The organism is Mesorhizobium denitrificans (assembly GCF_003403035.1).
GTDB lineage: Bacteria > Pseudomonadota > Alphaproteobacteria > Rhizobiales > Rhizobiaceae > Mesorhizobium_G > Mesorhizobium_G denitrificans.
In genome coordinates, this window is sequence record NZ_QURN01000007.1 from 170,360 (window position 1) to 227,330 (window position 56,971).

Sequence of the window (56,971 nt, forward strand, 5' to 3'; positions counted from 1 at the left end):
CAAGCCCGAAGCACCGCCGACAATGCCCGACCCGACAAACGCGCCGACGATCAGGGCGACAGCCGTTGCACTTTGCAGGCAGATGGCCAGCACACCGCCTGCACCCACGGCAAGGAACGGATTTTTCAGAATGCCCCGCAGGCGATGGCGCAACAGATCGCCGTAGGCACGCTCAACGCCGGTGCGAACCATGCGCGTGGCGAACAGCAAGAGCGCAACCGCGCCTGCCAGATGAACAAGAACGATAGAGCCGCTCATGGTTGCTCCGGAGGGGTAAATGGGCGCACGACATGCATGGGGTTCGGTAGGTCAGGAATCATGATTAGCCAATAGATAGCATATTAGCCGGGTAATATTCCATTCGGGTTAAAGGTGTAGGTTTAGAGCCGCTTAAGTGGGTGGTCCAGATCGGTATCCAGAGATCGTGGGATTATCGTTAACATTGCGAATTCATTACATAATTGTAATTTCTCCGTTCAGTTTCAGTTCAGGTGGGCTGCTTAGGTTTTCAGGTGTCAACAACGCGGAGAACCTCCCATGAAACGCATTTTTCTCTCAGCTCTCGCCGCGGTTATGCTTTCGGCGACCGCGATGACAGCGCAGGCCGCACCAGTGCGCAACAGCGATGCGCAGATATTGGTGCAGAACGGCAAGAATGGCCCAGTCGTAAAGCGGAAGGTCACTCGGGAAGTCATGCGCAAAGACCGTTTCGGTCGCAATGTGGTGGTGAAACGCACCACGACCACGCGTTGGGTGCGCGGACATCGGCTGCCAAACTGGCAGCGCCAGAGGGTCGTGCGCGACTATCATTATTATGGGCTGCGCCGTCCCGGAGCCGGTCAGCACTGGGTGCGCGTCAATAATGATTATCTGCTGATTGCAGCAGGGACCGGGATTATCGCGAGCGTGATCGCCGCGAACTGATTGCCGCGCTGCGGGTGTGCATAGGGTGCACATCCGCATGGCGCGGGCGCGGGCAACAGTCTAAGTAAGACTCATGCGCTTTTCGCCAACCTTCCTCGATGAGATACGCGACCGGGTGCCGATTTCTTCGGTGATCGGCACGCGCGTGTCATGGGACAGGCGCAAAACCAACGCTTCGCGGGGCGATTGGTGGGCGTGCTGTCCCTTTCACGGTGAGAAGTCACCCAGCTTTCACTGCGAGGACAAGAAGGGACGCTATCACTGCTTCGGCTGCGGTGTTACCGGCGACCACTTCCGGTTTTTGACCGAACTGGATGGCATGAGCTTTCCCGAGGCGGTCGAGAAAATTGCCGACATGGCAGGCGTGCCGATGCCGGTGCGCGACGCGCAGGAGGAACGGCGCGAGCGCGAACGCGCCAGCCTGCACGATGTCATGGAACTGGCGACGGTGTTTTTCGAGGAGCGGTTGCAGTCTGCTGATGGGGCGCGGGCGCGGGCCTATCTGCGCGAGCGCGGGCTGACCCCAGCCACACAGAAGGCGTTTCGGCTTGGCTTTGCACCGGAAAGCCGCAATGCGCTGAAAGAGCATCTGGCCTCCAAAGGCGTGGCGAAAGAACAGATCGAAGCGTGCGGGCTGGTTCGCCACGGCGACGATATTCCGGTTTCGTATGATTATTTCCGCGACCGCATCATGTTTCCGATCCCGGATTCGCGCGGGCGGATCATCGCGTTTGGCGGCCGGGCCATGTCCGCCGATGCGCTTGCTAAATATATGAACTCGCCGGAGACGGAACTCTTTCACAAGGGCAACGTGCTTTATAATTTTGCGCGGGCGCGGCGGTCGTTGCAAAAGGGCGGCGCGGTTATCCAGGTCGAAGGCTATATGGACGTTATCGCGCTGGCGCAGGCGGGGTTTGACAATGCCGTCGCGCCGCTGGGTACGGCGCTAACCGAAAACCAGCTTGAGCTTTTGTGGCGAATGTCGCCGGAGCCGATCCTGTGTTTTGACGGCGATCAGGCGGGGTTGAAAGCGGCCTGGCGCGCAGCCGATCTGGCGCTGCCCGCCATTCAGCCGGGCAGGTCCGTGCGGTTCGCGCTGATGCCGGAAGGGCAGGACCCCGACGATCTGGTGAAAGCGGAGGGTGCCGAAGGTTTTCGCAAGGTGCTGGCAGACGCAAGACCGCTGGCGGATTTGCTCTGGATGCGCGAAACGGCAGGTGGTGTTTTTGAAACGCCGGAGCGCCGGGCCGAGCTGGAAAAGACGCTGCGCGAACTGACCGGGCGCATTCGCGACGAAAGCGTGCGCTTTCACTATCAGCAGGAAATGCGCGAACGGGTGCAGACCTTTTTCGGCTCGCGGCGCGATGGCGGGCGGCGTGACCAGCAGGGAAACCGCGGTGGCGGTGCCGGATGGCAGGGCCGCGGTGGTTTCAATCAAAACGGCAGGACGCAAGCGGGCAGGCTCGCCGTCTCCGAAAGTCTCGCGCGCACGGCTCTGGTGAAGCGCGCGGGCGGCGTCATGCCCTTGCGCGAGGCCGTCATGGTGGTGACGCTGGTCAACCATCCCATGCTGGCGGAAGAGTTTTTCGATGAGGTGGAAGCGCTCGACCTGTCGCACAAGGAATTGCGGCATGTGCTGGCGGTGCTGATCGATGTGCTGGCGCATCAGGCCGGTCACGACCGCGCCGCCGTGCTTGCGGCAATCGACGCTGGCGGGCTCGGCTCAGTCTGGGAGCGAGGTTTCGAACACGTGAACCGCGCCGGACATTGGCCCGCAATGGAACAGGCCGCGCTGGATGATGCGCGCGAGGCGTTCTTGCAGGCGCTGCAATTGCACAAGGGCGCGCGCACTATTCAATCTGAACTCAAAGCCGCCGAAGTCGCACTCGCAACCGAGCCGACCGAGGAAAACTATCGCCACCTCGTCGAAGTGCAGGCCCAGTTTCGTGACTTGCAAGCCGCGGAAGCCCTGATCGAAGGGTTTGGGGTGTTATCCGGTCGCGTCGACCGGAGTTGAGGGTTTCGAGTTTCGAATGAGTGCGGGCTGCGAATGGCGCTTTTCTGCGTCTCCAGTGCCCATGTACTATAAGTACACTGCGCTGCGGTTCTCGAAAATCACCATTCTCGCCGCGCGCTGATCCGAAACCACGCTGAGTCCTTCAGATGGGGCGGACTGGGAAGCTGAATCTGGAAAATTCGCGCTGCCCCTCACTTGGGGGGCCAAATCCGTCAATTGATTCGCTTTTTTAACGCGAATCATGCGAGAGCGCTTGACCTTACGCCGGAATAGCGGAATCAGGACGATTCGAGGGATCATTTGAGGCTTGCAGCACGTTGTGATGGACGGAACGCCGCAATCCCTGCGCGAATTGGGCTCTGGACGAATTAGGGGACACTCCCCACATAGTGGACGCTGAAGAGGCAACGCGGGCAATGCGCACCGATCGAAGCCAAGCAATTGCCAAGGTGATGGATTGACAACTGGCCGGCCAACGGGCCGCCGCAGGAAGATTAAAGCATGGCGAATAAAGTGACCAAAGAAAAGGAAGAGGCGGAGACCGAGCGCGAGGGCGCGACCGATGGTCCGTTGCTCGACCTTTCCGATGATGCCGTCAAGAAGATGATAAAGGCCGCCAAGAAGCGCGGCTATGTTACTATGGACGAGCTGAATTCGGTGCTGCCTTCCGAGGAAGTTTCTCCCGACCAGATTGAAGACACCATGGCCATGCTCTCCGACATGGGCATCAACGTCGTGGAAGAGGACGAAGCCGCCGAACAGGAAGACAACACCGACGCCGAGGAAGAAGCCAACGAACTGGCCGAACAGACCGGCACGGCAGTTGCCGCTGTTGCAAAGAAAGAGCCGACCGACCGCACGGACGACCCGGTGCGCATGTATCTGCGCGAAATGGGCTCGGTGGAGCTTTTGTCTCGCGAAGGCGAAATCGCCATCGCCAAGCGCATCGAGGCTGGCCGCGAAACGATGATCGCTGGGCTCTGCGAAAGCCCGCTGACCTTCCAGGCCATCATCATCTGGCGCGACGATTTGAATGAAGGCAAGGGCCTTCTGCGCGACATTATCGACCTTGAAGCGACCTATGCAGGGCCGGAAGCCAAGCAGGCGCCCGTGATCGAGCGCACGGAAGAACTGGAAAAGCCGAAAGAGCCGATGCGCCCCGGCGCCCGCCGCTCACGCGAGGACGAAGACGACATTACCAATGTCGGCGGCGAAAGTAATATCGAGGAAGAAGAGGACGAGGAAGACGAAAGCAATCTTTCGCTGGCGGCCATGGAAGCAGAGCTTCGCCCGCAGGTGATGGAAACGCTCGACCTCATCGCCGACACCTATAAGAAGCTGCGCAAGCTGCAGGACCAGCAGGTTGAAAACCGGCTTGCGGCAACGGGTACGCTTTCGCCAAGCCAGGATCGACGCGCGAAAGAACTCAAGGACAAGCTTATCAAAGCGGTCAAGTCGCTGTCGCTCAATCAGGCGCGCATCGAGTCGCTCGTCGAGCAGCTTTATGACATTTCGAAGCGACTGACCCAGAATGAAGGCAAGCTGCTGCGTCTGGCGGAAAGCCACGGCGTGCGGCGCGAGGAATTCCTGAAAGAATATCAGGGTTCCGAGCTTGACCCGAACTGGATGAAGTCGATCTCGAACCTTTCCGGCAAAGGCTGGAAGGAGTTTACGAAGAACGAGAAAGACACGATCCGCGAAATTCGTGCGGAGATTCAGAACCTTGCAACCGAAACCGCGATTTCCATCGCGGAGTTCCGCAAGATCGTGAACCAGGTGCAGAAGGGCGAGCGCGAGGCGGCAATCGCCAAGAAGGAAATGGTGGAGGCCAATCTACGCCTCGTTATTTCCATCGCCAAGAAGTACACCAACCGTGGGTTGCAGTTCCTTGACCTCATTCAGGAAGGCAATATCGGCCTGATGAAGGCGGTCGATAAGTTCGAATATCGGCGCGGCTACAAGTTCTCGACCTACGCGACGTGGTGGATCCGGCAGGCGATTACGCGTTCGATTGCCGATCAGGCGCGCACGATCCGTATTCCGGTGCACATGATCGAAACGATCAACAAGATCGTTCGTACATCGCGCCAGATGCTGCATGAAATCGGTCGCGAGCCGACGCCGGAAGAGCTGGCCGAAAAGCTGGCCATGCCGCTGGAAAAAGTGCGCAAGGTGCTGAAGATTGCCAAGGAGCCGATCTCGCTCGAAACGCCGGTTGGCGACGAGGAAGATTCACACCTGGGCGATTTCATCGAAGACAAGATGGCGATCCTGCCAATCGACGCGGCGATTCAGGCGAATTTGCGCGAGACTACAACGCGCGTGCTGGCTTCGCTGACGCCGCGCGAGGAGCGCGTTTTGCGTATGCGCTTCGGCATCGGCATGAACACCGACCACACGCTTGAAGAAGTGGGCCAGCAGTTCTCGGTTACGCGCGAACGTATCCGCCAGATCGAGGCGAAGGCGCTACGGAAGCTGAAGCATCCGAGCCGGTCGCGAAAGCTGCGCAGCTTCCTCGACAGCTAAGATCAAGGCCGCCTTCGGGCGGCCTTTTTCGTTGGTAGTGCTATTGCGTCGAGGAGATATGCGCGTGTCGCCAGAATTTCTGCTCACTACACTCATCATCGTGGCTTCGCCGGGAACGGGCGTGGTTTATACACTTGCAGCCGGGCTTTCGCGCGGTGCTCGGGCAAGCATCCTGGCTGCCTTTGCCTGCACCTTGGGAATTGTTCCACATTTGATAGCGGCGCTGACTGGATTGGCCGCGCTGCTTCACACCAGCGCACTGCTTTTTGAGATCGTGAAATACGCCGGTGTTGCCTATTTGCTCTACATGGCGTGGAGCGCATTGCGGGAAAATGGCTCGCTAAAGGTGGAAGCCGGCCAAGACAAGCGCAGCGTTTCGCAGGTTTTGGTGGACGGCATCCTTATCAACCTGCTCAACCCCAAACTGTCGATCTTCTTCGTCGCGTTTCTTCCGCAATTCATGCAGCCGGGCGAGCCGCATCTGCTGCTGAGAATGCTGGAGCTTTCCGGAGTTTTCATGCTCGTGACGTTTGTGATCTTCGCAATTTACGGGATATTTGCGGCCACGATGCGAGCGCGTGTTACGAGCAGCCCCACGGTCATGGACTGGTTGCGTCGAGCATTTGCGGTTTCGTTTGTGGCGCTTGGCGCAAAGTTGGCGCTTACGGAGCGCTGAGTTTCAGTTTGCGAAAAAAGACGATGCCGGGGAGGGAGGTCAACCCCGGCATCGTCATGGCGCCACCCTCTCAGGCACGGGTGGCAGCCGACCTGCTCTTGCGCCTTAGCGCAATTTCTCTCGCTCGCTTGAGTTCGACCAAACGACGGCGCTTACGCTGAAGCGTGAAACGCGTGACGGCCAGCCTGCTTTCCAAATCCGCGACGCGCAGGTGGAGCGCGTCCTCCTCTTTTTCCAGATCTTTTATGGCCTCATCGACATAAGCGGCGAGAACTTGCGCGCCCGTTCGCCGCGCCAGCCTTGCGCGGTTTTCGAGATCGGATAGCCGCCCGCTGCAAGCTCGCAGGCTCTTTTGCTCGATGCGCAGATGCAGTTTCAGCCAGTCCAGCGTCTGCTTGATTTCGCGGCACTTGGCTCGCGTATCGGCCAGATGCCGGTCGATCAATTCGAGGGTCACTTCTCCGCTCATGGGTGCTTCGGCGGAAAACGCCTCTCCCGTTATCAAAAACAATGTGCTGTTGGTCATGTTCGGCTCCCTTTGCGGGATGCGCTGCCGGCGAGAGGAATGCAGTGGCCCGTTCGCGCGCCCGCCAGCGCTCGTTCCACCGATCTGATTTTCACCAGTTAAATCCTCTCGCCGGACCCCGCTGCCCCGCGCCCTGAAATCAATTCTTTTGTTTTATCTCAGCTTGATCGCCCTGACCGGCGGTATGCCCCCGCCCACGCGCCGGCCAGGGTCGATCAATGCCGCCCGCTAATCAAAACAATCTGCCGGGTCGGTGATTTTGCCGCTTTGAAGAAGTTCGTGCATCTCGCCCTCCCGTGTGCCTTGAACGTTGTTCATATGAACACCATAGCACTATTTGAACGCTGTTCAAGCCCTATTTTGAACGATGTTCAACTTTTTTCATTTTTTAATGCGTATAGGGCGTGTTGCCCAAAAGACGAATGGCAGGGATGAATGAATCATGTTCAAAAAACTTGAACTGCGTTCACATTTGTGCCTGAATCATGCTGCAATGCGAGGGAAGTTCGCGGCGTGGCCGCAGTTGTATAGTTGGAGGATCTACAGGAATGGCGCTTGACAAGGACGAAGTAAGCTCCCGCGTTCTGGATATTGCCGAGGACCTTCTGAATGAGGGCGGGGCGATCAATCTCAAGGCGCGCACGATCGCCGAAAAGGCGGGAATTGCCGTTGGGTCGATTTACAACCTGTATGGCGATCTGGATGGGCTACACCTTGCCGTAAATTTCCGTCTGCTCGACCGGCTTTCGCGCGCCGGCATGGAAACAATGACGCAAATGCAGTCGTCGCGCGTTCTGGACACCAAGGGCCGATTGCTCGCTCTCGCGCGGACCTATCTGGAATATGTCGCGGCGCATCCGCATAGCTGGGCGGCACTGTTGGCGTTCAGCCCTGCGCGAATCGACGCTGCGCGCCGAGAAGACTATATAGGGCGGCTCGATGGACTTTTCGGAATCATCACCAAGGTGCTGATGGACGACAAGAAACTGGCGCTCGATGAAGAGGAGTGCGTGCTGAACGCGCGCATCCTATGGTCGAGCGTGCATGGTATCGTCACCAGTGGGGTGAGCAGCCGCGCGAGTGGAAACCCTGAAGTCGAGACATGGCGTCAGGTGGACCATCTTGTAACGGTTTATCTGGCCGGACTGGAACGCCATCCGGGACGTTTGACCCACTAGATTTTAGATCGCCCATAGGGCGGGAGGAATAATGTCGTTTTTCAAGAAGCTGTTCGGCGGTGGCGGTGAATCCGCAGCAAGCGAGCCGAAAGTTGCAGGCGAAGCCGAACATCGCGGCTTTATTATCAAGGCAACGCCATTCAAGCACGACGGGCAATATCAGACCTGTGGTGTGATTTCCAAAGAGATCGGCGGGGAAATGAAGGAGCATCGTTTCATTCGCGCGGATCGCTTTGCGGGTCTGGACGATGTCGTGCAACTGACGCTCAGCAAAGGTCGGCAGATTATTGATGAGCAGGGCGAGCGGTTGTTCGGGTGAGGGGCAGCGCAGACATCGCGAGGCTGGGGCGAAGGGGCCAGAAGCGCTGAGTGCTCAAGCGGTAATCGCGAGCGTTCGTTTGGGTAGGGTTCTGAAAAATCAGACAAAATAAAGCCGCCCTCTCTCCTAGGCCATAGGGAGAAGGCGGCGGGTTCAACGCCCTGAGCCAATTCGAGGCGTTGAACGTTGTTTGTGCGCTTTAGGCAGCGGCGGTTGCGAGCGGCTTTTCGGTAACCTGCTCAACCAGCGCATCGATCTGCTTTTCAGCCTTGGCGAGCGCAGCCTTGACCGCATCTTCGCCCATGCCCAAGCCTTCGACGCGAATAACTTCGACATCGGTCATGCCGTTAAAGCCGAGCACACCCTTGAGGTAAGGCACGGCGAAATCCATGACGGCGGCAGGGCCTTCCGAATAAACGCCGCCGGAAGCGAGCACGACGTAAACGTTCTTGCCCTTGACCAGACCCTGCGGGCCATTTGGCCCGTAAGCAAAGGTGCGGCCCGAACGCGAGATATGGTCAATCCACGACTTCAGCGTCGAGGAGATCGAGAAGTTGATGAGACCGGTGGCGAGCACGATGTAGTCGGCGGCAAACAGTTCATCCACGGCGGTGTCTGAAAGGCTGACAACCTTGGCTTGAGCCGGGGTGCGCGATTCTGCGGGGGTATAGATGCCGGTGGCATAATCTGGCTCGATGTGCGGGAGGGGGTTCTTAACCAGATCACGCACGGTCAAGGTGCTGCCAGGATTTGCTGCCTGCAGCTTGCCAGCAAGTTCATTTGCAACGCGGGTGGACTGCGAGGAGTCACCACGCGGGCTGGAAGTAATGAGAAGGATATTCGACATTTTCTTGGCTCCGATTTGCGGCGTTGGGAGAACGCCTGAATTTCGAAACACTAGATAGGGATGGACATCTATTCAAAAAATTGGGAAAATATCTATCTATCATATCCAATAAGTGGATAAGTCATGCAGGCAAACCCAACACTCGACCAATTGCAGGTGTTTCTGGCGGTCGCGGAAACCGGGAGTTTTTCCGCAGCTGCGCGACGGCTCAATCGTGCGCAATCGGTTATCAGCTACACGATTTCCAACCTGGAAGCGCAACTGGAAATGTCGCTTTTCGAGCGCGAAGGCACGCGTGAGCCGCGCCTGACGCCGGAGGGCAAGGCGATGTTGCCTGATGCGCGGCGCATGATTGCGGTGCTGAACGATATGCGTTCACGCGCGGAGGGCATGAAGCTTGGGCTTGAAGCTGAATTGTCAATCGCCGTGGATGTGTCTCTGCCTTCGCCGTCACTTGTGGAAACGCTGAAGGGCTTTGAGCGCCAGTTTCCGTCTGTAGCGCTGAAGCTCAATGTCGGCGCGCTGGGCGTGGTGTGGGATCAGTTGCTGAACCGCAACTGCGATATTGGTTTTGGCGGGCAGTTGATAGGCAAGACGGATGAGCTTGTTTCCATCCGGGTTGGCGATGCGAGCATGATACCAGTCGCGGCGCCAGACCACCCGCTGGCAGTGTATAAGGGCAGAGTGCCGCTATCCGTGGTGCGCGAAAACATCCAGCTCGTCATTTCCGATGTATCCCGGATGACGGAAGGCAAGGATTTCGGCGTGTTTGCTTATCGGACGTGGCGCATGACGGATACGTCTACCAAGCGCGAGCTGATCCTTTCGGGCATGGGGTGGGGCGGACTGCCGACATGGATGGTTTCTGACGACATCAGCGCAGGCAGGCTTAAAGCGCTCGACCTTGAGCCATACCCGGTGCGGCCTTACGCGCTGTTTGCATTCCACCGTGCCGATTCGATGCCCGGTCCAGCAGCAACCTGGCTGATCGAACGGTTCAAGGAAGAACTACCGAAGGTTTGCAATGTCATGAGGCGGCCGCACCTCGCCGGCTTGCAGGTAGCAGAAGACCCTCTATGAGCGCGGCAAGCGCCTGCGCATAGTCGGCGGCGCTGCCGCCTGCTTCGATGGCGAGCGCAGCGCGGTCAAACGCGGCGGAAAGCAGCGCAGCGATGGCGTCGATGCTTAAATTTGGCGAGATCGCTTTTTCCCGGATTCCATAGGCGATGCCAGCGCGCAACGTGCGACCACTGTGGCGAGCGTCGATCTCGTCCATTTCCGCGCGCCCGAGAACGGCAGGACCATCGAGAAGGAGCAGACGCGTGCGGCCCGGCGCGGCCATGACGCGCAAGAAGGCGTCACCGCCTTGAATGAGCGCATCGCGCAGACTGAGATTTTCAGGCGCTGCTTGTTCGATTGCTTCCGCGACGAGTTGCGCTTCCTGCTCACATACGGCGCGGAACAGCGCTTTCTTGTCTTCAAAGTGATGATAGAGCGCGCCGCGCGTGACACCTGCGGCCTCGACGATCTCCGGCGTGGCGGTGTCGGCATATCCTTTGGCAGTGAAAAGATGCCGCGCGGCGGCGATCAATTGGCCCCGCGTTTGCTCCGTGCGCTCACGATTTGAGCGGCGCTCGATTTTTTCTTGCATACATGCAGCCTGTATGTTAATTAATATTTACATGCAGATTGTATGTAAATGTGCGGAGAAAGAAAAGCCATGAAAACGACGAGCTACTATCCGGTGCTTATGGTTGACGATGTTGCTGCCACGGCTGCGTTCTATGTCGAGCACTTTCGCCTTGAGCCGCTGTTTGAGAGCGATTGGTATGTGCATCTGCGCTCCTGCGAGGACAAGAAGGTGAATCTTGGTGTAGTGAGGTACGACCACCCGACAGTCCCCGCTGAGGGCAGGGCGAAGACTCAGGGTCTGCTGATCAACTTCGAGGTGCGCGATGTCGATGCTGTGCACGAAAGGCTGGAGGCTGCGGGGCTGCCGATGCTGGTTTCGCTGCGAGACGAGGACTTCGGCCAGCGGCACTTCATTACCGAAGACCCCAACGGCGTTCTGATCGACGTTATCAAGCCGATTCCGCCAAGCGACGCGTTTCTTGCGCAGTTCGCACCCGAAGCAGTGGGGAAATAGCGGGCGAGGGAAAGTGTGCGGGCGAGCGCCCGCACACCAATGTTTCGCCTAGTTTGCGCTTGCGACCGGCGCAACAAGCGGCGTGATGCGGCGGATCGCAACACGGCGGTTTTCACGCTCCGGCTCTTGCGTGCGCACCTTCAGGTAGCGTTCGCCATAGCCCTGCGTGGCGAGGTTTTCGGGCGGAATGCCGAACACATTGCTCAATGCATCGGCCACCGATTCCGCGCGACGGTCTGACAGCGCGAGGTTGGCGACATCTGTGCCAACCGCGTCGGTGTGGCCTTCGATAAGGAAGGTTTCTGCCGGGTTTGCCTTGAGCAGCCGTTCCATCGCCGTTGCTACGCCTTCAAGACGGGTGATTTCGCTTTCGGGGATCGATGCCTTGCCGAAATCGAATGTGATGGTGTCGAGGTCGATGCGCCGCGTCTTGTCGCGAATGCGTGCCGACCGCTTCACTTCATCCACCGAATAGAGGCGCTCGACGCGCTCCACCGGCGGCTCGCTGAGGAAGTCGTAATAATCTTCCGGCGCGCGTGCTCGTTCGGCATCGAAAATATACTCGTCAGCCGGGATGCCAAGCTCCATTGGCGGCAGATCGTCGCCCGGATCGCGCCATTCGCGGTCTGGGCTGAGGTTTTCATCCTGCGCGTAGACCAGCACATATTCGCGGCCATCGGGCGTGATGCGCGAGCGCTTGATCACATCGCCATAGCGGTTGCGGATGGTGACCACCTGAACGCCGTTTTCGCGCTCGATGATCTCACGCGTGCGGCCGCCGGGAAGATCCTCGTAGTAAACGTCGCGCGCGCCGCGTCCGAGGCGCTGGCGGTCATCACTTTCGACGACATTCTGACCACCGAAATTGAGAATGATGCGGTCGCCCATCTGGCGCACGACATCAGCGCCCTGCGGTCGTTCCTGACGCAGCACATCCGGTGCGGCCGCGCGACGCTTGCCGCGTTCACGCGTGAGCGGGACGATCTCCTGCGGCTGGAGAGCTTCCTGCGCTGCGCGGTCGTTAGCCGGTGGCGGACCTGAGGGCGCTGCCGGAGGTGGCGCCTCGGCGTTGTCCTGACGCTGTTGCTTGCGCGGGCGAGCATGTTCGTCGCCCGATTTCTGGCTGTCGAGAAGCGGCGCTTCCGCGCCATCATTCGGAGCCTGTGCTGGCTGCTCGGCGCGCGGTTGAGGCGCTGGCTGCTCAGGCTGTGGTTCAGGTGCGGGTTGCGGTTCGACAGCAGGATTTGGCTGCTGTGCATCTGGTGCGGGCGCGGGCTCTTCCGCTGGCGCTTGCGGAGCAGGCTCGGCCGCAGGCTCTTCTGCCGGCGCTTGCGGAGCTGGCTCAGCTTGATCGGCAGGCGCAGGCACTTGTTCAACCTGCTTTCGCTGCTTGCGCTTGGGTGGGGCCTTGGGCTGTTGGTCTGGCTCAGCAGCGGGCTGCTGCGCTTCCGGTTTAGGCGCAGCTTCAGGCTCCGGTGCCGGTTCTTGCGGCTGTGCCTTTTGTTCTGGTGCTGGCGCAGGCTCGGGAGCGGGTTGAGGTTCGGCCTGTGGTGCAGGCTCCGGCGCAGGCTCCGGTTCAGGGGCTGGCGCTGGCGCGGCTTCTGGCTCTGGGGCAGGTGCAGCCTCGGGCTCAGGCGCGGGCGCCGGCTCGGCTGGTGGCTGTGCTTCGGCATCTGGCGCGGCCTCGGCCGGAGCCTTGCGCTTTTGTTGCGGCTGCTGGGCGCAGTCTTCGCCCTCCGCGCATTCGGCTTGCGCCAGCACGATTGCAGCGCGCGATTGCTGCGGCATCGTCGCCTTGCTGAATTGGCCCGGCATTGCGTAAGTCGATGTCGACGTCATCAAAAGTGCGAACGCGCCGCTCGCGAAAAAAATTGGCGTATGCTTCATCATTATTCCTCCGGTCTGTATGTCCGTCGATGTGCGAATCGTTGACGGATCATAAAGTTCCCTTCGCGGGCTGGTTGACCGCTTAACGAGGCAAAAGCTTGACGAGGAGATGGCTGACTGCCAAATGCGCCACATGACTATCCCATTTTGGAAGGAAAAGCCGCTGGAGCGGATGACCCCGCAGGAGTGGGAATCGCTGTGCGATGGCTGCGGAAAATGCTGCCTTTCCAAGCTTGAGGATGAAGATACGGGCGAAATTTACTGGACGTCCGTGGGTTGCCGCCTGCTCGATTCGGATGCCTGCCGTTGTCGCGATTATCCAAACCGGCTGAAGGTGGTGGACGATTGCGTGGGACTTACACCGGAAAAAGTGCGCACGCTGAGCTGGTTGCCGAAGACCTGTGCGTATCGGCTGGTTGCCGAGGGCAGGGACCTTTATTGGTGGCACTATCTTGTTTCGGGTTCGCGCGAAACCGTTCATGAAGCAGGCATATCCGTTCGCGGACGCGTGACTGCATTAGAAACAGAACTTGATGACCCGGAAGACTATTTCGCCCATATGCTCGAAGATGAGCTGTGAGGCCGAAACGTAGCGCCTTCAAATTTTTTGCAATAAAATCAAAATATTATCCGATGAATGGCTGATGAATGATGGGTTCTGCCACCATTCAGCCGCGCTGTGCGACTACAGACGCATTGAGGCGAGCATTGGCGGAAAGGAGCCAACGATGTTCAAAATTGCAAAAGCGGTGATGGTTTCAGCGCTAATCGGTGCAGGAGCGCTTACGCTCGCACCTGTCAGCGCGCAGGCTGACAGCCTGTATTTTTCGCTCGGTGTGGGTGGCCCGCGCGGCGACGTTATTATCGGCGATGACTACACGCCGGTGCAGGATTGGGACCGCCCGCCGCCGCGTTGGGATCGGCCGCCTCCTCCCGGTTGGAATCGACCACCGCCACGTTGGGACCGTCCTCCGCCGCGTTGGGATCGTCCGCGCCCGGAATGGGATCGCCCTGGTTGCTCGGAACGGCAGGCCATTCGCAAGGCATATAGGATGGGTCTCGATAGACCGTTCGTGGCCCGCACCAATCGCAGGATGATCGTGATTGCCGGTGTGGGTTATGGTGGGCGAGAGTGGATCAGTTTTGCCAACGTGCCCGGCTGCCCGGTTATGCGCTGATCTGGTGAGAAGAATTAAGTGCCCCCGAAGATTGTCTCGGGGGCGCTTGCTTTTGCGCTTAACGCAATTCGTAAGTCATGTTGACCTGAACGACATAGCTATTCTCGCCAGCCTGAACAGGAGCGCCAGCCGCATCAGCGCGGAACTTCGCCTGTACCATCGGGATGGGAGGCGAAACAGGCGACGTTTCGGAGATTTCCAGCACATTGCCCAATGAAACGCCCGCAGCTTCAGCCAATGTCTTCGCCTTGGCGATTGCATCGGCAACGGCTTTCTTGCGCGCCTCTTCGCGAGCCTGCGCGGGGTTTTCGTTGGAGAAGGAAATATCGCCACCCTGGTTCACGCCGAGCGACACGGATTTGTCGAGAATTTCACCGGTCTTCTCAATGTCGCGAATGCGAACGGAGAGCGTATTGGTGACCTGATAGGCCGCAAGCACAGCTTCCTGCCCGCCGTCTGCCTTCTGCGGGTACTCGTAACGTGGATTGATCTGGATGCCGGTGGTTTGCAGATCACGCTCGGCAATGCCCGAAGATTTCATTGCTGCGATGACCGCGGCCATTGCGTCATTGTTGGCGGTTAGCGCGTCGCGTGCCGTCTTTGCCTCTCGCATGACCGCAATGGTGAGAATCGCAATGTCGGGCACCATCGTGGCCTGACCCTCGCCGGTGACCGTGATGCGTGGCAGCATTCTTTCAGGCCCCGCAGCATGGGCGGAAAAGGGAAGGGCGAAACAGGCCGCAAGCGCGAGGGCAAGCGCGGTTTTCTTCATGATAGGTATTACTCCGAGACATATTCATGACGGTTCGGACATAAGGTGATGATTGTGGGAGCATTACGGCGCTTGTGGATTATGCGCGATGGCTTGTGTACCGCGCAAAAAGCAACTATGGCAACCACGCGTGGGGCCTGTAGCTCAATGGTTAGAGCCGGCGGCTCATAACCGCTTGGTTGGGGGTTCGAGTCCCTCCGGGCCCACCATCCAGCTTTTTGACGTTGCAGCGCGGCTGAATAATTATTTCTTGTCAGTGCCTTAGTGGGCGAACTGTTCGGCTTTGATGATTTCGCGCGAGGCTAGGTCAGCTGGCTAATCAAAGGAAATGAGCACCTTCGTCGATTTTGATTTGTCGTTGGCCAGATCAAACGCTTCGCGCGCGCGCTCCATCGGAAAACTCGCCGTTTGCAATGGCCGTACGTCGATCTCACGATTGGCGATGAGCCGAGCAGCGAGACCAAATTCTTTATCGAAGCGAAACGTGCCGCGCAGATCGATTTCACGAGTGACCAGCAGTGTGATGGGCAATTGCACATCGCCACCCATGCCCATCTGAACAAGGATGCCGCGTGGCCGCAAACAATCGAGCCCGTCGCGGAGCACCGAAGCGCTGCCGGAAGCTTCGAAATGCACATCGAACCGGCCGGTGCTTTCGGTGAAATCGCGCAAGCGTTTGCTTCCAGAGCTGACGTCAAGCGTATGGGTGGCGCCGCAACGCTGAGCCAGTGACAGTGCGCCCACATGTATGTCGGTTGCAACAATCTCACCGGCGCCAGCGCGCCTCGCTGCCATAATCGTCAGAATGCCGATGGGGCCGCAGCCCGTGACAAGAATGCGGTTGCCTGCGAGCGGACCAGCGCGACCAACAGCGTGAAGGCATACGGCGAGCGGTTCCGCCATCGTTGCTTCGCCAAGCGAAACAAGATCGCCCACGGGGAACACCTGGCTCTCGTCCACGGTGACGAACTCGCGAAACCCACCCTGAACATGAGGAAAGCGCATGGCGCTGCCCATGAAGCGCATGTCGGAGCAATGATTGCGCAATCCTGCGCGACAGGCTTCGCAAGTGTCACAAGGCCGGCTCGGATTGATTGCGACGCGCGCGCCAACCGCGAGACCGGATACAGCATCGCCAAGATCGCTCACCACACCTGCGATTTCGTGGCCGAGCACCATTGGCTGTTGAAGCCGGATAATACCTGTGCCGCCGTGGTTGAAGTAGTGAAGGTCGGAACCGCAAATGCCGCCTGCTGCGATGCGCACGCGAACTTCGTGAGGACCGGGCGTGACATCCGCAATCTCGTCTATGCGAAGATCCTTCGGGGCGTGGACAACGACACCGCGCATCACATTTCCCTTAAATCAAAGTACAGCCAGCATGCCGCCGTCGACATAGATGATCTGACCGTTGACGTAGTCTGAGGCTGGCGACGCGAGAAAGATTGCCGTTCCTGCAAGGTCGCGGGGCAATCCCCAGCGACCAGAAGGCGTGCGCGAGCGCACCCATGCGTCGAACTTTGGGTCAGATGTAAGCGCCTTGTTCATTTCCGTGTCGATGTAGCCGGGGCCAATCGCGTTGGCCTGAATGCCGTGCACGGCCCATTCGGCAGCCATCGAGCGTGTCAGCAATTTTATGCCGCCCTTGGCAGCCGTATAGGGTGCGGTGGTTGTGCGGGCGACCTCGCTGTTTAGTGAGCCGATATTGATGATCTTGCCGCCCTTGCTGCGGGACACCATGCGCCGCGCTGCTTCACGACCCACGACAAAGGCGCTTGTCAGGTTGGTTTCGAGAACGCGCCGCCAGTCAGCGCTGTTGAGTTCGAGCATTGGCTTGCGGAATTGAATGCCGGCATTATTGACGAGAATATCGACAACAATGCCGTTAGTGTCGAATGCCGCAAAGGCGGCTTGGACAGCCGCTTCATCGCAAACATCGAAAGCGCTCGCGGATGCTGAAAATCCACGGCTGGTCAGGGCGCGGACGCTGGTGGCAAGCTTGCTTTCGTCTCTTCCATTCAAAATGACAGAAGCACCGCTTTCGGCAAGCGCCTCCGCTATGGCCAGACCCAACCCACCCGATGAGCCGGTAATAAGAGCGGTGCGCCCAGAAAGGTCGAAAAGGCTTGATGCCGTCATGCTTCGCTGCGCCTCACCATGAGATCCGAACGCTCAAAGACCGCGGGTTGCAAGTCGGTTCCGAGGCCGGGGCCTTCCATAGGTATGACGTAACCGTCGCGGATGACGGGGACTTCGGTGACGAGTTCTTTGTACCAGCCACTATAGAAAGCGCGGACCGATTCCTGGATGAGCGTGTTCGGTTGGCTGAATGACATATGGACGGCAGCGGCAAAGCCGACTGGACCTATGCAGTCATGCGGGGCGAAGGGCTTATGATACGTCTCACCCATCGCTGCGATTTTGCGCCCTTCCGTAAGACCGCCGGTCCAACACAAGTCTACCATGACGATGCCTATGGCGTCGCGGTCGAGCATTTCCTTGTACGGCCACCGCGAGCCAAGCGTCTCGCTGGCGCAGACCGGGGTAGGGGTGCTTCGCGCATATTCGGCCAGCGCCTGGCTCGAATTCATCCGAATCGGGTCTTCGTACCAGGTTGGCTGAAACTGATCGAGCGCATGTGCGATGCGCTTGGCACTGGTCAGGTTCCAAAGTGAATGGAACTCCACCATGATATCCATCTTGTCGCCGACCCGTTTGCGGATCAATTCAAAGGGCCTCAAGCCTTCCTTGAGTTGCTGAAGCGATATGTCTACGCCGCCGGTTTCTCTGGCGGCTGGATCGAACGGCCAGATTTTCATGGCGTTGATGCCGCTTTCGAGCAGATTTTCTGCAAGTGCGCCCGCATCCGTAGTGAACGCGGCCAGATCTTCATATGGCCCAGCGTCACCGAGGTTCCATGTGTTTACCGGACGGATGTCTCTGTTTCGCACGTACTGATACCCGGCGCAGGTGTTGTAGACACGGAGCTTGTCGCGGCACAGACCACCGAGAAGCTGATGCACCGGCTGGCCGACGACTTTGCCCCACAAATCCCAAAGTGCGATGTCGATTGCCGAGGCTGCGCGGTATTCTGTGCCGGTGCTAGATTGCGCCATCGGAAGATTGACGAGTTCCTTGTGGAGCGCCTCGATGCGCAAAGGATCGCGACCCAGAAGACGCGACGCGAGCGTATCATGAATGTGTGCGGCAACGGCTCCTGCGCCAAAAAAGGTTTCACCGAGTCCAATGATGCCCGCATCCGTGTGCAGCCGAACCCACAGCACATTTTCAAATTCGCGCGCCGATAGGGTTTCGATGGCAGTTATCTTCATTGCGGGGAAATCCCTGTGTCTGAAGTGCTAGATGATCCCGGCGTTCAGCAAGGCGCGCACAGTCAGGTCGAAATGGTCGGCCATTGCCCTTTCAGCCGCCTTGGCGTCGCCCTGCCGAATGGCTTCGGCGATGATGATGTGGCCGTCGATGCTGTCCATGCGTTCGGCGTCCGTGGGCCGAGCTGCCCAGCCGATAGCCCAGTTCTGCCGCGTTACCGGGCCGAAGGAGCTGACGAGCAATGCGAAAAGCGGATTGCGCGATGCCCGCGCCACCGCAGCGTGAAAGGCGATGTCCAGCTCCATCACGTCGCCGGTGCCGGCGTAACTGGTGCGCATGTTGTTTGCGATGTCAGAGATTTCGTCCGCTTCCGCGGGCGTGCGCCGGAACGCCGCGAGAGCGGCAGTCCGCAGTTCGATGGTACGACGCACGTCAAAAATCTGCTGGATTGAAAGCTGGTTCGTATAGACGCAGTGGTCGATCATACGGCCAATGGCCGAACCGTCAGCCGGAGCCACGCGCGCCCGGCGTCCGTTGCCGACATCGATGAGCCTGAGCGCTGAGAGGCTGCGAAACGCTTCGCGAGCCACCGCGCGAGAAACGCCAGCTTCCAGAGCAAACGAAGATTCGCTTGGCAAAGCCGCGCCGGGCTCGAGCCCATTGTGCCTGATGTGATCAGTCACCTTGTCGATCACCTGATCGACAAGCGTATACGGCTCTTCATTCTCTACCGTGTTCGGCATCGCTATCATTTCCCTCTACTGCGCCGACCTGTCAGATAGGTCAAGGCTAAAATGTCAGAATTTCGGCTTTGACCTGTTTACAATTCAGAAGATCACATGTTAACCCTCATTCCGAACTGGGAGGTTTAGCGGTGAACTTTTCTTCTGCGTTTGGAAAGACCATTCAATGAGGAGAGCGTTCAATGCGCTGCGTCACAACCCTGTATGGGTTGCTGTGGCGCTGCTGTATTGCGTGGCCGGGCTGGTTTCGCCGGCAATGCTAAAGACCGAACAGGTGCTGAATATTCTGCAGGTCACGGCCTTTCTGGGGCTCGTGGCTTCGGGACAAACAATCGCGCTTCTTGTTGGCGGTATTGACCTGTCGGTCGCGGGCGTCGTGACCATGACGAATATTTTGGCCACGAGCCTGATGATGGGCCAGAACGAACGGATTGCTCCCGCTGTTGCTATTTGCATCGCGCTTGGCGTCGCTGTCGGCATAATCAATGGTATATTGGTTGCGTTTCTGCGAGTGGCCCCGATCATTGCGACGCTGGCAATGAACGCGATCCTCTTTGGTGCAGCGCTCGTCTATACCGGTGGCGCACCATTCGGCTCATCCGCGCCGGCATTCAATCAACTGGGTCAAGGCTCCGTTCTCGGTCTGCCCGCCAGCGCGCTATGTTGGCTGGTGGTTTCGCTCATCCTTGCATATGCGATGCGCCGCACGACGCTTGGCCGCTGGATTTACGCCGTTGGCGCAAATGAAATAGCGGCGCGTTTCATGGGCGTTCCCACACGTCTGGTGCTGGTGCTCGCTTATTCGCTTTCGGCCTTGTTCGCCGTGTTGGGAGGGCTGCTCATCACGGCCTATATCGGCAATCCAAGCCTGGGCATCGGCAATCAGTTTCTTTTGGCATCAGTCGTCGCAGTGGTGGTCGGCGGCACCGCATTGACCGGCGGTATCGGCAGTGTGGTCGGCACGATTGCCGGGGCATTGTTCGTCACCCTGCTCAACAGTTTCACCAACATCGCCCAGGCATCGACGGGTGCGCAATACGTCATTCAGGGCGTTCTGATCGCATTCAGCGTCATCATCTATCGCGTCATCGGCGAGTCTGCCGAAACGCGCTGAACCAAGCCAAAACGAAGGAGTATTCACATGATAAACAAAAGGATAGACCGTCGCACCCTGCTGGGTTGGGGTGCAGGCGCAGCAGCAGGGGCGGTCATGCTGCCTCGGCTTTCACTGGCTGATGTTATCAGCAACGCCAAGATTGAAGCTTCGTCGGAAATGTCGAAGGGCGTGAACAAGTCGGGCAAGTTGCGCATCGGCTTTTCAAACGGATTTTCAGGCAACACATGGCGCACGCAGAACCTCGCTTCGATGCAGACGGAAGCTGGCGCCAATGCCGATCGCTACGAACTGATCACGGTAGATGGACAGGGCGACATCACCAAGCAGGTCAACGACATCGAGGACCTGATCGCGCAGAACGTCGATGCGCTGCTCGTTATTCCAAACTCGGGTACGGCCGTTGTGCCTGCACTTCGAAAGGCAATGAAGGCGGGTATCGTCACCATCCCGTTCAACCTTCCCGTAGAAGGCGACAACTGGACTGCTTTCATCGGAACCGACCCGAAGAAAAAGGGCGCAACGACGGGCAAGTTCTTGAACGACGCTTTGGGCGGAAAAGGCAAGATCGTTGCTCTTGGCGGCTTGCCGGGTAACTCCTACACCGCAGAGTGCTGGGCAGGTGCGCAGACCGAGTTCGCGCCCGGCATCGAAGTGCTGGCATTCAAGGATGCGCATTGGCAGGAAGACAAGGCAAAGGTCGTCATGGCTGACCTCATTGCTGCATATCCTGAAATCGATGGCGTATGGTGCGATGGCGGCCAGGACGCAGCGGGCGGTCTTAAGGCGCTGATGGCGGCAAATCGCCCGTTGGTTCCGGTGACCGGCGATGATTACAATGGCCTGCTCAAGCTCTACGACAAGGAAAAGGGCAACAACCCGAAGTTCAAGATCGGTTGCGTGTCTGAACCGACCTGGGAAGGCGTGGTAGCGCTGCGCACCGCCGTGAAGCTTCTTTCCGGTGAAGATCAGCCCAAGCGCCAGATCATCAGCCCGGTTCTGATGGACGGCAGCAATTACGAACAGTTCATCAAGCGTGACCTGCCGGATGGCGTGTTTGTGGACACATTGCTCACAGATGAAGAGCTGAAGAAGCTGTTTAGCTGAAGTCTAGTTTGTTTTTTCGGGCCACGCTCGCAATGCGTGGCCCGTTCCAATCTGAAAAGCCCATATGCAGCAAGAAAAAATCGTCGGCGCGGAAGTTCCTGCGCTCGAATTGACAGACATTCAGAAGAGCTTTCCTGGCGTCAAAGCCTTGAAGAGGGCATCCTTTGCGTGCCGTGCAGGCGAAGTGCATGTTTTGGTGGGCGAAAACGGGGCGGGCAAATCCACCCTGATGCGCATCATCGCAGGTGTCTGGAAGCCCGACGCGGGCACTATCGCCGTGAATGGCCAAAGGGTCGAGATAGCCGGGCCGCAACATGCGCAAAGCCTCGGCATTGCGATGGTTTATCAAGACACTCGACTGGTACCCGATCTCGACGTTTCGCAAAATATCTGGCTGGGTCGCGAGCCCGGTGGGCGGCTCCTGGTCGACCGAAAGGCGATGGACGACGGAGCACGCGAAATTCTGGCGAAGCTCGGTGTCAGTCTGCCGCTGGACGTGCCTGTGCGTGATCTGGAAGTTGCCGAACGGCAGCTCGTGGAAATCGCGCGGGCGCTGACATCCAATCCTGCGGTCCTGATACTCGACGAGCCAACTTCGGCGCTCGACGCCGCCGAGATACAGCGCTTGTTTGCCATTGTGGCAGAACTCAAGCGGCAGGGTACGGCGGTGATCTTCATTTCTCACCGGCTGCCTGAAGTTTTCGCAATCGCCGACCGCATTACAGTTCTGAAAGACGGTGAGGTGGTCGGCACGGTTGACCGCGACGCCATCAATCACGAGCAACTCGTAGCAATGATGGTGGGACGCGAACTTGCGCTTGCGTATCCTCCACGCGCCGCGAAGGTGGGTCAAGAACGTCTGGTTGTGCGCGACCTGACAAGTCCGGGTCTGTTCCGGGATGTTACCTTTTCTGTCCGCGCTGGAGAAATCGTCGGTCTGGGCGGCATACAGGGCAATGGTCAGGCCGATGTGGTGCGCGGGCTGTTCGGGCTATTGCCGCATGAGGGCACGGTCACGCTGGACGGCGAGAACGCTGCCTTTGCGACGCCTGCGAAAGCGATCAAGGCCGGTTTTGTTTACATACCAGGAGACAGGCACCGCGAGGGCCTGTTCATGCCGCACTCGATCCGCGAAAATATCTCGCTGCCGCATCTGGCTGGATGGGCGGGTCTGGGGCGAGTTCCCGCCGACCGCGAGCAGGATGAATTGCGCAGGGCCATGAGCAGCTTTGCCATTAAGGCGCATTCCGGCGAGCAGGCAGTGCGCACGCTTTCGGGTGGCAATCAGCAGAAGGTCGTTCTTGGACGTTGGACTATTGGAACGCCTAAGGTCTACGTGTTCGAAGATCCGACGAGAGGCGTGGACGTTGCCACCAAGCTTGAAATCTACCGCCGGATTCGCGCGTTGGCCGATGCTGGCGCCGCCGTCATCCTGGTTGCTTCCGACCTGCTCGAACTGATCGGCTTGAGCGATCGCGTTCTGGTATTCTCCGACGGACGCATTGTCGATGAAGTGGCCGGAGCCGATGCCACTGAAGAACGCATAGTTGGGAGCGCAGTCGATGCGAACAGTCCCGATGCACAGGCGGGCGACATAGCGGCCAATATTTCCGTCCAGTCAAATTCTGCTGCGCCTGCCGCCGCTGCCTCATTGCCCGCTCGGAATGTCTTGGGGCGCTATATGGCGCCAATGCTGTTGCTGGGGCTGATTGCAATTTTGAGCTTTGCGACTGCGCAGTTTTCAGACTTCTTCCTGACTTCCAGGAACGTCTCCAACATCGCGGCTCAGGTGGCGCCGCTGGCGCTGGTCGCGCTCGGCCAATTTTGCGTCATCGTGCTGGGCGGGATCGACCTTTCAGTCGGGCCGGTCATAAGTCTCGTGACCGGTATCGTTTCTTACATTGCCGTCTCCGAAGGTGGGGCAGGGGTCGTTGAGGCCTCCGCAATAGCGCTTGCCGCCGGCGTGCTGACGGGGTTGGTGAACGCGTTACTAATTGTCAAACTTCGAATTCCCGATCTCATCGCAACGCTTGCTACCTATTCCGTGGTGTTTGGCCTTGCGCTTATCGTGCGGCCGAGTCCGGGGGGATTGGTCAGCGACACTTTTCTTAACGTGTTTGAATTCTCCTTTGGGTCGGTGCCAGCCGTCGCGATTGTCATTCTTGTTCTCTACCTCGCGATGGAACTGCTTCTTGTCCGTGGTCGGCTTGGACAAAGACTATATGCCGTTGGCTCCAATGCCGAGGCGAGCACTGTTGTCGGCATAAACATTGGCGTTGTGCGCACCGCGGCCTATGTGTTCTGCGGCCTTTGCGCGGCCGGAGCCGGTTTGATCGTCGCGGCACGCATCGGCAGCGGCGATCCACAGGCTGGCGCGACCTTCACGCTTTCTTCTGTGACCGCGGTGGTGGTTGGCGGGGTCAGCGTTTTCGGGGGCAGAGGCACTGCAATTGGCGTGCTGCTGGGTGCCGTCGCAGTCGGCGTAATGCAAAACGCGCTCAACCTCATGCAAGTCTCTGCCTACTACCAATATATCTGGACCGGTGGCCTTACCCTGCTCGCGGTGGCTGGCTTCTCGCTGCGCCTTTCGGCAAGGAGAAATAGAAGATGAACAATGCGAATCCGACCGTCGAATGCGTGGTCAATTGCGCGAACAAACTGGGCGAAGTGCCGGTATGGGATGTTGCCGAACAGGCGCTTTACTGGGTCGATATTGAAGGCTGCCTTCTACAGCGATTTCACCCCGCTTCCGGTCAGACGCGCCAGTGGCGCTTGCCTGAGCGTGTAGCCGCTGTCGCCCTGCGGGAGAATGGTGGGATCGTTCTGGCGCTGGCATCGGGGTTTGCATTTTTCGATGCGGAAACGGGTGCAATAGAACGGCTGGCGGCACCGGAAGCCGACAAGCCGGGTAATCGGTTCAATGATGGCAAATGCGACCGCCGCGGACGCTTCTGGGCCGGCACGATGGACGATTCATTGAAGTCCCAAACCGGCGCCCTGTACAGGCTGGACGCCGATCTTGCCTGCCAACGGATGGAAAGTGGCATAGGAATATCCAACAGCCTCGCCTGGAGCCCGGACAACAGCACGTTCTATTTCGCCGACACACTCGTGCGAACCATTTTCGCCTATGATTTCGATCTGGAAACCGGCGCGATAACCAACAAGCGCGTTTTCACTGATTGTGCGGACCAGCCGGGCGACCCCGACGGATCGACAATCGATGCCGAAGGTTTTCTCTGGAACGCGCAATGGGATGGCTGGCGCTTGGTGCGCTACGCGCCGGATGGGCGTGTTGATCGAATAGTGCCCTTGCCCGTGCAAAAGCCGACGAGCTGCATGTTCGGCGGCCCCGACCTTTCCACACTCTACGTCACTTCGGCGGTATGGGACCTGTCGGATGAAGCTCTCGCATCACAGCCTTTCGCAGGCGGCCTGCTGGCTCTGGATGTTGGGGTGAAGGGAATTGCCGAACCTCGATTTGCCGGTTGAAAGAGTTACAATGAAGATCACTTCGATCACTACGCGCATCGTCAATGCCGAGATGCGCAACTGGGTATTCGTCAAGGTCGAAACCGATCAGGACGGCTTGTGGGGCTGGGGCGAAGCAACGCTGGAATGGAAAACGCGAGCGGTCGCAGGCGCGATTGAGGACCTCGCTCCGCTGCTCATCGGACGCGATCCGCGCGACATTGAGCAAGCTGTCCGCATTCTGCGCAAGCATAGTTTCTGGCGGCTGGGCGTTATCGGTATGAGCGCGATCTCCGGAATTGAAATGGCGCTTTGGGATATCTTCGGGAAGTCGCTGAACGTGCCCGTATGGCGGCTGCTGGGCGGAAAAGTTCGTGACAAGGTTCTGGTTTATACCCATCTCGGCCTCGGTGATATGCGGGCGGTATATGAAACAATGGATGCCGCGCCGCTGGTCGAACGTGCGCATGAGGTTGTCGAAAAAGGCTATCGTGCGTTCAAAACTGTTTTCATTCCCTACACGAACTATCACGCGCCTTTGCCGGAAGTGGACAAGGTTGCGCGCATGATTGAAGCCTTGCGTCGCGCGACAGGCCCGGAAATCGAACTGATGGTAGATTTCCATGGTCGCCCGGCAAGTGCGGCTGCGGCGCTGGCCTATCTCAAGGCATTGGAGCCTGGCCATCCCATGTTCGTGGAAGAACCGGTTCCGCCCGGCGAAACATCTGCTTTGAAAGCGGTATCGGAAAAGACTTCGATTCCGCTCGCGACTGGTGAAAGACTGGTAGATCGGCCTGAGTTTGTTGACCTTCTCAACGCGCGGGCGGTTGACATAATCCAGCCGGATATCTGCCATTGCGGCGGTCTTAACGAAGCGAAGAAAATCGCAGCCATGGCGGAGGCGTTTTCTATAGGTGTTGCGCCTCACAACCCTCTCGGTCCGATAGCAGGGGCGGCAGCGCTTCAATTTGCTGTTTCCACTCCAAACCACGTCATTCAGGAAGAAATGGTGGGTGCAGTTCCTTGGTATTTTGATGTGGTTCAGGGTCCGATCCATCGCGTCGATGGCTACTGGACGGTTCCCGAAACGCCCGGTCTCGGCATTGAAGTGGACGAAACCGAGTGCGCGCGGCACCCCTTCCAGCAGGAGATCATTCACACGACCAATGCGGTTCTGGACGATGGCACCGTCGTGGATTGGTAGCTACTGGGCCTAATGAACCGCGAACTGAAGGGTAGGCTTGCTGCCCCGACCGCTTTCGGCAACACCGACGGATGTGATGGCATTCATTTCACTGCCGAAAACAATCGCGATCTCGGCGTCGCAATCGCCGATAAGGTCAAGAATATTCTCTGAGCGTAACAAGCGCCGGATCGATCGCATCGCTGATTTGGCTCGTCAGGATCAACCCGCGAGTCATTTCAGTCAGTTGTAAGCGATTGTGCAGAATCTGAATCAATGCTGCTTCAACAACTGATTCAAGTTCGTCGGCTGGCAACCATCATTTCCACCGCGATGCTTGTGTTGTCCGCTATGAACGTTAACTGGCGATGTTTTCGGGGTCCGGTCCGTCTATCAGGCTGTCCGTGGCGGCAAGGGCCATCAGGCGGGCGGGGTCGGTTATGATAACCTGCGTTCCTTGGAATCTGACGCCGTCGGCTCGCAGCGCTTTCACTGTTCGTGACAAATTTTCCGGCGTCATACCGAGATAAGAAGCGAGATGGCGCTTCTCCATCGGCAGGACCATGCTGACGACACCATTGGCAAGCTGGGATTGTTGCAGGATGTAGGCGGCAAGCCGTTCTCGTGAATTGCGAAGCTTCAGGTTCTTTGCGTGGCGGACGAAGGTTCGATATCCGACACCCAATTCCCGCATCGCAGCCACGGCGAAGTCAGGATCTCGGCGCAGCGCAGCCCGCAAATCGGCCGCTGGAATCATGACTATCCGGGAACGCTCCAATGTCCGCGCGGACATCAAATAGGGTGCGTCACATACGCAGGCGGCCAAGATGAAAGTGGAAACCGGGCGCACGATGCCCATGACGGATTCGTGCCCATTCCAGGTGGCCCGCAACTCGACTGCGCCTTCAACGAGGATATGCAGGAAGTCTGCATATTCGCCCTGCTGGATAAGGTCCATTCGTGGCGGGAAGTTCTGGGAATACGCAATCTGCATCAGACTGTCGAATGTCTGTGTCATCATCTCTCGAAAGAGCGGAAGACGACGGAAGCCGGGCTTTTCCTCAGCACGCATGACGTAGCTCGATCATTTGCACACTAATTGATTTTTATCAATTATAAGATGCAAGCATGTCAATTTCAAATGTTAAGTTCGTTTCTAAATCGTCATTAAATCATATACTTACGGCAAGCACATCTTATGCCTGCGTCGCTCTCCAATCACGATTTTAGGTTGATCCACATCAAAGAAGAAATTGATCGTATGTGTATTTTGTAAACATATTAACAGGCGAGCCAACGCCTCAGCCACGGAAGCCTATCCGGAGCCGCGCTATGTCACATCCGATCACACCGAGTCGTGGGGACCAACAAAAAGCCCTCTGGATCAGCACATTTTCCTTCACGATGTGTTTTGCGGTCTGGACCATCTTCTCGATCATCGGGATTTCCATAAAGAGCGAATTGGGGCTGTCCGAGTTTGAGTACGGGGTCCTGATTGCCACGCCGGTGCTGAGTGGGTCTCTGATCCGTCTGATCTTGGGTGTCTGGACAGAGCAATATGGCGGGCGTCTGGTGTTCTCCGTCCAGATGATCCTCACTGGCCTGGCGACCTTCGCTCTTACCTGGGCGAACAGCTATCCAACCTTTTTGCTGGCCGCGCTTGGCGTCGGTCTGGCGGGCGGCTCCTTCATCATCGGTGTCGCCTATGTTTCGAAATGGTATCCTCAAAAGCAGCAGGGTACAGCGCTTGGCGTGTTCGGCATGGGCAATGTCGGCGCAGCGGTAACAAAGTTCCTTGCGCCATTCGTGCTGCTCGCATGGGGATGGCAGGCAGTTGCCGAGATTTGGGCGGCAGTTATCGCCATCATGGGCGTCGTCTTTTATCTGGTGGCAAAAGATGATCCAGATTTTACCGAGCGACGCGCAAAGGGTATTGCTGCGCCGAGCCTTGCCGAGCAGTTCGCACCGCTGAAAAACCTTCAGGTCTGGCGCTTTTCGCTCTACTACTTCTTCGTTTTCGGCGGCTTCGTCGCGCTGGCGCTTTGGCTGCCGCACTATCTCGTGCAGGTTTACGGCGTGGACATGCGCACGGCCGGCATGGCAGCTGCGACGTTCAGCCTCTCGGCCAGCATCTTTCGCGCCTATGGCGGCGTATTGTCCGACCGCTTCGGCGCGCGCACGGTGATGTACTGGACATTCGGCTTCTCGCTGGTGCTGCTGTTCATGCTTTCCTATCCGCCTACAGAATACGTGATCCGCAGCGAAAACGGTCCTATCGCCTTCTCAACTGAGATGGACTTGTGGCCCTTCGTTGCCACCACATTTGCGCTCGGCTTCTTCATGAGCCTCGGCAAGGCCGCGGTGTTCAGGCACATCCCCGTCTATTATCCGAAACATGTCGGATCGGTCGGCGGTCTGGTGGGCATGATCGGCGGTCTGGGCGGTTTCATCCTACCCATCATGTTCGGCATCCTGCTTGATCTGACCGGCATCTGGACATCCGCATTCCTGCTTTTGTTCCTGATCGTGCTGACTTCCATGACCTGGATGCATCTGTCGATCCGCGCGATGGAGCGGAAGGAGCAGGGCGCTGCCCTCGACCGGCTGCCGAGCTTCCCCGAATTGCAGGAGGTTCACGATCCGAACCGCACGGTAATGCCTCATCTGATCGAGGATTGGCGTCCCGAGGACACCAAGTTCTGGGCAGAGAAAGGCCAACGCATTGCGCGCCGCAACCTGTGGATCTCGGTTCCGGCCCTGCTTCTCGCCTTCGCGGTATGGATGGTCTGGTCGGTGGTCGTAGCGCGGCTTCCTGCGATCGGATTTGACTTCACCCAGGACCAGCTTTTCTGGCTGGCGGCGCTGCCTGCGCTATCGGGTGCGACGCTGCGCATATTCTACAGCTTCATGGTGCCGATCTTCGGCGGACGGCTGTGGACCACGGTATCAACGGCATCGCTGCTGATTCCCGCCGTCGGCATCGGCTATGCGGTGCAGAATCCAGAAACGCCTTATCTGATCTTTGCGGTGCTCGCGCTTTTGTGCGGTTTCGGTGGTGGCAATTTCGCTTCCTCCATGGCCAATATCAGCTTCTTCTTCCCTCGGGCCGAGAAGGGTAATGCCATGGCGCTGAACGCAGGACTGGGCAATCTGGGCGTTTCGGTCATGCAGTTCCTGGTGCCACTTGCCATTACGGCAGGTATTTTCCAGACGCTGGGAGGCGCACCGCAGGAACTTTCCGACGGTGGCCGCATCTGGATGCAGAATGCGGGCTTCATCTGGGTGCCTTTCATTCTTGCCTCGACCGCTGCTGCGTGGCTGGGCATGGACGATATTGCTGATGCCCGGGCAAGCTTCCGCGAGCAAGCGGTGATTTTCACGCGCACCCACAACTGGGTAATGTGCCTGCTCTATGTCGGAACTTTCGGCAGCTTCATCGGCTATTCGGCGGGCTTCCCGCTGCTGTCCAAGCTGGCTTTCCCCGAGGTCGATGCTCTGAAATACGTGTTCCTCGGTCCGCTTGTTGGCGCACTGAGCCGTGCAGGCACGGGCTGGCTGTCTGACAGGGTCGGCGGTGGACGCGTCACTTTCTGGGTCTTTGCGGGCATGATCGTGTCGGTGCTCGGCGTGATCTGGTCGCTGCAGACTGGCACCTTCGCCGGCTTCTTCGGCTCGTTCATGGCGCTGTTCTTCTTTACAGGTGTCGGTAACGCTTCGACCTTCCAGATGATCCCCGTCATCATGCGCAAGGAAGTCGGGCGGCTGATGCCCAACCTCGAATCCGCAGACCAGCGCCGCCAGTCCGAGCGTGAAGCTGCCGCTATTATCGCCTTCACCAGCGCCATCGGTGGCTATGGTGGCTTCTTCATCCCCAAAGCCTACGGCACTTCGATCGGTATGACCGGATCGCCGCTCGCGGCACTTTGGGCATTTCTTGCCTTCTACATCGTATGTCTGGCTGTGACCTGGGTGGTCTACACTCGCCGCGGCGGACTTCTGCACGACATCGAACGCGGTCGGGTCCCGATGGCCGCCGTACCTGCTTAATAAATGAGGAGACAGCCATGAGCCAGCTTCTGGATCGCCTGAACTTCCTGACATCGCTGCGCAAAGGCACCTTTGCCGATGGCCATGGCCAGACGACGATCGAGAACCGTGAGTGGGAGGATGTTTATCGCCGCCGCTGGCAGCATGACAAGATCGTGCGTTCCACTCATGGCGTGAACTGCACTGGCTCCTGCTCCTGGAAAATCTATGTCAAATCGGGGATCGTGACATGGGAGACGCAGCAGACCGATTATCCGCGCACGCGGCCGGATCTGCCCAATCACGAGCCGCGCGGCTGCGCGCGCGGCGCGTCTTACAGTTGGTACCTGTACAGCGCCAATCGCGTTAAGACGCCATTGATACGCGCTCGGCTGCTGCGGCTGTGGCGCGAAAAACGCAAGTCCATGGATCCGATTGAGGCATGGACGGCTATTCAGAACGACCCGGCAGCACGCGCAAGCTACACCCGCATCCGCGGAAAGGGTGGCTTCGTCCGCGCAAGCTGGGATGAAGCGACTGAGATCGTTGCCGCGGCCAACGTCTATACAACCCGCAAATACGGTCCGGATCGCGTATTCGGTTTTTCGCCAATCCCGGCCATGTCGATGGTGTCCTACGCTGCCGGCACACGCTACCTGTCATTAATTGGCGGCACATGCATGTCGTTCTACGACTGGTATTGCGACCTTCCGCCAGCAAGTCCCCAAACATGGGGAGAACAGACCGACGTGCCGGAATCGGCTGATTGGTACAATGCGGGCTACCTGCTGTTGTGGGGTTCGAACGTGCCGCAAACGCGCACTCCCGACGCACATTTCTATACCGAAGCGCGTTACAAGGGCACCAAGAGCGCGGTCATCTGTCCCGATTATTCCGAGGCAGCCAAATTCGGCGACATCTGGCTGAACGCCAAGCAGGGAACCGACGCCGCCTTAGGCATGGCGTTTGGCCACGTCATCCTGCGTGAGTTCCATCTCGACCGGCAGGTTCCTTATTTTACCGATTATTGCCGGAAATATTCCGACATGCCGATGCTGGTGCGCATTGAGCGGCAGGGCGACCGGCTGGTTCCAGGCCAGCAGTTGCGGGCGTCCGATTTCGTGCGTTCTTTGGGAGAAAAGAACAATCCTGACTGGAAGACCGTCGGGATCGACGAGATTTCCGGGAAGGTCGTTGTGCCTAATGGCTCCATCGGCTTCCGCTGGGGCGAGACGGGTAAGTGGAACCTCGAGGAGAAGGCCGCCAACAAGGACATTCGCCTCAAGCTCAGCCTGATCGACAAGGCGGATCACGACAAGGTGGCAGGCGTCGATTTCCCATATTTCGGTGGCGCTGCGACCAATGGTTTCGCCGTCGATGATCGTGGCGGAATCCTCACACGCTCGGTGCCGCTGAAGAAAATCAAGCTGGCAGGCGGCGAAGAGGTTCTGGTCGCCACCGTCTTTGACCTCCTTTGCGCGAACTACAGCCTCGATCGCGGTCTGGGCGGCGATCATGTCGCGAAGGATTACGATGCCGATGTGCCATTCACTCCGGCATGGGCTGAGCGCATCACCGGTGTGCGCCGCGACAAGATCATCCAGGTGGCGCGGGAATTCGCGGACAACGCGGAAAAGACCAAGGGCCGCTCCATGGTGATCATCGGCGCCGCGATGAACCACTGGTTCCATATGGATATGAATTACCGCGCGGTCATCAACATGCTGGTGATGTGCGGCTGCGTTGGTCAGTCCGGCGGTGGCTGGGCGCATTATGTCGGGCAGGAGAAGCTCAGGCCGCAGACCGGCTGGACGGCGCTGGCTTTCGCGCTCGACTGGGCACGACCACCCCGCCACATGAACGCGACCTCGGCTTGGTACGCGCATACGGACCAGTGGCGCTACGAGACGGTGCGCTCGCAGGAAATTCTGTCCCCGACCGCACCGGCGGGCGATTGGAGCCGGCTCAGCCTCATCGACTACAATATTCGCGCCGAAAGAATGGGGTGGCTGCCCTCGGCGCCCCAACTGAAGACCAATCCGCTGGAGATTGGGCGCGCTGCAAAGGCCGCTGGCGTCGAGGTCAAGGACTATGTTGCAGAGCGCCTGAAGTCAGGCGAGTTGCAGATGTCTTGCGAGGACCCGGACGCGCCGGAGAACTGGCCGCGCAACCTGTTCGTCTGGCGCTCGAACCTGCTCGGTTCTTCCGGCAAGGGGCATGAATATTTCCTCAAACACCTGCTTGGCACCGATCATGGCGTGCAGGGCAAGGACCTCGGGGAGGAGGGTGCCGTAAAGCCAGTCGAGGCCGTCTGGCATGAGCGTGCGCCCGAAGGAAAACTCGACCTTCTCGTCACCATCGACTTCCGTATGTCCACGACGGCGGTCTACGCCGACATCGTCCTGCCGACCGCCAGTTGGTACGAGAAGGACGACATGAACACCTCCGACATGCACCCGTTCATCCACCCGCTGCAGGCAGCGGTGGACCCGGCTTATGAGTCGAAAACAGACTGGGAGATTTTCAAGGCCATCGCCCGCAAGTTTTCGGAGATCGCGCCAAGTGTACTGGGCGTCGAGTCCGATGTGGTGCAGCTGCCACTCCAGCACGACAGCCCCGGCGAGATTGCGCAGGGCGTCGTTCGTGACTGGAAGCTCGGCGAATGTGAACTGATTCCGGGCAAGACCGCGCCCGCCTACATCTCCATCGAGCGCGACTATGCCAACATCTACAAGCGCTTCACGGCGCTTGGCCCGTTGATGGAAAAGATCGGCAATGGTGGCAAGGGCATCGCTTGGGACACGAAGAATGAAGTCCATCACCTGAAGGCGCTCAACGGCACGGTGACAGAGGAAGGTGTGACCAAGGGTATGGCCCGCATCGATACCGCTATCGACGCCGCCGAAGTCGTGCTGATGCTGGCACCCGAGACGAATGGCGAGGTGGCCGTGAAGGCTTGGGAAGTGCTCGGCAAGGCCACCGGCCGCGATCATCGGCATCTGGCCGAGGGTAAGGAGGACGAGAAGATCCGCTTCCGCGACATCGCCGCCCAGCCGCGGAAGATCATCTCCTCTCCCACCTGGTCGGGAATAGAAAGCGAAGAGGTCTGCTACAATGCTGGCTGGACAAACGTCCACGAACTGATCCCATGGCGCACGGTGACCGGCCGCCAGCAGCTTTATCAGGACCATGAATGGATGCGGGCCTTCGGCGAAGGCTTCGTTACCTGGCGCCCACCGGTGGACCTGAAGACCGTGGGCAAGACGGCGACGCGTGCTTTGGCGGCGAATGAGCCGCATGTCGTGCTGAACTTCCTTACTCCGCACCAGAAGTGGGGAATCCATTCCACATATACCGACAATCTGCTGATGCTGACCCTGAACCGGGGTGGGCCGGTGGTGTGGATTTCGGAGGTGGACGCCAAAAAGGTCGGGCTGGTCGACAATGACTGGGTCGAGGTCTTCAACATCAACGGCGCTATCACGGCACGTGCCGTGGTGAGCCAGCGGATGAAGGAAGGCTCGATGTTCATGTATCACGCGCAGGAGAAGATCGTGAACACGCCCGGAAGCCAACTGACCGGCAAGCGCGGCGGCATCCACAACTCCGTCACCCGCATCGTGCTGAAGCCGACGCATATGATCGGCGGCTATGCCCAGCTTGCATATGGCTTCAACTACTACGGCACTGTCGGCTCCAACCGCGACGAGTTCGTCATCGTGCGCAAATTGTCGAAAGTCGATTGGCTGGACGAGCCCGCAACCCAGATTACGGAGGCAGCGGAATGAAAGTACGTGCCCAGATAGGAATGGTGCTGAACCTCGACAAATGCATCGGGTGTCACACTTGCTCCGTCACTTGCAAGAACGTGTGGACCAGCCGCGAAGGCGTTGAATATGCCTGGTTCAACAATGTCGAAACCAAGCCCGGCATCGGCTATCCCAAGGACTGGGAGAACCAGAAGCGCTGGAATGGCGGCTGGGTCCGCACCAGGTCGGGTGCGTTGCAGCCCAAGCAGGGAGGCAAATGGCGCATTCTGGCGAATATCTTCGCCAATCCTGATCTGCCTGAGATCGACGATTTCTACGAGCCGTTCGACTTCGATTACGATCACCTGAAATCCGCGCCGGAGATGAAAGCCTTCCCGACCGCGCGCCCGCGTTCGAAGATCTCGGGCGAGCGAATGGAAAAGATCGAGTGGGGTCCGAACTGGGAGGAAATTCTTGGCGGAGAATTCGAGAAGCGCTCCAAGGACTACAATTTCGAGGGCATCCAGAAGGAGATTTACGGCCAGTACGAAAACACCTTCATGATGTATCTGCCGAGGCTGTGCGAGCACTGCCTCAATCCGGCCTGTGTCGCATCCTGCCCCTCGGGCGCGATCTACAAACGCGAGGACGATGGCGTCGTCCTGATCGATCAGGAGAAGTGCAGAGGCTGGCGCATGTGCGTCTCGGGCTGCCCCTACAAGAAGATCTATTACAACTGGTCCACGGGCAAATCCGAAAAGTGCACGCTATGCTATCCGCGTCTGGAAAGCGGCCAGCCGACGGTCTGCTCGGAAACCTGCGTTGGACGCATTCGCTATCTGGGCGTGATGCTCTACGACGCCGACCGTATTGCGGAAGCTGCGAGCGTCGAGAATGAGAAGGACCTTTATGACGCGCAACTCGGCGTATTCCTCGATCCAAACGATCCCGAGGTAATTGCTGCGGCGCGCGCCGAGGGCATTCCCGAAGACTGGATCAAAGGTGCCCGGAACTCACCGATCTGGAAGATGGCGATGGAATGGAAGATCGCCTTCCCGCTGCATCCTGAATACCGCACCCTGCCGATGGTCTGGTACGTTCCGCCATTGTCGCCAATCCAGAACGCGGCGGCGGCGGGGCAGATTGCCGCGCAGGACAACATGCCGGACGTGCGCTCGCTGCGCATTCCGGTGCGCTACCTCGCCAACATGCTGACCGCTGGCGATGAGGAGCCAATCGTTTCGGCGCTTGAGCGGATGTTGGCCATGCGCGCCTATATGCGCTCCAAGACGGTCGATGGCGTTGTGAATCTCGGCGTGGCCAAACGTGTGGGCCTTCTTCCGCAGCAGATCGACGATATGTACAAGCTCCTGGCCATCGCCAACTACGAGGACCGTTTCGTCATTCCGACGACCCATCGCGAACTCGTCGAAGACGCCTACGATCTCAAGGGTGGCTGCGGCTTCACCGACGGCAATGGCTGCTCGAGTGGGCATTCGGGCCAATCGCTCTTTGGCGGCAAGAAATTCCGCAGCCCGCAGGAGTTCATCGCATGAAGACGTTTAAGGCCCTCTCGGCCCTGCTCAGCTATCCAAGCAGCGATCTGCAGCAGGCGGTTCCCGCGATCCGCGCGGTTCTTGGCGAAGGATTGCTGCCGCAATCCGCCGTGGCAGCGCTGGAGCCTCTTCTCCTCTCGCTGGAAAACAAGGACATCTACGATCTTCAGGAGCGGTATGTGCTTCTGTTCGACCGATCGCGCACCTTGTCGCTCAACCTTTTCGAGCATGTGCATGGCGAAAGCCGTGATCGCGGCGGCGCCATGGTCGATCTGCTCGAAACCTATCGGGCCGGTGGCTTCGACCTTGCCGGGACTGAATTGCCCGATCACCTGCCAGTACTTCTGGAGTTCCTTTCCACGCGACCTGTCGCGGAGGCGCGTGAAATCCTCGCCGATGCTGGCCATATCCTGATCGCACTGGCGGAGCGACTTGCGCGGAGGGAGACGGCATACGCAGCCGCGCTCGAAGCGCTGGTGGCCTTCATCTCGGCCGATCCAAGGACGGAAGAGGCGCAAGTCCTCCTGTCACAGCCGGATGACAATCCTGAAGACCTGGCTGCGCTCGATGCGGTCTGGGAGGAGGCTCAGGTCACCTTCGGTCCTGATCCGAATGCCGGTTGCCCGGTCAGCCGCGATATCCTTGCGCGCATGGACCCGCAACCCGCGCCCCGCATTCAGTGAACAGGAGGCAACGATGCACAACTTCCTCTTCGGTATCTATCCCTACATCGCCATCACTGTGATGGTGATGGCCAGCATCGTCCGTTATGAGCGCGACCCCTTTACGTGGAAATCGAAGTCGAGCCAGCTTCTGCGCAAGCGGCAGTTCGTCATAGGCTCGGTTCTCTTTCACGTCGGCGTGCTGATCATATTCGGGGGACATCTGGTTGGTCTCCTGACGCCGATCAGCGTCTTTGACACCCTGGGCATCAGCCACGAAGCGAAGCAGATTCTCGCTGTCGCGGCTGGCGGTGTGGCCGGGCTCATGGCGCTGATAGGTGGCATATTGTTGCTGCACCGGCGGCTTTTCGATCCGCGCATCCGCGCCAATTCCACCTTTGCCGACACCGGAATTCTGGTTTTGTTGATGGCGCAGCTGCTACTGGGACTCGCGACCATCACCGTCTCGCTCCGCCACCTCGACGGCGAGGAGATGGTGAAATTCATGAACTGGGCACAGGCCGTTATCTATTTGCGTGGCAATGCAGCAGACTACATCCACGACGTGCACTGGCTGTTCAAAGTGCATATCGTGCTTGGCCTGACCATCTTCCTGCTGTTTCCCTTTACCCGTCTCGTCCACATGTTCTCAGCGCCAGTTCGCTATCTGTGGCGGCCGGGCTACCAGATAGTGCGCTCGCGCCGCGGCGCGCAGCCCGCGCCTACGGGACTGGCACCACTGCCGCGCGCGGGCATGGAGCCAGGAGAATGAGGGTTCTTGATCTCACGAACGCTCCGGTGCCGGTCACGGTCAACGGCATCACGATTGCCGCCGAAGCGATCGCAGCCGAGGCGCAAAACCATCCCGTGCCGAAGGGCAAACCCGGCTGGGCCTGGAAAGCCGCAGCGCGGGCGCTGGTCCTGCGCGAGGTGCTGTTGCAGGAGGCAAGGGCAATCGGGATTGCGCCGGATCCTATCGAACTGGCCGAAGGGCTGTTGGAAACAGATGAGGAAGCGCTGATCCGTCAGCTTCTTGAGAGCGTCATTCCTCCGGCTCACATCGATGAAGCAGAGTTGCGCGCGATCTATGATGAAACGCCGGACCGTTTTCGTGGACCGTCGCTGTTTGAGGCCTCGCACATCCTCTTTCCGGCCACCGCAGGCGGCAAAAATGTGCGCGAAGCTGCGCTGATGCGTGCCGAAATGGTGCTTGCCGATCTGCACCGTAATCCTCGCCGCTTCGCTGATCTGGCTGCCGAGCATAGTGCCTGCCCTTCACGGACCAATGGCGGCATGCTTGGCCAGCTGGCTTCGGGCGACACGGTGCCGGAATTCGAGGCTGCGCTGTGCTCCATGGAGGAGGGAAGCATCTCCGACGCGCCGGTGGAAAGCCGTTACGGGTTCCATCTGATCCGGCTGGATGCGCGCAAACGAGGCGAAGTCTTGCCGTTCACCGCCGTTCTGCCACATCTGCGCGAGGCGCAGGAAAAGGCGGATTGGGTTCGCGCCAGCCGCGCCTATATGGACCAACTGTCGACACGAGCCAAGGTGACGGGAATCGACCTTGCGGAGCTTTCCGCTACGAATTCGAGACTATAAGCATGAGCCCTTCTGCCGCCCTGTCCGATCCTTTCTATTGTGGCTGTGAGACTGAGCCGAAACCGGGTGCGCTGCTCTCTGTAGACATGGCGCTTGCCAAGGGATTGGCGTTGGTCGAGCCTGTTCAGGAAGTCGAGCGCATGTCGCTCGAACAGGCTCATGGCCGGGTGCTGGCCGAAGCTGTTAAGGCCAGTGTACCGCTGCCGCTGTTCGATAATTCCGCAATGGACGGCTACGCGATACGCATCGCAGACATTGCCGGGGCAGGGCCTTGGCGACTGCCGATAGTCGGTCGTATAGCGGCTGGCGACGCGGGCAATGAGCCGCTTCCGAAAGGTGCCACCCTGCGCATTTTCACCGGCGCGCCTGTTCCGCCCGGCTGTGACGCCGTAGTCATGCAGGAAATGGTGCGGCTTGAAGGGGATGCGATCTGGCTGGATCGACGCCCAAAGCTTGACGAAAATATTCGGCGCGCCGGTGAAGACCTCGCTGCCGGCACGGAAATCATTTCCGCAGGGCGGTGCATAGGTCCGCGCGCGGCCGCGCTGCTCGCCGCGTCAGGCTGCGGTAAGGTCGCTGTCCGTCGCCGTATCCGCGTCGCGTTCTTCAGCACCGGCTCCGAATTGCGCGCGCCGGGCGTTCCCCTCTCACCGGGACAGATCTGGAATTCCAATCGTTATCATCTTCAGGGCTCTCTCAATCTGCCCTGGATCGATATGATCGACATGGGCGCCATTCCCGACACCCCGGATCTGTTGCAGCGTGCACTGGAGCAGGCGTCTCGCGATGCGGATCTGGTAGTGACCACTGGCGGGGTCTCAGTCGGCGACGAAGACCATATGCCGGCTGTGTTACGCGCGGCGGGTGCGGATATTCATGTGATGAAGGTCGCAATGAAGCCCGGAAAGCCGTTGGTTATCGGGCGGATCGGCACTGCGATCTATCTCGGCCTGCCGGGTAATCCGGTTTCTGCCTTCGTTACCTGGTATGTGATCGGGGCACGCATTGCCGAGGCTCTGGCGGGGTTGCCAGGGGCGGCACCAAGTCGCTTTATCGTTCGCGCCGGGTTTGATCGATTGCGTCATCCGGGGCGTTGCGAGTTCCTGCCCGCGCGTCTTGGCAAATATGACGGCCACGGCACAAGAACCGTGGAAATCGCGACCTCGCATGTTTCGCACCGGCTTGCGTTGCTGGGAGATGCTGACGGCCTTTTGCTGATCCCCGCGGAAACCGGCCGCATCCAGCGCGGCGACATGCTCGAATTCTTGCCGTTCCGGGACGGATGAGTTTTTACGCGGAAAATCGGTAATCCGCCAGCCGGAAGGGGTTAACCGACCAGCGGGCTGCGAGCCATCTTCATACTGGACCAAGTGTTTAAGGGTTGTGCCTTCGATCTTGAGGCGTAGACTTCTCACGGTTCAATGTTCGTGAGGAGCACTTGCGTTGAAAACGATCCTTTCCCGCAGAACATTTCTCAAGGCAAGCGTTGCCGGCGTTGCAATCAAGATATCGATGCTGCCGATAGCTGCGCGCGCGGAACTGATTGAGACACCGCCACCGCCTGCGGCGGATTGGCTGGTGGCCGGAGGCAAGCCGAAATACCGGCTCGACGCCATTGCCAAAGTGACTGGCGGCAAGACATTTGCACGCGATTATCGCGCGCGCGATCTTGAAGGTTGGCCCAAGGAGCAGTCGCACGCCTTTATGCTCCATGCGACGCGCACGGATCGTGTTTTCGACGGTGTCGACCTGGCCCTGCTAGAGCCTGATCTCAAGCCGGATAGGCTGGTCTTGCACGAAGATCTGGTTGCGGATGGTGTCACCATCCCTGTGCCAGGTTTTTACGGTGACGTGTTTCTGGTTCCGAAGGGACAGACGGCGCGTCTGCTCGGGCAGCCGGTGGCGATGCTCATCTATCACGACTTTGCCCGCTTCGATCTAGCGAAGCGTACGCTACGCTTCAGCGACAATGTTGTACGTTATGGCGGAGCAGGTCCATCGACCACGCCCGCCAATTACGGCGCAGCGCGTTATGTACGCATTGATGGTGGTACTCCGGACGCGCCGGACCGCTTTTCCGCCCTGAAGGATACGGTGATCTGGACCGGCTTCAAGGGCGACGACCCGCAATGGCCGGCTGCCGGGGATGGTGACGCGTCCGCCCGTGGAATGACGGCGGCGGCAGAGATCCAAAACGAGATTGCAGCCGCAGGCGACGACATGCTCGTCCTGAAGCGCTCTTATTTTTCACAATCAATCGATGCTTCCGCGATGGAGGCCGATAACGGTAACGTTTGGTATGACGCCAAGACCGGCGTGCTTCACGCAATGGTGGCGACCCAATCGCCATATGAGGTGGCCGAAGTTGCCGCCGTCATGGTGTCCAAATCTAAATTCCCGCTTAAGAGCGTCGATCTGAAGGTGGGTTATACCGTAGGTTACGGCACCAAGGATCATGCGATCTTCCCGTTCTATTGCGTGCTCGCGGGCCTATATGGCGACGGGCGTCCGGTGCGGCTCGCCAACGACCGCTATGAGCAGTTTCAGACAGCCTTGAAGCGCCACGCTTTCTGGATGGACAATGTGATGCTCATTGACCGCAAGACCGGACAGTTTCGCGCCATGACTGGCACCTACCGCAACAATGGCGGCGGGCGTGAGAATTTTTCGACATCTGTCGGCACGGTTGGCGCGACTGCGGCGCAGTCGATTTATTATCTGCCAAAAAGCGATTTCTCAGCGGCGATCCTGGCGTCGCGCGCCGTTGATGCGGGATCTATGCGCGGCTACGGAACGCTGCAGACGATGTCCGCCACCGAGATGATGGTCGATGAAGCGGCGGAGTTGCTTGGCCTGGACCCAATAGAGTTTCGGCGGCGCAATGCGCTGAAATCAGGGATGAAGAACACTCAGGGCGCGATCCCCTCGGGTGCGATGCGGCATGAAGAAATTTTGAACAAGGCGGCGCAACACCCGATCTGGTCGCAGCGCAATGCTCGCAAAGCCGAATTCGAGGCGGCAAACCCCGGTAAGAGATATGGCGTGGGTTACGGCCATGTGCACAAGGATTACGGCACCGGCGCAGAATCCGCACTCGCATCGCTTGAATTCGATGCAAAGGGTCATCTCAAATTTTCGCATGTCGCGCACGAGATTGGCACCGGCGCAACCACGTCGCAAACAGTTATGGTAGGGGCAATCCTCGGGAAGCTTCCTGACGAGACTGAGTTCGGCAAGGTGCGCTGGCCAAACATGCCGCTTGAGGCCACTGACCAACCTTACACCATGTCTCAGGAAGACGAGGATCGTCATAAGCTCAACCCGCGCTGGACGCCCACTTTCACCTCGCCGATGAGCGCTTCCAACAGCGTGTACTATCTCGGTCACGCCACACGGGAAGCGGCGAACGTGCTTATCGAACTGGCGGTCTGGCCAGCCGCACGCTCGATTTGGTCGCGCGGGATTGGCGGCGGCCAGATGGCTCCTGAGGTCGTTCGCCGCGAAGACTTGCGCGTTGCTGACGGCACAATTACCGCGGCCGCCATGCAGCCGCTTTCATTTGCCGAAATTGCAGCAGAGGCGCATCGCCTTGGTCTTGTTACCGGCGTCACCGTTCACACCTTCAATCGCTGGCAATGGGCTGAAGCCGAGTTTGATCTCGATGAGGCCGGGCATCAGCGCTTTGCCATTGATGCGTTGGCCGTGAAATATGGCGATGCGGCGACGCCGGAGCGCAAGGCTCTCATGACGGCTGATGGCTGGCGCTTTGTTGACCGCGCGTCGGTTTCCTATCCTCCAACACAGCGCAATAACGCAGGCGTCACATATTACGCACCGATGGCGACATTGGTCGAACTGGTTGTCGATCTGGGCAGCGGCGACGTCAAACTGCTATCTCACCACTCCATCATCGAATGCGGAACACAGGTCGTTCCCGAACTCGTTTCCGGCCAGATTCAAGGTGGATTGGCCATGGGTATCGGACACGCGCTCAAGGAGTATCTGCCACTTTATGAGGATGGGCCGGGTGACGGAACCTGGAACTGGAACCGATATGAACTGCCAACCGCAAAGGACGTCGCCGTTTGGTCGCAGACGGCCGAGGTGCTGCCGCCACTATCCGATAGTGATCCACCAAAAGGCATGGCCGAAGTTGTAATGATCGCGGTTGTTCCCGCGATCGTCAACGCTATCACCCACGCCATCGGCAAGCGCTTTTATGAACTGCCTGTTACATCGGATAAAATTCGAGAGGCATTGGCATGACCATAGTCACCCGCAAACTGTCCCTCACGCTCAATGACAAAGCCATCGGACCCATCGATGTGCCTGAGACGATGATGATGCAGGACTTTCTCCACGAGTATGAGAACCTGACCGGATCGCGCATGGGCTGTGGTCAGGGCATCTGCCATGCCTGCACTGTGGTTGTTGAAAAGGATGACGGCTCGCTTGAAGAAATGCGGACCTGCATTGTCGGTGCGCACTGGTTTGAGGGCCGCAAAGTGCGAACTGTTGAGGGTCAGGCAAAGCTCGGTACAGATGGTGAGATCGTCGCGCTTTCGCCGGTTCAGCAGGCATTTATCGAGCATTTCGCGTTCCAGTGCGGCTATTGCACGCCCGGTTTTGTGACGGGCGCCACGGTGCTGCTGGACAAGCTCAAGCGCGAGCCGATTGAACGCGATGCCGTTGAACAGACGATCACAGACGCGCTTGATCGGCATATCTGCCGCTGCACCGGTTATGTCCGCTATTTTGAGGCAGTACGTGATCTCGTCTTGAAGACCCCTGGTTTGGTGAAGGCATAGAATGCTCAGGAAGCTGCTCCTCGCCATATTGGCGGCCGTTGTAATAGGCGTGCTTGTCGCTGCTGGAATTTTCTTTGGCATGTTCGAGAAAAGTGTCGTTGCAGCGGATATCGAGCAGCAGCTATCGGCTGATCAGATGAAGGCACTGGCCCAGCGCGGTGCCTACGTTGCTGTTGCTGCCGATTGTTACGCTTGCCACACTGCCAGGGATGGCGCGCCGTGGGCCGGCGGGATGCCATTCGTAACTCCGTTCGGCACGATTTATTCCACCAACATCTCGCCGGATAAGGAGAATGGTATCGGGAACTGGACGCGCGCCGAATTCCATCGCGCAGTACGCGACGGGGTCGGCAAGCACGGCCATCTGTATCCGGCGATGCCCTATGCTTCCTATCGCAAGATGACGACTGACGATGTCGATGCCGTCTACGCATACCTAATGAACCGCGAGCCGATGAAGGTGGCAAACCGCGCCAATGATATGTCTTTCCCGTTCAACATCCGGCAGGGCATGACGTTCTGGAATCTCCTGAACCTTTCGAACAAAACGACGACTGAAGTCTCTGGTCACTCGCCAATGTGGAATCGGGGTCGTTATGTGACGGACGCGCTTGCCCATTGCGGCGAATGCCATACACCGCGCAACTTCATGATGGGCATGGAAAGCAGTCGCTATCTTCAAGGAGCCATGCTTGACGGCGTGTTGGCGCCCGACATCACAAAGGCTGGATTGACCCAGATGGGTTTCGATCCGGCGGTGTTTGCGACCTTTATGAAGTCTGGCATTTCTGCGCAGGGCGCCATGACCAACCAGATGTTCGAGGTTGTCCATTTCTCCAGCCAGTACATGACGAGCGAAGATTTGCAGGCTATGTCGGCCTATCTGTTTGACCTCGAAAATCTGCCTCAAAAACCAGAACTGCCGCCCAAGCCTGAGCCGATCGCCGTGCCAGAGCAGACTGCGACTTCTGCGCGGGAAACCTATAATGGCCTTTGCGCCGGCTGCCACGGTGTGCAGGGAATGGGTATTCCAAATGTTGTGGTGCCGCTTGCGACCAACGCTTCGCTGCGCCTGAAAGATGCCGCAAATCTCAATCGGACCATCCTGCATGGCATACCGGCACAGCGCTTTCCTGGCTTGGCCCGCATGCAGCCCATGCCGGCTTTTGCAGCGAATTTGACAGATCAGCAGGTCGCGGACCTTTCCAATTGGTTGCGCGCGACGTGGGGCGGTCAGCAGCCAAACGTTACGGTGCAGGATGTCCAGCGGTTGCGCTGATGCGATTTGAGGACTGGTAACGAAACCTTGGCCGGCAACTGACCATTTTGGCTGTTCAGCGGTCGATACGCGTCGAGAGGATGATTGAGGAAAGCGTTCTCTCTACGCCATCCATCGCACCGATGCCGTCGAGCAGCGCGTCCAGGTCGCTGATCGAAGGCGCGTCGACGATCACGATCATGTCGAAGCTGCCGCTGACCGAATGCAGCGTGCGAACCGCTGAGAGCGCCTTCAATTGCCGCACCACCTTGTCGGTCAGCTTGGGCGTGACCGTCAGCAGGATATGTGCCTTGACCAGACCCTTCTCATAGTCGGCCGAAAGCCTTGCGCCATAGCCGGTGATGGTTCCGCGCTGCTCCAGCCGGTCGATGTAGGTTTGCACCGTCGTGCGCGATACCCCCAGCCGCCGGGCGAGTTCCGCGGTCGGAATACGAGCGTTCTCGCGCAACAACTCGATCAGTGTCTGTTCGGTTTTGTTTGGCATATTGCCTAATCGTTCTATCATTTTGCACAAAATCGGCAAGCGATCTGTCGAATTGCATACTGTCTTTTGCAGGGCAAAATGATTTCTTCGCGCAGGAATCAGCAGGGCTTGAGGGTTGTTATGAAAGAAATCGTCGTCGTCGGTGCGGGCAAGATCGGCTCCACAATAGCAGAGCTCCTGTCCGGGACAGGCGAGTATCGGGTGACTGTAGTCGACCGTTCCGCCGAACAACTGGCCGCGATGGAGCTTTCCGATGCGGTGTTGACGCTGGAACTCGATATCAGTGCAACGGGCGCACTGGAAAAGGTGCTGGCCGGCAAATTCGCCGTGCTGAGTGCTGCCCCCTTCCACCTGACGCGGCGCATTGCCGAAGCAGCCGCAACATGCGGCGTGCACTATCTCGACCTGACCGAGGATGTCGCTTCGACGCGCCGTGTGAAAGAGCTTGCACGCGATGCAGAGAGCACCTTCATTCCGCAATGCGGGCTGGCACCGGGTTTCATCTCCATCGTGGCAAACGACCTTGCCAGCCGGTTCGATTCGCTGGAAAGCGTACGCATGCGCGTGGGCGCGCTGCCGCAATATCCGTCCAACGCGCTGAACTACAATCTCACCTGGAGTACGGACGGCGTCATCAACGAATATTGCGAACCGTGCGAGGCAATCGTCGAGGGTGAGCTGGTGGAGGTGGTGCCACTGGAGGAGCGCGAGGAGTTTTCGCTCGATGGCGTCACCTATGAAGCGTTCAATACCTCGGGCGGCCTGGGCACGCTCGCCGAAACGCTGAAAGGCAAGGTGCGTACGCTTAATTATCGCACCATTCGCTATCCGGGCCACGCCAACATCATGAAGGCGCTGCTTAACGACCTTGGCCTGCGCCACCGCCGCGATGTGCTGAAGGACATCTTTGAAAGCGCTCTGCCTGCTACGACCCAGGATGTGGTGATCGTGTTCGTGACCGTGAGCGGCAGAAAGAATGGGCGCCTGCTGCAGGAAACCTATGCCAACAAGATCTATAGCCAGCGCGTTGGCAATATTGTGCATTCGGCGATCCAGATAACAACGGCGTCCGGCATCTGCGCAGTGCTCGACATGCTGGCCGATGGCAGCTTGCCTTCGAAGGGCTTCGTGCGGCAGGAGGACATCGCGCTCGACAGTTTCCTCGCCAACCGCTTCGGTCGTGTTTACGCACAGCAGGAAGCGGTTGGACGGTTCGGGCGCTGACGTTGCTTATTCGAGCTTGGTGCGATGCCGCCACCCGTCACTTAGCGAAAGACACAGCCGTTTGGTGAAGCGAATCCGCTTGCTATCCGCAGTTTGGCTCGTCAATCTGGCAAGCAATTGCGGGGTTACCCGTTGACGACGACTGGAATCTTTGGTTTGGGCCTGCGGGCTCAAAAAGGACGTGCAGCAGAATATGTGCCCGGCGCAAGTTAATGCGAACTCGACTCGAGGATACGTAATTCCCATTGGGGGGGGCGAAGACCGCGTCAAGGAGCGGCATATTCATCGTCGCTTTGTCGAGCTGTCGGGCGGACGCGCAGCGAATATCGCGGTGATACCGACCGCATCCGAACTCGAGACCACCGGTCTGGATTATAGTCGCATCTTCAGTGATCTCGGTGCGGCCCAAGTCGACCTTTTGCCGATTGCGCGGCGGGCGGACTGCGACAATCCCCGCTATCTTGAAATGCTTGACCGCGCCACCGGGATTTTTCTGACCGGCGGCAACCAGTTGCGGCTCTCCACGATCCTCGGCGGCACCGGCATTGCCCAGCGTATCCGCCGCCATAACGCGGCGGGCGTGCATGTCGCGGGCACATCGGCCGGAGCATCGATCATGTCAGAGCATATGATCGCGGGCGGTGACAGCAATTCTGCTCCATTGGAGGGTGCGGCCAGCCTCGCTCCGGGCCTGGGACTGACGAACGCCGTCATCATCGATCAGCATTTCACCCAGCGCAACCGTCTGGGCCGATTGCTGTCGGCTTCCTCCTACAATCCTTTCCTGATCGGGCTTGGGATCGACGAGGACACGGCAGCCTTTATCGGCCCCGAGGGCGTGTTTGAGGTGGTGGGATCAGGTACGGTCACCGTCGTCGACGCCTCCGATCAAACCCATTCGTCAATGTGGGAGGCCGGCCCCGGCCAGCCTCTGACCTTGCTAGACCTGAAAGTTCACGTGATGGGTGAGGGGTGCCGCTATGACCTCGTCAACCGCCGCGCCTATCTGCCCGACGAGCAAACTGCATTCTGCGCTTTGCCATATGACAAGGTCAGATCATACTGACCTATATTGACAGGAAGGGGACCAGTCCATGAAGGTCGTTTCGACAAACGTTTTTGTCGGCCCGAACGTATGGGCAGGGTTTCCGGTAATCCGGCATGTGGTCGATCTGGGTGTGCTCGAGGACTGGCCGTCCGCCAAGCTCGGCGATAGCTGGACGGATAGCCTGATCGATGCGCTGCCGGGTTTGCGCGAGCACGGCTGCTCGTACCGCGAACCGGGCGGCCTGATACGCCGCCTGCGCGAAGGCGAAGGCACCTGGCTGGGCCATGTGGCCGAACATGTGGCGCTGGAAATTCAGGGCGTCGCCGGATCGGACGTGACCTTTGGCCGAACGCGCGGCACTGGCGTGCACGGCCAGTACAATCTGGTCTATGAATATCGCCAGCGCGACGTCGGGCTTGAGGCTGGTCGTCTCGCCATTCAGTTGCTTATGAACCTGCTGCCGGACCATGTGAAGGCGCTGACCGACTACGAATACGACCCGGAATTCGACTTCCCATCCGAGTTGAAAAGCTTTGTGCTGATGGCGCAGCGCAAGGAATTTGGCCCTTCGACCGGATCGTTGGTCAAGGCCGCCGATGAGCGCGACATTCCCTGGATACGGTTGAACAACAATTCGCTCGTCCAGTTCGGCCACGGCAAGTATCAGCAGCGCATTCAGGCGACCATTACCAGCCAGACCAAGCACATCGCCGTCGAGATCTCCTGCGACAAGGAAGATACTCACAACATGCTCAACGATCTGGGCCTGCCGGTGCCGCAGCAACGCCTGGTCTATTCGCCGACTGAAGCGGTCAGGGCGGCCAAGCGCATAGGGTTTCCGGTCGTGGTCAAGCCGCTGGACGGCAATCACGGGCGTGGCGTTTCGATAAACTTGACCGAGGATGCGCAGGTCGAGGTGGCCTTCCATGAAGCCAAGGCTCAGTCGAGAAGCCGTGGCATACTGATCGAGCAGTTCGTGACGGGCATGGATCATCGGATGCTGGTGGTGAACGGCCAACTGGTTGCAGTGGCCAAGCGGGTGCCGGGGCATGTGGTAGGCGACGGCAAGCACAGCATTGCCCAGCTCGTCGATATCGTGAACCAGGATCCACGCCGCGGCATCGGCCACGAAAAGGTGTTGACGAACCTTGAATTGGACAGCCAAGCCGAGCGGTTGATGTCCGCGGCGGGTTATACCGCCGAGACTGTTTTGCCCAAGGGTGAGACGTTCTATCTGCGCTCGACGGCAAATCTTTCGACCGGCGGCACGGCGATCGACATGACCGATGTCTGTCACCCCGACAACAAGGACATGGCCGAGCGCACGATCAATGCCGTGGGTCTCGACGTCGGCGGCGTCGATTTCCTGACCGACGATATCACCCGAAGCTACAAGGATATCGGTGGCGCAATCGTGGAGGTCAACGCAGCTCCCGGTTTCCGGATGCATGTTGCGCCTTCCGAAGGCAAATCCCGTGACGTTTCGGGCAGGGTGATGGACATGCTCTTTCCGTCGGGCACACAATCACGCATCCCGATTGCGGCGATTACCGGCACCAACGGAAAGACGACGACCAGCCGGATGCTGGCGCATATCATGAAGTCCTCCGGCAAGATCGTGGGCATGACCTCTACAGACGGCGTTTATGTCGACGGCAAGCTCACCGTTAAGGGTGACATGACGGGGCCAGCCTCGGCACAGATGGTGTTGCGCGATCCGTCCGTCGATTGCGCAGTGATGGAGACGGCGCGCGGCGGCCTTGTCCGGTCGGGACTTGGTTTTCAGCGTTGCGATGTTTCGGCCTGCCTGAATGTCACCTCGGACCATCTGGGGATGGGTGGCATCAACACGGTTGAAGAGTTGGCTGTCGTGAAGCGCGTGGTGGTGGAAACCGCGACCGACACGGTTGTCTTGAACGCCGATGACATGCACTGCCTGCGCATGGCCGATTTCTGCCACGCAACGCACATCTGCTATGTAACGATGAATTCCGACCATCCTTTGGTGAAGGAGCATATTCGCGCCGGGGGCCGTGCCGTCGTGCTGGAAAAGGCGATGAACGGCGACATGATAACCATTTATTCCAAGGGGCTGCACTTGCCGGTGCTTTGGTCGCACCTGATCCCGGCAACACTCGAAGGCAAGGCGCTCTACAATGTGCAGAACGCGATGTTTGCCTGCGCTATGGCGTTTTCCTTCGATCTTGACCTGGACAATATCCGCCACGGATTGCGCACGTTCGACACCAGCTTTTTCCAGGCGCCCGGCCGCACGAATGTCTTCGACGAACATCCCTTCAAGGTCATTCTTGATTATGGCCACAACCCTGCGGCTATTGCGGCCATGGCGGGGCTGGCGGCGCGGCTCGACGTCAAAGGTCGTCGTCTCGTCGTTGCGGCCATGCCGGGTGATCGGCGCAACGAGGACATCGTCGCTGCCGCGAAAGAACTCGCGGGTCACTTCGACCATTTCTACCTGAAACCTGACGATGATCGGCGTAGCCGCACAGAGATGGAAGTGCCCGGTCTTATGCGCGAGACTTTGCTGGGTGAGGGCGTGAAAGACAGCCAGATCACTCTTTTCCCGAGCGAAGTCGCCGCCATCGATGCGGCCCTGGCGACGGCTCAGGAAGGCGATCTTCTGGTGGTCTTCGCCGACGAACTTGCCCGATCCTGGAAGCAGATCATCTATTTCAAGAAGGCCGAGCGGGAGGCAATGGCCGCCCAACCGACAAAGTCCCCGCAGCGGGCCGTGGGCTTTGAAGAGCTTCTATCAAGCGGAGACGCGCTGATCCGCGATGAACGCGGGGTTCGTCTGGCAAAGGGCGCTGGCGAAATCGCCGATTGAGCCATGCACGCCCGTTCGGAGGAATTGCAAAACGCGCTGGAAATCCCGGTACCGGACGATCCGTCACTCGTTCTGGACGGTTGCCGCCGACTGCTTGGCCCGAACGTCTACTGCGATCAACGAGGCGCGGTCGGTGACGGCCTCATGCCAGGTTTTGCCCCTGCGAAGGTTCTGGACCTGTGGCAAACATATTTAAGAGCCCTGATCGATAGCTTGGGCTGGCGGGCCGATATCGTCACAAGGTCGTTTGAGGGTGGCGCAAGCCTCTTCCTTGCAGCCCGCGCCGATCGGTTGATGACAGCCGCCTATGTGATTGAAGCGGCGTGGTATTTTGCGGCTTGCGATCTGCTGGGTCGAACCGCGATTGCCTTCGAACGCATGGCTGCTGACATCGCAGCCATTGCGCAGAAGGAAGCCAACCCGACGCTCGTGCATCTTCTGGAACAGGCGCAAGGGCGCGGCATCGACCAGCTTCTCGACGACGACGCTGTGACGCTTGGCCATGGCATGGGCGGGCAGACTTTCGATACCGCCGATCTGCCAGCCAACCCCGACTGGTCGGCGCTGCACGATATCCCGCTGGCGCTGGTCACTGGCACCAATGGCAAGACGACGACAACGCGCCTAATTGCTGCAATGGGACAGAGGGCGGGCAAAGTCTCAGGCCTGTCTTCGACCGATTTCGTCCGGGTCGGAGACGATATTCTGGATCACGGCGACTATTCCGGTCCCGCGGGAGCGCGGCGCCTGTTGCGAGATCCGCGGCTGGAACTCGGTGTTCTGGAAGTTGCGCGTGGCGGCATCCTCCGCCGTGGCCTTCCGGTGACGCGGGCGCGCGCGGCTGTAGTGACAAATGTGGCGGCAGACCATCTGGGCCAATATGGTATCAACACCGTGCGAGACATGACCGAAACCAAGCTGGCGGTTCGGCGCGGCCTTGCGCCCGGTGGCTGGCTGATCCTGAACGCGCAAGACGCAACAATCCGCGAGGCCGCGCACGGCCTTGGCGAGAAGCCCGTTTGGTTCGCACTGGACCCCATGCGCGATGAGATCCGTGCGGCTCGAGCCGCTGGGCAGCCCTGCGGTTGGTTGCAGGACGAAGTTCTAATCCTGTCCGACGGCGTTGATGAGATAGCGCTGATTGCTGCGACGGATGTTCCGCTCACTATGGGCGGGGTTGCGCGCTACAATATCGAGAACGCGCTCGCAGCCGCATTGGCCGGTCGTGCACTGGGACTGCCGGATGCCGCTATTCGCGACACGCTTGCCAGCTTCCGCAGCGACGCCAAAAGTAACCCCGGACGCGCGAACGAGTTTTCGGTCAACGGCGCTCGGGTCTTTGTCGACTTTGCTCACAATCCTCATTCAATCGCTGCGGTCACTTCGGCTCTGGCAGCACTTCCCGCCAAGCGCCGCCTCGTTTTGCTTATGCATGCAGGCGACCGGTCGGATGACGAGATCCGCGCGCTCGTTGAGGGAGCCTTCGCATTGCGGCCGGATCGTGTCGTAATCGCCGAGAACCCCAAATATCTGCGTGGTCGCCAGCCGGGCGTAATCCCCGCGCTGATGCGCGCGACCGCGATCAGTCTTGGATGCGCTGCCGATCAGGTTCTGCTTTGCGAAACTCCGGTTGACGGAGCAAAACGAATTATCGGCCTGTTGCAGCCCGGCGACCTTGCGCTCCTGCTCGTTCATGCGGACAGGCAGGCGGTCTTTGACTTGCTCAACGCCGCTGCCGAATAGGCCAAGAGCCAGAGGAAGTCGAAAGGCGGCGCCAAATGCGCCGCCGCGTGCTGCTGGCTGGATTCGCTAGTCGGCTTGTTCGGTATCCTCGTTGTCGTGACCACCGTTTCGCTCACCGGCATCGTCGCTCGAAGCCATCTTCATGATTTCGCCCGTGCTGCCATCGACGGAAACGTCCTGCTGCATTCCATCGGCCCCGACCACTTCCACATGGAACGCTGGCTTGCCTGCATCGTCATATATCTGGACCGACGAGACGGTTCCGGGATATTTGGCCAAAGCCGCGCGGGCGGCGTCTTCGACAGTCAGTTTGGCGTTCTGCAGAAGGGAGACTTCGTCTGTTTCCCGCGAATTGGATTCCGCGTTTACGCCCGTAACCGCAATCACCAATATTCCCAACGAGGCGATCAGCGCGGCAATTGACTTTGGTTTCTTCATATCAAGCTCCTGTGATTGACCCTCCATCAACAAGATGCCTTCGCGTTCTTTCGCGAGCATTTCCGTTGTCATACAGATCGGTAATCGAGCCTTTACGAGGTGAAAACGATTGTCACGCGAAGGCCCGGCTCCGCATCTTCGAGGGAAATGTGTGCGCCGTGCAGTTCCGCTATCGCCTTGGCCATGCTCAATCCCAGCCCACTGCCAGGCGTGCTGCGACTGGCATCCAAGCGATAGAGGCGACGAAAAGCCTTCTCGCGTTCATCGGCCGGAATTCCCGCTCCATTGTCCTCTACATAGATGACTTTTCGTCCTTCCAAATTTTGACAACTTACCTTTATGGCGACGCCTGCCGGAGTGTGGCGCAGCGCGTTCTCAACGAGGTTCGCCAATAGCTGCACGAGCAATTCGCGGTCCCCATGCACCATGTTACCGGGCTCAGCGCGACTGACGAGCGTCTTGTTCTGGTCGACGGCCACCTCGCCATAGATCTCACCAATGTCGGCGACAATTTCAGATAGATCGAGCAACTGGAAACGTGATTTCCGTGCGCCCGCTTCGATCTGGGCAATACGCAACAGAGCGTCAAAGGTCTGCGTGGTTTTGTCGATGTCGGATCGAGCTTCCTCCAGATCGGCGATGATTTCCGGAGTGTCAGCTTTCTCCAACGCGCTTTCCAGAGTGATCCGCAGCCGGTTCAATGGAGTCCGAAGGTCGTGCGCGATATCGAATCCAACCTGTCGCAGACCTTCCATGAGGGCGACAAGGCGGTCGAGTGCAGCATTCACCTGTGAGGCAACAGCATCGATATCATCACGATTGCCGACAAGTGGGATGCGAGATCCGAGCGACCCACGCGACACCTCGTCCATCGTTTGCGCAATTGTGTTGAGCCGATGCTGGACGCGAGCGGCGAGGAGCGCACCACCGGACACGGCAAGGGCTGCGGCGATGATCATGGCCCAAGCGAAACTCGAGAGGACCAGTTGCTTTAACTCGTCGGTGTCGTCGTTGCTGTAGGCGATCGATAGTTTGTTGGGACCTATCTTGCCGCTATAGACGCGATATGCGACGTCTCCACCCAGTCCAAGTGAACCAGCCGCAACATTAGAAAAACCAAGCGGCGCCACAAAGCCCCTTATCGCAGAAGTTCCCGCAAGCGGCTGCCCATCGGATCCCACCAGCGAGAACAGTTGTTCGTTGCCAACCGAAAGGTCCGCATAGCTGCTCACCGAGCTGATCAGATCCTCCAAGTCGTCCTTGCCATACGCGGCGCTGAGGAGAGAGAAGGTCTTCTGCAGATCTTCATCGACACGGTCATTCAACTCCGCGCTCACGATCTGGTAGACCACGAGACCCGACAGGAGAAACGCGGCGATCAGAAAAGTGGCGAAAGTAACCGCGAGCCTGAATGGAGTGCTGCGGGTCAGCCCGCTAGCCACCAACACGAAGCGAGTATCCTGTGTTACGCACGGTTTGAATTAGAGGCACCTCGAAGGGCTTGTCGATCTTCGTCCTCAATCGGCTGACATGCGTTTCGACGACGCTGGTCTTTGGATCAAAATGAAAGTCCCAAACCTGCTCCAACAACATGGTACGTGTGATGACCCGTCCCGTTCCCCGCATCAATACTTCCAGCAAGCGAAATTCGCGTGGCTGAAGCTCAATCTCGACACCGGCTCGAGACACGCGACGGGAAATCAAGTCCATTTCCAGATCGGCAACCTTGAGCACAGTCTGCCGGTCCTGTGGCGGTGGCCTGCGGCCAAGTGCATTTATTCTGGCCAGTAATTCCGAGAACGCAAAAGGTTTGACGAGGTAGTCGTCGCCACCCGCCTCAAGACCATCTACCCGGTCCTCAATTCCGGAAACTGAAGTGACAAAAATGACGGGCGTTCGTGTGCCTGCTGCCCGGGCTGACTTCACTAGCGAAAGCCCTTCCAGGCTTGGAAGCATCCTGTCGGCCACGATAACGTCGTAACTGCCGCTCGTGGCAGCGAAAAGGCCGTCTCTCCCATCTGCAAGCACATCGCAAATGTGCCCGGCTTCGGTGAGGCCCTTGGCAATGTAGTCAGATGTTTTCTTATCATCTTCGATTAAAAGGATGCGCATCGAGCAGTTTGACCCTCGTCATTTTCTCATTACCGCAGCTCAGGATTTCGGGAAACCGAAATACGGCTCCATTGCTTCCCAGGTAAGGTCCATCTGTTCGGTGCCTATGACGGGCAAAGCATAGTGGCCAAACCTCAGCGAGAGCTGAGATTCCGCCGCCGCCTCGCCCCTATGAGCGATAAAGGCCATGTAAAGAGCTGACGCCAGACCGGTCCTGTCAGCTCCGGCACGGCAGTGAATGAGCAGCGGCTTCCTGGCATTTTTCATGATTGAAATAAGCTCCATGGCGCGCTCTGGCGTGAGTTCTCGCCTAGCCGACATCGCAAAATCGATGTGCTCGATGCCCAGTTGCCGTGCTGTTGCGACTTCCTCGTCATACCAGGGAGCACCTGAGTTTGCTCCACGAAGATTGAGGATCGTCGCGATACCGCGCTCCAACGCGTACTTGCGTATTTCCTCGCCGTTAGGCTGTGCTGACCGGTAGGCTTGTCCATCTACCAGCACATAGAAGTTGTTGCCAATTAGCGGTGCGGCCGCCGGCGCCAGGCAAACTACAAGCACAACCGCAACAATGTAAAAACCTGGGCGACGCCACCAGCGAAAGTTTGTCCCGACCATTGTCATCATTTCAGCCCAGCGGTCTTTGGCATGATCGGAGTGATATGGGCTTCGCGCTGGCGCAAGGTCATGAAAGCGACCAAGGCAATGATGGCTGCCAGGAACATCAGGCTTGTATAGGTAGTCCCAAACCCAAGACCTCCATACTCAACTGGTTGACTCAGGAGATCGCCAAACGATGCCCCGAGTGGCCTCGTAAAAATATAGGCCAGCCAGAACGCCAAGATTGCGTTCAAATTGAGCACAAAATAGGCGAAGGCGATTACCCCGATAACGCCGCCAAATATCAGGCCGGTTGTGAGATAGCCGAACTCGAACTGCTCGGCGACGAGATCACCGGCTGCAGTGCCCAGCGCAAACGTAAAGAGGATTGCCAGCCAATACATTGCCTCACGGCGGAAGCTATAGATCGTGTGGATGGAGAGCGTTCTTTCCAGTGCATACCAGACTGCAAACGTCGTGCAGAGCAATACCGTGAAAAGGATTGTGCTCGTTTCCAGCGGTATGCCGAAATTGTCTGTCAGATTGTCAGTAACCAAGGTTCCAACAACGCTGATCAGCACTACTGCAATCCAATAGGCCCAAGGCACGTATCGTCTCATGGAAAATTGGACCGCAAGAGCGATGCATAGCAGCCCGGCCATTAGCGCTGATGTGGTTGTAAGGCCAAAACCGAGATTGACGGCCAGATAATCCGCTGCTGTCTCACCCATGGTGACAGCCAGCAACTTAATGAGCCAGAAATCCAAGGTGACCTCGGGCACTCGGCTCAAACCCGGTTCGATGCGTTTGTCTATCTGTTCCATAGGAAATCGCCTTTATCGAGGTGTCGGGACTTGGCGTTACTTGCGGAGCAGATCCATCGCCTGCGCGAAGAAAGCGTCCGAACGCTTGTCATCATCAGCATTGCAACGTTCGATGCCTTTGGTCTTCAGGTCATCGAAAGCGGTCTTGTACGCAGGTTTGGGAGGTGTAGCTGCCTCCTGCGCACGAAGCTGCTTCAGCATCTCCTCGCATGGAACGGTGGCTGCTTGAGCACCAGATAGTGCGAAGCCGAGGAAGATTGCGGCGAGCACCGGTGCAATGTGACGAGTTTTCATAGGTCTGGCTTCCTTTGATTTAAACACCGAAATGGCTTCGGCATTTGCATCATGGAAGCACCGCTTTTCACGGGCCTTTCTCAAAACATACAATTTCGTAAGCGTGGTTGGCGCAGATCACAAAATTGTAAGTTTCCGGCAATGTTGCAGAGAAAAACTACGCGCTAAATTGATGCGGCAGACGCCGGGCTATCGAAACAGGAGTTGCGACAAATGAAGAAATCGACCCTCGCGCTGGTACTATGTCGGCCCTGACACTGCCTAGGCTCGCCGGGGCGCGATCGTCTGACTAAGGCGGCGCTATTCGACCAGTTAACGAACATTGGGTATAGGTGCCGGATTGGATTCTTTTGGAAGACGGAACCATGTGGCTGTTCTGGGCACTGCTTTCTGCGATTTTCGCCGCGCTAACGGCAATATTTGCGAAGGTGGGCATCGAGAACGTCAACAGCGACTTCGCAACATTCGTGCGCACTCTTGTAATCGTGGTCGCAGTCGCGCTGTTTCTCGTCGCGAGCGACCAATGGCAGTCTCCCACGAGCATAGCTCCCCGCAGCTGGGCTTTTCTGATTCTATCGGGACTCATGACCGGCGCTTCCTGGCTCTGCTACTTTCGCGCGCTAAAATTGGGCGATGCCGCGCGCGTTGCTCCAATCGACAAGCTCAGCGTCGTGCTGGTCGCCCTATTTGCAGTGGTCTTTCTCGGAGAACGGCTGTCTCCAATAAATTGGGCGGGAATAGGCTTGATTGCTTCGGGCGCATATCTGATCGCCTTCAGGTGAAAGTAGGTTCATCATTTTGAACGGAAAAACCAATCATCCAGATCCTAACAATGATCTGGCCGCACTGCATCGCTTCCAAAGAATTCGTAGGATTACACTCGCAGTCGTTTTAGCCGTGGTCGTTGCATCCCTTTGCCTTGTGCAGGCGTCGTGGGATCAAGCCACACACGATCTAATCGAATCTATCGGGCTTGGGTTCATCGTAGTTGGAATTGTCGGGCGTATGTGGTGCACCCTCTACATCGGAGGCCGAAAGTCCTCGGAGATTGTGACCGCTGGACCTTATTCAGTTTGCCGCAATCCGCTATATTTCTTCTCTTCAATCGCGGCCGCGGGTGTTGGCGCACAGACGGGCAGTATTGTTCTGTCCATTTTATTTTTCGCAGGCTGCGCACTTGCCTTCTTGATCGTTATTGCACGAGAGGAAAAGTTCCTCTCAAACCAGTTCGGTGCGCCGTATCAAGCCTATTTGGCGACCGTACCAAAGTTCTGGCCGAACCCCTTACTCTTTCGCGATGAGAAGGAATTGCGGGTATTGCCGGAACGCATCTACACAACGCTCGCGGACGGTGCGGTGTTTTTCGTGGCTAAGCCGCTCATGGAACTGGTGGAATATTTGCAGAATACTGGAGTAATTCCAGTGTTGCTCCATCTGCCGTGATTACCGCGCCCTTATCGGCGCTGCGTCGCGTGCCGCCACAATAGGACGTTTCCACCAACACCTCGATCGGCTTGGTTGACGGCGAATGGCGACATTCCCGTGCTCATCGGCAGGGCTCCGGAATTCTACGGCCCCGGCAAGACGCAGAGCTTCACGAACGCCTTGATCATCGACAGGATGAAGGAAGGCAAGAAGCCGCTAGTGCCTGTGCGCGACGATACGCGGAGAACGCTGATCTGGACACCCGATGCGAGCCGTGCGCTGGCTGCTCTCGGCAACACTTCGGATGC

At 58.5% G+C, this 56,971-nt stretch carries 52 protein-coding genes and 1 tRNA gene (2 of these 53 cut by a window edge); 34 read left to right on the forward strand and 19 right to left on the reverse strand.

From position 1 onward, the window contains the following. Nucleotides 1-258, reverse strand: partial view of a Na/Pi cotransporter family protein gene (locus DY251_RS11230; protein WP_116623987.1) — the beginning only. Its footprint begins 1,404 nt before the window's first position; the window shows 258 of its 1,662 coding nt (coding positions 1-258); the start codon lies at nt 256-258; the stop codon falls past the left edge of the window. A 279-nt stretch (nt 259-537) separates the two neighbouring features. Between DY251_RS11230 and DY251_RS11235 the strand changes: the two genes are divergently transcribed. The 4 genes from DY251_RS11235 to DY251_RS11255 all read left to right on the forward strand — a co-directional run bounded on the left by DY251_RS11235 (nt 538) and on the right by DY251_RS11255 (nt 6,143). Next, complete coding sequence (locus DY251_RS11235) at nt 538-924, forward strand: RcnB family protein (protein ID WP_116623988.1); 387 nt, start codon at nt 538-540, stop codon at nt 922-924. A gap of 73 nt (nt 925-997) precedes the next feature. Next, entirely contained in the window at nt 998-2,941 is a 1,944-nt protein-coding gene (gene dnaG, locus DY251_RS11240; RefSeq protein WP_116623989.1) for a DNA primase, read from the forward strand. A 501-nt stretch (nt 2,942-3,442) separates the two neighbouring features. Next, on the forward strand, nt 3,443-5,467 hold the full coding sequence (rpoD, locus tag DY251_RS11250; protein WP_116623991.1) for an RNA polymerase sigma factor RpoD: 2,025 nt from the start codon (nt 3,443-3,445) through the stop codon (nt 5,465-5,467). A 64-nt stretch (nt 5,468-5,531) separates the two neighbouring features. Continuing rightward, nucleotides 5,532-6,143: a LysE family translocator gene (locus DY251_RS11255; RefSeq protein ID WP_116624063.1), complete on the forward strand. Its 612-nt coding sequence runs from the start codon at nt 5,532-5,534 to the stop codon at nt 6,141-6,143. 70 nt (nt 6,144-6,213) lie between these two features. Here DY251_RS11255 and DY251_RS11260 read toward each other — a convergent pair whose 3' ends face one another. Beyond that, the gene (locus DY251_RS11260) at nt 6,214-6,669 is read right to left on the reverse strand and encodes a hypothetical protein (protein WP_147307436.1); all 456 of its coding nucleotides are present in this window, start codon (nt 6,667-6,669) and stop codon (nt 6,214-6,216) included. A gap of 548 nt (nt 6,670-7,217) precedes the next feature. Here DY251_RS11260 and DY251_RS11265 point away from each other — a divergent pair. Then, nucleotides 7,218-7,847, forward strand: a complete 630-nt coding sequence (locus DY251_RS11265; protein ID WP_116623993.1) for a TetR/AcrR family transcriptional regulator — start codon at nt 7,218-7,220, stop codon at nt 7,845-7,847. 31 nt (nt 7,848-7,878) lie between these two features. Further along, entirely contained in the window at nt 7,879-8,166 is a 288-nt protein-coding gene (locus tag DY251_RS11270; RefSeq protein WP_116623994.1) for an HlyU family transcriptional regulator, read from the forward strand. Between the two features lie 199 nt (nt 8,167-8,365). Here the strand turns inward: DY251_RS11270 and DY251_RS11275 are convergent, their stop codons facing one another. Next, nucleotides 8,366-9,013, reverse strand: coding sequence for an FMN-dependent NADH-azoreductase (locus DY251_RS11275; protein ID WP_116623995.1), 648 nt, complete (start codon nt 9,011-9,013; stop codon nt 8,366-8,368). Nucleotides 9,014-9,136: 123 nt separating this feature from the next. Here DY251_RS11275 and DY251_RS11280 point away from each other — a divergent pair, with 123 nt between their 5' ends. Next, on the forward strand, nt 9,137-10,093 hold the full coding sequence (locus DY251_RS11280; RefSeq protein WP_116623996.1) for a LysR family transcriptional regulator: 957 nt from the start codon (nt 9,137-9,139) through the stop codon (nt 10,091-10,093). Here DY251_RS11280 and DY251_RS11285 read toward each other — a convergent pair. Next, entirely contained in the window at nt 10,041-10,664 is a 624-nt protein-coding gene (locus DY251_RS11285) for a TetR/AcrR family transcriptional regulator (protein WP_116623997.1), read from the reverse strand. The genes DY251_RS11280 and DY251_RS11285 overlap by 53 nt on opposite strands. 69 nt (nt 10,665-10,733) lie before the next feature. Between DY251_RS11285 and DY251_RS11290 the strand changes: the two genes are divergently transcribed. Continuing rightward, on the forward strand, nt 10,734-11,159 hold the full coding sequence (locus DY251_RS11290) for a VOC family protein (protein ID WP_116623998.1): 426 nt from the start codon (nt 10,734-10,736) through the stop codon (nt 11,157-11,159). Nucleotides 11,160-11,207: 48 nt separating this feature from the next. On the opposite strand, the gene DY251_RS11295 is transcribed toward DY251_RS11290, so the two are convergent. Then, nucleotides 11,208-13,049: an OmpA family protein gene (locus DY251_RS11295; protein WP_245415926.1), complete on the reverse strand. Its 1,842-nt coding sequence runs from the start codon at nt 13,047-13,049 to the stop codon at nt 11,208-11,210. A 130-nt stretch (nt 13,050-13,179) separates the two neighbouring features. Here DY251_RS11295 and DY251_RS11300 point away from each other — a divergent pair, with 130 nt between their 5' ends. Both DY251_RS11300 and DY251_RS21470 read left to right on the forward strand, forming a co-directional pair. Next, entirely contained in the window at nt 13,180-13,626 is a 447-nt protein-coding gene (locus DY251_RS11300) for a YcgN family cysteine cluster protein (protein ID WP_116624065.1), read from the forward strand. Nucleotides 13,627-13,774: 148 nt separating this feature from the next. Further along, complete coding sequence (locus tag DY251_RS21470) at nt 13,775-14,224, forward strand: hypothetical protein (RefSeq protein WP_158553247.1); 450 nt, start codon at nt 13,775-13,777, stop codon at nt 14,222-14,224. 58 nt (nt 14,225-14,282) lie between these two features. Here DY251_RS21470 and DY251_RS11310 read toward each other — a convergent pair whose 3' ends face one another. Continuing rightward, nucleotides 14,283-14,996 (reverse strand): SIMPL domain-containing protein, encoded by a 714-nt coding sequence (locus DY251_RS11310; protein WP_116624000.1) that lies wholly within the window; start codon nt 14,994-14,996, stop codon nt 14,283-14,285. Between the two features lie 133 nt (nt 14,997-15,129). Here DY251_RS11310 and DY251_RS11315 point away from each other — a divergent pair. Beyond that, nucleotides 15,130-15,205, forward strand: a tRNA-Ile gene (locus tag DY251_RS11315). A 106-nt stretch (nt 15,206-15,311) separates the two neighbouring features. On the opposite strand, the gene DY251_RS11320 is transcribed toward DY251_RS11315, so the two are convergent. From DY251_RS11320 to DY251_RS11335, 4 genes are read right to left on the reverse strand one after another with little or no spacing between them, the layout of a single operon-like run. Beyond that, complete coding sequence (locus DY251_RS11320; protein WP_116624001.1) at nt 15,312-16,346, reverse strand: L-idonate 5-dehydrogenase; 1,035 nt, start codon at nt 16,344-16,346, stop codon at nt 15,312-15,314. Nucleotides 16,347-16,361: 15 nt separating this feature from the next. Further along, entirely contained in the window at nt 16,362-17,135 is a 774-nt protein-coding gene (locus tag DY251_RS11325) for an SDR family oxidoreductase (protein ID WP_116624002.1), read from the reverse strand. Beyond that, entirely contained in the window at nt 17,132-18,328 is a 1,197-nt protein-coding gene (locus DY251_RS11330) for a mandelate racemase/muconate lactonizing enzyme family protein (protein WP_116624003.1), read from the reverse strand. The genes DY251_RS11325 and DY251_RS11330 overlap by 4 nt, the downstream gene beginning before the upstream one ends. Before the next feature lie 27 nt (nt 18,329-18,355). Beyond that, nucleotides 18,356-19,069 carry a FadR/GntR family transcriptional regulator gene (locus DY251_RS11335; protein WP_116624004.1) on the reverse strand — a complete coding sequence of 238 codons (714 nt, stop codon included), beginning with the start codon at nt 19,067-19,069 and terminating at the stop codon, nt 18,356-18,358. Nucleotides 19,070-19,235: 166 nt separating this feature from the next. On the opposite strand from DY251_RS11335, the gene DY251_RS11340 reads away from it, so the two are divergent. The 6 genes from DY251_RS11340 to DY251_RS21765 all read left to right on the forward strand — a co-directional run bounded on the left by DY251_RS11340 (nt 19,236) and on the right by DY251_RS21765 (nt 26,118). Next, complete coding sequence (locus DY251_RS11340) at nt 19,236-20,183, forward strand: ABC transporter permease (RefSeq protein ID WP_116624005.1); 948 nt, start codon at nt 19,236-19,238, stop codon at nt 20,181-20,183. Between the two features lie 27 nt (nt 20,184-20,210). Further along, nucleotides 20,211-21,290 (forward strand): ABC transporter substrate-binding protein, encoded by a 1,080-nt coding sequence (locus DY251_RS11345; RefSeq protein WP_116624006.1) that lies wholly within the window; start codon nt 20,211-20,213, stop codon nt 21,288-21,290. A gap of 64 nt (nt 21,291-21,354) precedes the next feature. Continuing rightward, on the forward strand, nt 21,355-23,901 hold the full coding sequence (locus DY251_RS11350) for an ATP-binding cassette domain-containing protein (protein WP_116624007.1): 2,547 nt from the start codon (nt 21,355-21,357) through the stop codon (nt 23,899-23,901). Then, complete coding sequence (locus DY251_RS11355) at nt 23,898-24,782, forward strand: SMP-30/gluconolactonase/LRE family protein (RefSeq protein WP_116624008.1); 885 nt, start codon at nt 23,898-23,900, stop codon at nt 24,780-24,782. The genes DY251_RS11350 and DY251_RS11355 overlap by 4 nt, the downstream gene beginning before the upstream one ends. A 10-nt stretch (nt 24,783-24,792) precedes the next feature. Further along, nucleotides 24,793-25,965, forward strand: coding sequence for a galactonate dehydratase (gene dgoD, locus DY251_RS11360; protein ID WP_116624009.1), 1,173 nt, complete (start codon nt 24,793-24,795; stop codon nt 25,963-25,965). Nucleotides 25,966-25,977: 12 nt separating this feature from the next. Further along, a complete protein-coding gene (locus tag DY251_RS21765; RefSeq protein ID WP_245415927.1) occupies nt 25,978-26,118 on the forward strand; it encodes a hypothetical protein in 141 nt (46 codons plus the stop codon). Here the strand turns inward: DY251_RS21765 and DY251_RS21475 are convergent. Then, nucleotides 26,102-26,260: a hypothetical protein gene (locus tag DY251_RS21475; RefSeq protein ID WP_158553248.1), complete on the reverse strand. Its 159-nt coding sequence runs from the start codon at nt 26,258-26,260 to the stop codon at nt 26,102-26,104. The genes DY251_RS21765 and DY251_RS21475 overlap by 17 nt on opposite strands. Nucleotides 26,261-26,302: 42 nt before the next feature. After that, nucleotides 26,303-27,016, reverse strand: a complete 714-nt coding sequence (locus tag DY251_RS11370; RefSeq protein ID WP_116624010.1) for a cyclic nucleotide-binding domain-containing protein — start codon at nt 27,014-27,016, stop codon at nt 26,303-26,305. Between the two features lie 260 nt (nt 27,017-27,276). Between DY251_RS11370 and DY251_RS11375 the strand changes: the two genes are divergently transcribed. The 10 genes from DY251_RS11375 to DY251_RS11420 all read left to right on the forward strand — a co-directional run bounded on the left by DY251_RS11375 (nt 27,277) and on the right by DY251_RS11420 (nt 43,623). Further along, a complete protein-coding gene (locus DY251_RS11375) occupies nt 27,277-29,991 on the forward strand; it encodes a nitrate/nitrite transporter (protein ID WP_116624011.1) in 2,715 nt (904 codons plus the stop codon). A 17-nt stretch (nt 29,992-30,008) separates the two neighbouring features. Beyond that, entirely contained in the window at nt 30,009-33,758 is a 3,750-nt protein-coding gene (locus tag DY251_RS11380; RefSeq protein WP_116624012.1) for a nitrate reductase subunit alpha, read from the forward strand. Continuing rightward, nucleotides 33,755-35,275: a nitrate reductase subunit beta gene (gene narH, locus DY251_RS11385; RefSeq protein ID WP_116624013.1), complete on the forward strand. Its 1,521-nt coding sequence runs from the start codon at nt 33,755-33,757 to the stop codon at nt 35,273-35,275. The genes DY251_RS11380 and narH overlap by 4 nt, the downstream gene beginning before the upstream one ends. Beyond that, on the forward strand, nt 35,272-35,958 hold the full coding sequence (gene narJ / locus DY251_RS11390) for a nitrate reductase molybdenum cofactor assembly chaperone (protein WP_116624014.1): 687 nt from the start codon (nt 35,272-35,274) through the stop codon (nt 35,956-35,958). The genes narH and narJ overlap by 4 nt, the downstream gene beginning before the upstream one ends. A 13-nt stretch (nt 35,959-35,971) precedes the next feature. Further along, entirely contained in the window at nt 35,972-36,709 is a 738-nt protein-coding gene (gene narI, locus DY251_RS11395) for a respiratory nitrate reductase subunit gamma (protein ID WP_116624015.1), read from the forward strand. Continuing rightward, on the forward strand, nt 36,706-37,536 hold the full coding sequence (locus DY251_RS11400) for a peptidylprolyl isomerase (protein WP_116624016.1): 831 nt from the start codon (nt 36,706-36,708) through the stop codon (nt 37,534-37,536). The genes narI and DY251_RS11400 overlap by 4 nt, the downstream gene beginning before the upstream one ends. A gap of 2 nt (nt 37,537-37,538) precedes the next feature. Continuing rightward, nucleotides 37,539-38,822, forward strand: a complete 1,284-nt coding sequence (locus DY251_RS11405) for a molybdopterin molybdotransferase MoeA (RefSeq protein WP_116624017.1) — start codon at nt 37,539-37,541, stop codon at nt 38,820-38,822. Between the two features lie 157 nt (nt 38,823-38,979). Beyond that, nucleotides 38,980-41,802, forward strand: a complete 2,823-nt coding sequence (locus DY251_RS11410) for a xanthine dehydrogenase family protein molybdopterin-binding subunit (protein ID WP_245415928.1) — start codon at nt 38,980-38,982, stop codon at nt 41,800-41,802. After that, nucleotides 41,793-42,344, forward strand: a complete 552-nt coding sequence (locus DY251_RS11415; RefSeq protein ID WP_425373296.1) for a (2Fe-2S)-binding protein — start codon at nt 41,793-41,795, stop codon at nt 42,342-42,344. The genes DY251_RS11410 and DY251_RS11415 overlap by 10 nt, the downstream gene beginning before the upstream one ends. A gap of 1 nt (nt 42,345) precedes the next feature. Continuing rightward, nucleotides 42,346-43,623, forward strand: a complete 1,278-nt coding sequence (locus DY251_RS11420) for a cytochrome c (RefSeq protein ID WP_116624019.1) — start codon at nt 42,346-42,348, stop codon at nt 43,621-43,623. Nucleotides 43,624-43,678: 55 nt separating this feature from the next. Here the strand turns inward: DY251_RS11420 and DY251_RS11425 are convergent, their stop codons facing one another. Continuing rightward, nucleotides 43,679-44,107 (reverse strand): Lrp/AsnC family transcriptional regulator, encoded by a 429-nt coding sequence (locus DY251_RS11425; RefSeq protein ID WP_116624020.1) that lies wholly within the window; start codon nt 44,105-44,107, stop codon nt 43,679-43,681. A gap of 120 nt (nt 44,108-44,227) precedes the next feature. Between DY251_RS11425 and DY251_RS11430 the strand changes: the two genes are divergently transcribed. From DY251_RS11430 to DY251_RS11445, 4 genes are all read left to right on the forward strand, one after another. Continuing rightward, entirely contained in the window at nt 44,228-45,331 is a 1,104-nt protein-coding gene (locus tag DY251_RS11430; protein WP_116624067.1) for a saccharopine dehydrogenase family protein, read from the forward strand. A 193-nt stretch (nt 45,332-45,524) separates the two neighbouring features. Further along, the gene (locus DY251_RS11435) at nt 45,525-46,397 is read left to right on the forward strand and encodes a cyanophycinase (RefSeq protein ID WP_116624068.1); all 873 of its coding nucleotides are present in this window, start codon (nt 45,525-45,527) and stop codon (nt 46,395-46,397) included. A gap of 28 nt (nt 46,398-46,425) precedes the next feature. Then, on the forward strand, nt 46,426-49,227 hold the full coding sequence (gene cphA, locus DY251_RS11440; RefSeq protein WP_116624021.1) for a cyanophycin synthetase: 2,802 nt from the start codon (nt 46,426-46,428) through the stop codon (nt 49,225-49,227). 3 nt (nt 49,228-49,230) lie between these two features. Next, nucleotides 49,231-50,970, forward strand: a complete 1,740-nt coding sequence (locus DY251_RS11445) for a Mur ligase family protein (protein ID WP_116624022.1) — start codon at nt 49,231-49,233, stop codon at nt 50,968-50,970. Nucleotides 50,971-51,036: 66 nt separating this feature from the next. On the opposite strand, the gene DY251_RS11450 is transcribed toward DY251_RS11445, so the two are convergent. The 6 genes from DY251_RS11450 to DY251_RS11475 form a co-directional block, all read right to left on the reverse strand. Next, the gene (locus DY251_RS11450) at nt 51,037-51,408 is read right to left on the reverse strand and encodes a PepSY domain-containing protein (RefSeq protein ID WP_158553249.1); all 372 of its coding nucleotides are present in this window, start codon (nt 51,406-51,408) and stop codon (nt 51,037-51,039) included. A gap of 92 nt (nt 51,409-51,500) precedes the next feature. Next, entirely contained in the window at nt 51,501-52,850 is a 1,350-nt protein-coding gene (locus DY251_RS11455) for a sensor histidine kinase (protein ID WP_342633566.1), read from the reverse strand. After that, entirely contained in the window at nt 52,843-53,520 is a 678-nt protein-coding gene (locus DY251_RS11460) for a winged helix-turn-helix domain-containing protein (RefSeq protein WP_116624025.1), read from the reverse strand. Before DY251_RS11460 ends, DY251_RS11455 begins: the two co-directional genes overlap by 8 nt. 39 nt (nt 53,521-53,559) lie before the next feature. Beyond that, complete coding sequence (locus DY251_RS11465; RefSeq protein ID WP_116624069.1) at nt 53,560-54,138, reverse strand: dual specificity protein phosphatase family protein; 579 nt, start codon at nt 54,136-54,138, stop codon at nt 53,560-53,562. A gap of 5 nt (nt 54,139-54,143) precedes the next feature. Beyond that, nucleotides 54,144-54,944: a COG4705 family protein gene (locus DY251_RS11470; protein WP_116624026.1), complete on the reverse strand. Its 801-nt coding sequence runs from the start codon at nt 54,942-54,944 to the stop codon at nt 54,144-54,146. A 36-nt stretch (nt 54,945-54,980) separates the two neighbouring features. Continuing rightward, the gene (locus DY251_RS11475; protein WP_245415929.1) at nt 54,981-55,322 is read right to left on the reverse strand and encodes a hypothetical protein; all 342 of its coding nucleotides are present in this window, start codon (nt 55,320-55,322) and stop codon (nt 54,981-54,983) included. Between the two features lie 281 nt (nt 55,323-55,603). Here DY251_RS11475 and DY251_RS11480 point away from each other — a divergent pair, with 281 nt between their 5' ends. The 3 genes from DY251_RS11480 to DY251_RS11490 all read left to right on the forward strand — a co-directional run. Then, entirely contained in the window at nt 55,604-56,020 is a 417-nt protein-coding gene (locus DY251_RS11480) for an EamA family transporter (protein WP_116624071.1), read from the forward strand. Nucleotides 56,021-56,036: 16 nt separating this feature from the next. Further along, nucleotides 56,037-56,681, forward strand: a complete 645-nt coding sequence (locus DY251_RS11485) for a methyltransferase family protein (RefSeq protein WP_245415930.1) — start codon at nt 56,037-56,039, stop codon at nt 56,679-56,681. A gap of 75 nt (nt 56,682-56,756) precedes the next feature. Beyond that, nucleotides 56,757-56,971, forward strand: partial view of a Rossmann-fold NAD(P)-binding domain-containing protein gene (locus tag DY251_RS11490; RefSeq protein WP_199498825.1) — the 5' portion only. 373 nt of this gene lie beyond the right edge of the window; 215 of the gene's 588 nt are visible here — the first part of the coding sequence; its start codon is at nt 56,757-56,759; the stop codon falls past the right edge of the window.

What these genes read in the sequence shown, in the direction of transcription:
- DY251_RS11465 (WP_116624069.1), bottom strand. Translation starts at nt 54,138, where the DNA reads ATGGTCGGGACAAACTTTCGCTGGTGGCGTCGCCCAGGTTTTTACATT.
- DY251_RS11270 (WP_116623994.1), top strand. Translation starts at nt 7,879, where the DNA reads ATGTCGTTTTTCAAGAAGCTGTTCGGCGGTGGCGGTGAATCCGCAGCA.
- DY251_RS11325 (WP_116624002.1), bottom strand. Translation starts at nt 17,135, where the DNA reads ATGACGGCATCAAGCCTTTTCGACCTTTCTGGGCGCACCGCTCTTATT.
- DY251_RS11350 (WP_116624007.1), top strand. Translation starts at nt 21,355, where the DNA reads ATGCAGCAAGAAAAAATCGTCGGCGCGGAAGTTCCTGCGCTCGAATTG.
- DY251_RS11425 (WP_116624020.1), bottom strand. Translation starts at nt 44,107, where the DNA reads ATGCCAAACAAAACCGAACAGACACTGATCGAGTTGTTGCGCGAGAAC.
- narJ (WP_116624014.1), top strand. Translation starts at nt 35,272, where the DNA reads ATGAAGACGTTTAAGGCCCTCTCGGCCCTGCTCAGCTATCCAAGCAGC.
- DY251_RS21765 (WP_245415927.1), top strand. Translation starts at nt 25,978, where the DNA reads ATGAACCGCGAACTGAAGGGTAGGCTTGCTGCCCCGACCGCTTTCGGC.
- DY251_RS11235 (WP_116623988.1), top strand. Translation starts at nt 538, where the DNA reads ATGAAACGCATTTTTCTCTCAGCTCTCGCCGCGGTTATGCTTTCGGCG.
- DY251_RS11300 (WP_116624065.1), top strand. Translation starts at nt 13,180, where the DNA reads ATGACTATCCCATTTTGGAAGGAAAAGCCGCTGGAGCGGATGACCCCG.
- DY251_RS11265 (WP_116623993.1), top strand. Translation starts at nt 7,218, where the DNA reads ATGGCGCTTGACAAGGACGAAGTAAGCTCCCGCGTTCTGGATATTGCC.
- DY251_RS11430 (WP_116624067.1), top strand. Translation starts at nt 44,228, where the DNA reads ATGAAAGAAATCGTCGTCGTCGGTGCGGGCAAGATCGGCTCCACAATA.
- DY251_RS11445 (WP_116624022.1), top strand. Translation starts at nt 49,231, where the DNA reads ATGCACGCCCGTTCGGAGGAATTGCAAAACGCGCTGGAAATCCCGGTA.
- dgoD (WP_116624009.1), top strand. Translation starts at nt 24,793, where the DNA reads ATGAAGATCACTTCGATCACTACGCGCATCGTCAATGCCGAGATGCGC.
- DY251_RS11330 (WP_116624003.1), bottom strand. Translation starts at nt 18,328, where the DNA reads ATGAAGATAACTGCCATCGAAACCCTATCGGCGCGCGAATTTGAAAAT.
- DY251_RS11480 (WP_116624071.1), top strand. Translation starts at nt 55,604, where the DNA reads ATGTGGCTGTTCTGGGCACTGCTTTCTGCGATTTTCGCCGCGCTAACG.
- DY251_RS11460 (WP_116624025.1), bottom strand. Translation starts at nt 53,520, where the DNA reads ATGCGCATCCTTTTAATCGAAGATGATAAGAAAACATCTGACTACATT.
- DY251_RS11380 (WP_116624012.1), top strand. Translation starts at nt 30,009, where the DNA reads ATGAGCCAGCTTCTGGATCGCCTGAACTTCCTGACATCGCTGCGCAAA.
- DY251_RS11275 (WP_116623995.1), bottom strand. Translation starts at nt 9,013, where the DNA reads ATGTCGAATATCCTTCTCATTACTTCCAGCCCGCGTGGTGACTCCTCG.
- DY251_RS11420 (WP_116624019.1), top strand. Translation starts at nt 42,346, where the DNA reads ATGCTCAGGAAGCTGCTCCTCGCCATATTGGCGGCCGTTGTAATAGGC.
- dnaG (WP_116623989.1), top strand. Translation starts at nt 998, where the DNA reads ATGCGCTTTTCGCCAACCTTCCTCGATGAGATACGCGACCGGGTGCCG.
- rpoD (WP_116623991.1), top strand. Translation starts at nt 3,443, where the DNA reads ATGGCGAATAAAGTGACCAAAGAAAAGGAAGAGGCGGAGACCGAGCGC.
- narI (WP_116624015.1), top strand. Translation starts at nt 35,972, where the DNA reads ATGCACAACTTCCTCTTCGGTATCTATCCCTACATCGCCATCACTGTG.
- DY251_RS11320 (WP_116624001.1), bottom strand. Translation starts at nt 16,346, where the DNA reads ATGCGCGGTGTCGTTGTCCACGCCCCGAAGGATCTTCGCATAGACGAG.
- DY251_RS21470 (WP_158553247.1), top strand. Translation starts at nt 13,775, where the DNA reads ATGTTCAAAATTGCAAAAGCGGTGATGGTTTCAGCGCTAATCGGTGCA.
- narH (WP_116624013.1), top strand. Translation starts at nt 33,755, where the DNA reads ATGAAAGTACGTGCCCAGATAGGAATGGTGCTGAACCTCGACAAATGC.
- DY251_RS11470 (WP_116624026.1), bottom strand. Translation starts at nt 54,944, where the DNA reads ATGGAACAGATAGACAAACGCATCGAACCGGGTTTGAGCCGAGTGCCC.
- DY251_RS11260 (WP_147307436.1), bottom strand. Translation starts at nt 6,669, where the DNA reads ATGACCAACAGCACATTGTTTTTGATAACGGGAGAGGCGTTTTCCGCC.
- DY251_RS11335 (WP_116624004.1), bottom strand. Translation starts at nt 19,069, where the DNA reads ATGCCGAACACGGTAGAGAATGAAGAGCCGTATACGCTTGTCGATCAG.
- DY251_RS11340 (WP_116624005.1), top strand. Translation starts at nt 19,236, where the DNA reads ATGAGGAGAGCGTTCAATGCGCTGCGTCACAACCCTGTATGGGTTGCT.
- cphA (WP_116624021.1), top strand. Translation starts at nt 46,426, where the DNA reads ATGAAGGTCGTTTCGACAAACGTTTTTGTCGGCCCGAACGTATGGGCA.
- DY251_RS11290 (WP_116623998.1), top strand. Translation starts at nt 10,734, where the DNA reads ATGAAAACGACGAGCTACTATCCGGTGCTTATGGTTGACGATGTTGCT.
- DY251_RS11400 (WP_116624016.1), top strand. Translation starts at nt 36,706, where the DNA reads ATGAGGGTTCTTGATCTCACGAACGCTCCGGTGCCGGTCACGGTCAAC.
- DY251_RS11295 (WP_245415926.1), bottom strand. Translation starts at nt 13,049, where the DNA reads ATGATGAAGCATACGCCAATTTTTTTCGCGAGCGGCGCGTTCGCACTT.
- DY251_RS11405 (WP_116624017.1), top strand. Translation starts at nt 37,539, where the DNA reads ATGAGCCCTTCTGCCGCCCTGTCCGATCCTTTCTATTGTGGCTGTGAG.
- DY251_RS11450 (WP_158553249.1), bottom strand. Translation starts at nt 51,408, where the DNA reads ATGAAGAAACCAAAGTCAATTGCCGCGCTGATCGCCTCGTTGGGAATA.
- DY251_RS11345 (WP_116624006.1), top strand. Translation starts at nt 20,211, where the DNA reads ATGATAAACAAAAGGATAGACCGTCGCACCCTGCTGGGTTGGGGTGCA.
- DY251_RS11370 (WP_116624010.1), bottom strand. Translation starts at nt 27,016, where the DNA reads ATGCGTGCTGAGGAAAAGCCCGGCTTCCGTCGTCTTCCGCTCTTTCGA.
- DY251_RS11285 (WP_116623997.1), bottom strand. Translation starts at nt 10,664, where the DNA reads ATGCAAGAAAAAATCGAGCGCCGCTCAAATCGTGAGCGCACGGAGCAA.
- DY251_RS11355 (WP_116624008.1), top strand. Translation starts at nt 23,898, where the DNA reads ATGAACAATGCGAATCCGACCGTCGAATGCGTGGTCAATTGCGCGAAC.
- DY251_RS11435 (WP_116624068.1), top strand. Translation starts at nt 45,525, where the DNA reads ATGTGCCCGGCGCAAGTTAATGCGAACTCGACTCGAGGATACGTAATT.
- DY251_RS11280 (WP_116623996.1), top strand. Translation starts at nt 9,137, where the DNA reads ATGCAGGCAAACCCAACACTCGACCAATTGCAGGTGTTTCTGGCGGTC.
- DY251_RS11310 (WP_116624000.1), bottom strand. Translation starts at nt 14,996, where the DNA reads ATGAAGAAAACCGCGCTTGCCCTCGCGCTTGCGGCCTGTTTCGCCCTT.
- DY251_RS11375 (WP_116624011.1), top strand. Translation starts at nt 27,277, where the DNA reads ATGTCACATCCGATCACACCGAGTCGTGGGGACCAACAAAAAGCCCTC.